A 57,671-nucleotide genomic window follows, 5' to 3' on the forward strand; every position below is an offset into this window, starting at 1 on the left:
AAGCCCAGCCGCTTCCACCGATAAAAACACCCCAGGGGAGGTCTGCACCGGGACTTGTCCAGGCCCAGCCATTGGTGGTATAACCATAGAACCATCCCGGTGTCTGCGGACCGTAATAGGTTTTGGCGGTTTTGGTTCCGGGTACCACCAGGGCCTGCGTCAGGCGGATCATAGGCAGATGCATTTCTGACAAGTTGCTTTGTTCAGCCGGCCAGTAGTTCATCTCATAATTAATGTTTGATTTATAGTCGCATTTCCATGGTAAATCCAGTCCATCTCCCCACAAACCCTGCGAATTAGAAGGGAGCAGATTACCGGGACGGCTGGAAGATATCAGCAGGTACCGGCCATATTGATAAAAAAGTGTGGCAAAGGAAGGATCAGCCAGGCCATTGCCATAAGCCTTTAAACGTTCATTCGTAGGTAATCCCGGATCCTTATTACTGCCAAGTTCGAAACTTACCCTGCGGAAATACTGCTGATATTCATTAATGTGATCTTTCTTTAATGTCAGGTAAGGTTTATGGATTGCCCGTTCCATCCGTTGCGTTACTAAGGCATGCGGATCTTTTCCAAGGAAAAGTTTTTCATAATCAAGCGTATAAGAGGTGCCCGCCGCCATGATAATCGTTAACTCATCAGCATTAACAACTTCCAGTTCCTGCCCTGAAGCCTTCACCGAACCGCCGGTGTTTAGTACGGTAAGTTGTACTTCATAGGTTAATTTTCCGCCGGCATGGCCTGTCATAATGAGTGTATTTGGGGCAACAAAACGCGTTCTGGCATTTTCAATCCTGCTCAGCCCCAGTTTCAGGCTCAAACTACCTTTTTTAGAAGCAGTAAGCCGCTGTACTATTGCCTGATCTGCTGCACTGGAAAAGATTTCCCTTTGGTAATTTATAGCATTTACGCTAAAAGAAATACCGGCGATGGCCTGGTCGATGTTTAGCCAGCGGCGGTAATTCTCTACAGGCTTTCCTTCCGGTAACTTAAACTTCATGGTTAAATTGCCTAAGGTTTGATAGGAGGCATTGTATGGTGCAGGAGAAGTAAAATGATCGCGGGTTAGCTGTTCGGCCAATTTATAATTTTGGTTTCGTATCGTTCGCCTGATGGTGTCCAGATACTGGTAAGCATCCTTGCGGTCGGCATCAGGTTGTGGATCGCCAGACCATAGCGTGATTTCATTGAGCTGAAGCCTTTCATTAGACGGGTGACCAAAAATCATGGCACCGAACTGACCATTTCCGATCGGTAAGGCTTCTTCCCACACTTTGGCAGGCGCTGTATACCACAAGGTTTTATTGTCATAAGGTATGAGTGGAACAGTGCTTTTGGTTTGAGCGCAACTTAAGCCTATGTTAAATAATATCAAAATGCTTAGGAACCTGGTTGTATAGTTTAGTTTCATTGGAAAAATAGGGTAGGATACTTAAAATAAGTGTCCTTAAATTTATGTGTTAAATGTATTTGATCTGATTTTCAAATATAGTTTCATACCAGTATTGCGAATTTATCCGAAACCGACATTTTTTATCACTATTCCGATATTAATCGTTTTCATCAGACCGGGATGGCCTACTAAAATTCTATTATTTTTATTAAATCGATTTACTAAAAATTTTATCAGGTTTGAACTCAGTTAAAATTGAAAAAGTCGGTTTTGTACAAAATAAAGTCTTATTTGGTTAGTTTTTTTAGCATTAGGTCACTTATTTTTGGAATAACAAGTTATTTGTATAATATAAATAAATTGAACACCAAATGAACCGGGCTGAGCCATGATGATTATACGGATCGTTGTGTCTTTGCCAAAGACTAACCCAATATGAAAAGAAGAACCTTAATTAAAGGGATGGCCCTAAGCCTGTCATCACTTTATTTATCAAAAAGTTACGCCAGACACCTGATCAACGCACCTTATGCGGCAGGTCCGTTTAAACCAACCTGGGATTCACTGGCCAAATATAAAGTGCCTGAATGGTTCCGCGATGCCAAGTTTGGCATGTGGGCACACTGGGGGCCCCAGTGTCAGCCGGAATTTGGCGATTGGTATGCCCGCGAAATGTACATGGAAGGCGGACATAAATATAAATATCACCTCGAAAAATATGGTCACCCTTCTAAATTCGGTTTTAAAGACATTATTAACGAGTGGAAGGCCGATCAATGGGATCCTGAAGAACTGGTAGGGCTTTACAAAAAAGCGGGTGCCAAGTATTTTATGGCCATGGCCAACCATCACGACAATTTTGATATGTATGACAGTACCTATCAGAAATGGAATTCTACCCGCATGGGACCTAAAAAGGATATTATCGGTGGCTGGGCCAAAGCGGCTAAAAACCACGATCTGCGTTTCGGAGTAAGCGTTCATGCAGCGCATGCCTGGAGCTGGATGGAAACCGCCCAGCGTGCCGACAAGCAAGGCCCTATGGCCGGCATCCCTTACGATGGTAACCTCACCAAAGCAGATGGTAAAGGTACATGGTGGGAAGGAGAAGATCCGCAGGAACTTTATGCGCAAAGACACCCTTTAAGTAAAAACAGTGAAGATAATGGTATGATCCATAGCCAGTGGGCCTGGGGCAATGGTGCTTCAATACCTTCAAAAGCTTATTGCGAAAAATTTTATAAACGTACTATCGAACTTTTGGATAAATATGGCGCGGATGCGATTTATTTCGATGATACCATTTTGCCATTATATCCAATCAGCGATGTAGGGCTAAGGATTGCTGCACACATGTACAATCAGAGCATAAAAAAACATGGCAAACTGGAAGCCGTATTGTTTGGTAAGGTGCTAAACGAGGAACAACGTAAGTGTATGGTTTGGGATATCGAAAGAGGCCAGACAAACGGCATCGAAAAAGAACCTTTTCAAACCGATACCTGTATCGGGGCATGGCATTACGACCGTCCTTTTTATGATAATAATTGGTATAAGGATGCTAAAACCGTTATTCATATGTTATTGGATATCGTGAGCAAAAACGGTAACCTGATGTTAAATATCCCGGTAAGGGGAAATGGTACGATAGATGATAAAGAACGAACCGTAGTGGAAGGCATTGCCGACTGGATGCAAAGGAACAGTGAATGCATTTATAGTACACGTCCGTGGACCATCTTTGGAGAAGGCCCGGCTCTTGCATCCACTAAACCACTTAATATGCAGGGATTTAATGAAGGCAGTGTAATACCATTTGGTTCGCAGGATTTCCGATTTACCACCAAAGGTAAAGACCTGTATGCAGCAATGCTGGGCTGGCCTACCGACCGGACAACCATCGTCAAAAGTTTAGCTGCCGGTAAAGCTGGCCAGGTACAGAAGGTTAGCCTGTTGGGTTATCCAGGGGCAATCGAATTTGAACAAGGCAGTGCGGGCTTAAAAATCACGGTACCGGAGCAGGCACCGGGCTCCATTGCCTATGTATTTAAAATTCATGGCGCTATTGCCTAAATAGGATTTGCTGCCCAAATGGGTTGGTTATTCCTCCATCCTGGAATGTAAGGAGCCAGATCACATTTTTACTCATTAAATTGTTAAAACACATCATTCATACACTATCTTGGTGTATGAATGACTTACCAAAGTCGCTATATGATTGCTAATGAAGTGATACGGAAGCGTGTGATGATGCTGCTTTTCGTGACGCTATGTTTATATACTTTTACTTTTGCACAATCTCCGGTTGCAGCACCCGCCTGGGGCAATTGGACCCATTGGGGAGATCAGGGCGATGGCACTTACCGCAACCCTGTTTTACCTGGCGATTACAGCGACGTCGATTGCATTCGCGTTGGCGATAACTACTATGCTGTTTCTTCTACTTTTCAATATTCACCAGGATTTGTGATCCTGAAATCGAAAGATCTGGTAAACTGGCAGATACTGGGGCATGCTGTTAAAGATATTAGTACTATTTCGCCTGCCATGAACTATACGCAGATGAACCGTTACGGAAAAGGAATCTGGGCAGGTGCCATCCGTTATCATAACAAACGTTTCTGGATTTATTTTGGCGATCCGGACGAAGGTTATTTTATGAGTTCTGCCGCTAAACCAGAAGGGCCATGGGAACCTTTGCATCGTGTTTGGGCTGAAAAAGGTTGGGACGATTGCTGTCCTTTCTGGGATGAAGATGGCCAGGGCTATCTCATCGGAACCCACTTTGCTGATGGCTATAAAATTCATCTTTTTAAAATGACAGCTGATGGCAAGTCGCTGATCAAAGATTCAGATCAGGTAATTTATCAATCACATGGGAGCGAAGCCAATAAGCTGTACAAAATCAATGGCTATTATTATCATCTTTTCAGTGAGGTGCGCAACAATGTTCGCGTTTTAATGATGGAAAAGGCTAAAAATATCCGGGGTCCTTATGAAGGACCACGACAGCTTAGCGAAGGGCAGCCTGAATTTAATGAACCCAATCAGGGCGGATTGGTACAGACCCAAACGGGTGGCTGGTACTTCTTAACCCACCATGGTTCTGGCGATTGGTCAGGACGGATTTTAAGTCTGCTGCCTGTAACCTGGATGGAGGAGTGGCCGGTAATCGGCAAGCCCAATGCTGCTGGCATTGGCGAAATGGTATGGTCGGCACCGATGCCGGTAAAATCAACCCGCAAAATATATCCGCAAAGCAGTGATGATTTTAATGCCAAAACGCTTCAGCCTCAATGGGAGTGGAACTACCAGCCCAAAAAAGATCAATGGTCTTTATCCGAAAGAAAAGGCTGGTTGCGTTTACATGCCTTTAAACCGCTAAAAGATCATATTCTTTCTGCCGGCAATACCATTACACAACGGGTTTACCGCACCTCGGAAAATACCGTTACCGTAAAGTTTGATCTCCGTGGAATGGCTGATGGCCAGAAGGCAGGTTTATCTCATTTTGGTGCGCCCGATTATGCTACACTCGGCTTTGAATGTACCGGTGGGACTAAAAAACTATCTTTTACAACGAAAGACCAGTTTTTACCTGGCCCTGAAATTCCGGAAAATGAAGTTTGGATCCGCTCAGTTTGGGGACTTGACGGTAAGAGTACCTTTAGTTACAGTACTGATGGCAAAACATTTAAACCTTTTGGTGAGCCTTACCAGCTTCGCTGGGGATCATACCGGGGAGACCGGATTGCCATTTTCAATTACAATCCTCTTGGCAAAGGCGGTTATATAGATGTCGATTACCTTCATTATGATTATGATAAATAAAATATTAAGCTCCCTAAAATACCCTATACTTTTTATTCAACGGTATGTTAGCCGATTATTAAAACTGAGCTGCTGTGCTTTGCTATTCATTTTAAATACTTCAGGCCTTTATGCCCAAAGTTCGTGGACAGCAGATAATGGAAATGGTACCTATACCAATCCGCTTTTTTATGATGAGTTTTCCGATCCCGATCTCATTCGTGTAGGGAATGATTTTTACCTCACCGGTACCACCATGCACAGCGTGCCCGGATTACCGGTGCTGCATTCAAAAGACCTGGTTAACTGGAAAGTGATCAGTTATGCGATGGATCGTTTTAACCTCGGGGAAGAATTTGACCTGACCAATGACAAGGAAGCGTATGGACAAGGAATATGGGCTCCATGCATCAGGCATCATAATGGTGTTTTTTATATCTTTTCCAACGTGAATCGCCATGGTTTACAGGTTTTTACAGCTTCCAATCCCGCCGGTCCATGGAAACAGCATCAGCTTAAACGCCATATCTACGACCTTTCTGTTTTGTTTGAAAATGATAAAATCTATGTCGTTTATGGCGTTGGAGAAATTAAACTGATTGAGTTGAAACCTGACCTCAGCGGTTTTGTAGAAGGCAGCGATCGGGTGATCATCCCCAGGGGGAACGCCATGGGTGAAGGTAATCACCTTTACAAAATTAATAATAAATATTACATCACCAATGCCGATAACGGCCGTTTGCAATGCGCCAGGGCTACAGATATACGCGGCCCTTATGAAACTACTGTAGTAAGTGCTAAAGAAACCATGGGGACCTCACTTGGCTGGTTTACCCAGAATATGTGGTTAGATTCTGCTCTACCTGCGGCCGATGCAAAACTAAGCATGGTAAAACAGAGCGATCAGCTTTTTGCTTCTGTACCCATGCATCAGGGGGGCATTGTCGATCTGCCGAATGGTGAGTGGTGGGGCTTTTCGATGATGGATTTTCGGTCGGTAGGCCGTACAACCTTTCTCTCTCCGGTAACCTGGAAAGAGGGATGGCCGTTTTTTGGCATTGAAGGTAATTTGGGCCGATCGCCGCGAACCTGGTTTAAACCCAATGTAACCAAACCCGATCGTCCGCAGGCACCATACGTCAGAAATGACGATTTTAATGGCCCTCAACTGGCTTCTGCCTGGCAATGGAACCATAATCCTGTTGATCGTAAATGGCAGTTAAAGGGGGGAAGTCTTCGCCTGCATACCTTACCGGCCAAAGATTTCCTTTGGGCAAGAAATACCCTGACCCAGCGGGGTGTAGGGCCGGAATCTGAGGCTACGGTTGAATTGAATGGTCAGCAACTTAAAGATGGCGATATCGCCGGTTTGGGTTTGATGAACATTCCTTACGCCTGGATCGGTATCCTGCGGGAGGGGAACCGTTATCTGTTCAGAATGTTTGATCAGTATCAGCAAAAAACAATTGAAAAACCCTTAACATCTCCGCGGATTTTCCTGCGTGCTTTTGGCAATTTCGACGATGATATTGCACAGTTGAGCTATAGCCTGGATGGAAAAACATTTGAAAAAATTGGCGACAGCATCCGGTTACCTTACCAGTTGAAGACCTTTCAGGGTACCCGATATGCGCTTTTTGCCTACAATACCAAAGGTACCGCAGGTGGCTATGCACAGTTTAAAAATTTTACTTTGAAAGAACCTCTTGCAGACCGTACCAAAAATCTGCCTGTAGGTAAAGTGATTACCTTGACCAATCTGGCTGATCGCCGCCAGGCCTGGGCCAATCCACATGGAATGCTTTGTCCCGGCAGAAATTTTTCTCAAGAAAACGATGTCAATTACCAGTTCAGGGTATTGGATCGAGGCCAGGGAAAAGTAGCCCTACAGGCCCTCAACGGAACCGGTTTTCTGACGATTACCAGCATGGGTTTATCTGCCGATGTGAGGTTAATCAAAGAAGAAACACCTGGTAGCCTGTTTGTTTGGCAGGATATGTTGAGGGGGCAGTGTATGCTGCTGTCTTTAAAGACCAACCGTTTTGTAGGCCTGGATCCGCATACAGGAGAATTATACGGTGCTGATTGGCCAGGCACTTTGCCCAACCGTAAAGACGGAACCGTTTTCAGCTGGCAATTGGTGAATGAATAACATTCAGTAGGATACCTTAAAATTACAAAACACAAATCAAATGATACAAAGAAAGTCCTTTATCCTTTATCTTCTGATCTCTTCACTTTGCTGCAGCATCACTTACGCACAAAAAGGCCAGTCTTACCCTATCACTTCTCCTAATGGGAAAATCAAACTGGTGCTGGAATATCGTCAACAGATAAAGGCCGACAGTACTTCATCCGCAAAATTTGATATATATTATTGGACCAATGGAAAATGGACACCGATTCTTTCGGATACCGAAATCGGTATCGTAACCCAAAAGGAGCAATTTAGAAACCTGACCTTAAAAAAAGCCGGATCTGTTAAACGGCTGAACACCCGCTATGAAATGGTAAGCGGTAAAAGAAAGCTTTGCCGCAACCAGGCAAATGAAAGCAGCTATACCTTCGTTAATGCAAATGGAAAAGCACTAAATGTAGTTTTTAGGGTGTATAACGATGGTGTCGCTTTCCGGTACGAATTTCCAAAATGGTCAGATCAGCCGGTTCATATCGAAGATGAATATACCACCTTTAACATCCCTGCTCAGACGGATCGCTGGGCACAGTCCTATGATCCGGGTTATGAAGATTTTTATCCCTATAGTAATAACGGTAAAGGAGAAAAAAGCCAGGAGTGGTCTTACCCTGCCTTGTTTAAGCATAAACAGGCACCGGTGTGGTATCTGATTTCTGAAGCCGGAAATAGTGAATTTAATGCCGCTTCCAGGTTAGTGAACAATAAAGATGTTAACCGGTACAAAATCAGTTACTCGGCAGGACGGAAAAGTTTTCCGCAACAAGGAGACATCAGCAATTTGCCCTGGAAGTCGCAGTGGCATACCGTGATGATCGGAAGCCTGGCAACTGTGGTAGAATCTACCCTGATTACTGATGTTAGTGAACCAAGTCGTATTGCACAAAAAGACTGGATCAAACCCGGCGCGGTGGCCTGGATTTACTGGGCTTACAACCATGGATCTAAAGACTATCAAAAAGCGGTGGAATATACCAACCTGGCCAAGGCGATGAACTGGCCTTATGTGCTGATCGACTGGGAATGGGATGTAATGAGCAATGGCGGAAAATTGGAAGATGCAATTAATTATGCCAAATTGGAAGGGATTAAACCGATGATCTGGTACAATTCGGGTACTACAGATTGGTCTAACGCTACACCAATTGATAGAATGCGTACGCGCGATAAACGTTTAAAAGAATTTGAATGGTTAAATAAAATCGGGGTTTACGGAATCAAGGTAGACTTCTTTGCAGGCGATCAGCAGGATATGATGAAGTTGTATCTTGATATTTTAAAAGATGCTGCAGAACACCATTTGATGGTTAATTTCCATGGTGCAACCATTCCGCGCGGCTGGTCTAGAACCTACCCAAACCTGATGAGTGTGGAAGCAGTTTTTGGCGCTGAATGGTATAATAATGGAGATGTAATGACCAGCAAAGCCGCGGTACACAATACCACCTTGCCTTTTACCAGAAACGTAATCGGTCCTATGGATTATACCCCGGTTACTTTTTCCAACAGTCAACATCCACATATCACTTCTTATGGCCATGAACTGGCGCTTTCGGTTGTCTTTGAATCGGCCTTGCAACATTTTGCAGACCGCCCTGAAGCTTACTATGCACTGCCTGATGCGCCAAAAAACTTCTTGAAAACCGTGCCTACGGCCTGGGATGAAACACGCTTATTAAGTGGGTTTCCTGGAAAAAATGTAGTAATGGCAAGAAAACGTGGTACCAAATGGTACATTGGTGGATTGAATGGGCAGGAAGATGCCAGAGTACTTGAATTTAATTTAGATTTTTTAAACAAAAAGCAAGCAAACATCAAGATTATCCGGGATGGTGAAAATGATAAATCTTTTAAGACAGAAACTCAAGCATGGCGTAAAGGAAAGCCGGTTAAAATTAATTGCCTGCCACGTGGTGGTTTTGTAGCGGTGGTAGAATAAACTATTGAACGACAATTGACAGAATCCCTAAAAAAGCCATCTCGCAATGACGATCCCCAGAGAGGTTTATTCCGATTAATGCTACTATCACTCATATTGATTCGTATATAATAAATGATCTCTCGCGATAACAATTTTATGCTTATGATACAACTTTGAGGGCGAACCTTTACTGAATATTTAAGAATCGAACTGTGTTTAATAAGAAACATCATTTTAATTGCTGATGATAGCTTTAAAAAAAAGAATTTTAAAAAAAATGAGTTCTGGAATAATCATACTTTCATTAATGTATTTATTCCAGTCGGAAAAAATCTACGCGCAAACGACCCGTCATGCGCCAGGCGTTTCTGTATTTCAGGCTAATGATGTTCGATTAGACCCTTCGTGGATAAAAAACCGCGAAGAATTAAATGCCAGCTATCTTTTAACACTTGATCCGGATCGACTGCTGCATAATTTTAAAATCAATGCCGGCCTCCCTTCTAAAGCCAAGCCTTTAGGCGGATGGGAGGCGCCAGCCATTGGTCTTCGCGGGCATTTTACCGGCCATTACCTTTCTGCAGTTTCACTTTTGGTAGAGCAGCATAAAAACCCCTTATTGCATCAAAGACTAATTTATATGGTTGATGAATTATATAAATGCCAGCAATCTTTAGGTAAAGGTTACCTGAGTGCTTTTCCGGAACGTGATTTTGATACCCTCGAAAAAACATTTGGTAATGTATGGGCACCTTATTATACCTACCATAAAATTATGCAGGGACTTTTAGATGTTTATATGCACACCGGAAATAAAAAGGCTTATGATATGGTTAATCAAATGGCAAGTTATGTGCAAAACCGAATGGCACGGCTGGATCCACAAAGCATTGAAAAGATCTTATATACGGTTGGTGCTAATCCGGGCAATGAAGTAGGTCCGATGAACGAGGTGATGTATAATCTGTATCAGGTCTCTCATAAGCCTGAACACCTCGCACTGGCAAAACTATTTGATAGGGACTGGTTTTTTCATCCGCTGGCCGAAAATCAGAATATCCTTTCAGGGCTGCACTCCAATACCCATCTGGTACTGGTAAACGGTTTTGCACAACGTGCGGTTACTACGGGTGAAACTGCTTATCTGGATGCTGCAAAGAATTTCTGGAACATGCTGATTAAACATCATGCCTATGCCAATGGTTCCAGCAGCGGCCCGCGGCCAAATGTAACCAGCCCAACGTCACTTACGGCAGAACATTGGGGTGTTCCAGATCATTTGAGCAGCACCATGACCAGAGAAATTGCCGAATCCTGCGTATCTCATAATAGTCAAAAATTAACCAGTTATCTGTTTTGCCAGGATCAACAACCTGCTTATGCCGAAACCTATATGAATACTTTCTATAATTCGGTAATGGCTCTACAAAACGGAAATACAGGCGCAGTAGTGTACCATTTGCCGCTCGGTTCGCCAAGAGAAAAGAAATTTTTAAAAGAAGACGATTTCAGGTGCTGTAACGGAACTTCTATTGAAGCTTTTGCATCGCTAAATAAAGGGATTTATTATCATGACAACCATTCCTTATGGATCAACCTGTATGTGCCTTCTACTTTAAACTGGAAAGAACAGAAATTTGCACTTCAACAGGAAGGTAATTTTCCTGCTGATTCAACAATTACATTCACCATCAAATCTACTAAAGCAAAAGCATTAAGATTAAATTTTCTTATCCCCAGCTGGTCTGAAGGGACAGCGGTTTATATCAATGGAAAGCTTGAGCCTAATAGCCCGGGTGCCGGTACTTATGTGTGCTTAAACCGCAGTTGGAAAGCTGGCGACCAGATCAAACTGGTTTTGCACTACCGTTTTCACCTTAAAGCCATGCCTGATGATGAAAATGTATTTGCCATTTTCTATGGTCCAACGCTTTTGGCAGCAGAAACAGATGCGGAATTTGTTTTAAAAGGTTCTAAACAGGAAATCCTGAAAAGCCTGAATCGTGAGGGGAAGAATATTTTCAAACTTCGTAACGCTGATAATAACTTTACACTGCGTCCACTTTATGAGATCACTAATCAGCCATATGGCGTATATGCAACTTTGCGTAATTATTGATCTGCATGTTTAAGTTTTTGCAAAAGGCCCAACACTTTAATCATTTGGGAAGAGATGGTTTAAAATTTAATAAAAAGTTAGACCATAATGTTCATGTATAACTGTGTTTAAAAAAAACATTTCTTCGCATGAAATATCATCTTATAAAAGTGAAAAATAGCAGATCTGGGCACTTCACTCCAATAAAGATAATGAGTAAGCGCTAAAGTATAATTTATTCATTGAAGCGAAGATAAAACGAACACTATTGCGATCTATAAATTTATATATTTTTACTGTTGACACTGTTTTTTCTGTAGCCATCTATTATACTTTCAGGTAAATAACAGTGGAATATGTTGGTTTTTGCTGTTTTATAAGTTAATTTGCTTAAACTTTCCCTAAAGCGATGAATAGCTACGAATCTTTTTCGGATGCCCAGCTGATTTCCCATATGCAAGATGGCGATCAACTTGCGTTCACTGAAATATACCGCAGGTTTTGGGAGAAAGTATTCGCTGTAGCCTACCATCGTCTGGCTGACCAGATTGAAGCTGAAGAAGTGGTACAGGAAGTGTTTTTAAGTTTTTGGAAAAGGCGTTCCAGTTTGCAGATCAGGTACACCCTGCACACATACCTAAGTGCAGCAACCAAATATCAGGTTATTAATAAGCAAAGTAGAGGTTATTTTAATGAAAGCAGAAAAAAGTCAATCGAAGAAATTGCAGAACCGGGGATAGATACTACGGAACTATGGTTTTCAGAAAGGGAACTCCGCCAGGAACTGGATCGGCACATTAATGAGCTTCCATTCAAATGCCGACTGATTTTCAAAATGAGTAGGGAAGGTTATAAATCCAATACAGAAATAGCCGAAGAATTAAATATAGCTGAAAAAACAGTCGAAGCCCACATTACCAGGGCGCTTAAAATTTTGAAGGGTAAATTGGGTATTGGTATACCTTTTATTTTGTATCTGCTTTCCAAATAAAATTTATTTTAAATTTAATATAGGGTTAGGCCATGTTGATGTGACTATATGTTAAATCAACAAACAATTGGATCAACGCGAAAAAAACTACTCCATACCGGAAATTGCCTACAAGTGGCAAAAAGGAACTGCTACGCCGGAAGAAAAAGCCTTCTACGAGCAATGGTATGCCTCTTTTAATGACGAAGAACTTGATCTTCGGAAAACTGATTACACCAGTTTTAATGCGCTGGAAAAAAGCCTTTATTCCAAAATAAACGGCCGGATGGAAGACGAAATGCAACCGGTTAGATCCAGACCTTTTCCCTTTTGGTTTGCCAGCGCCGCAGCCATACTGGTACTCGCTTTTGGCTTTCTCGCCTACCAGTCAGGGTGGATTAGCATGCTCATTTATCCTGATAAAACTAAAACCGAGATTTTACCTGGAATGAATACGGCTACTTTGAAACTATCTAATGGAAAGGTTTTGCAGTTAAGTAAAAATAAGTTAGGCTTAAAAATCAATTCTGCTGATCTGGAATATATCGATGGAAGTGGAATTGTTTTCGATAAAACCAGTGCTTTAACCAAAGAGATGGAGATCAAAACACCAAATGGCGGTACCTACCAGGTCGAACTGCCTGATGGCACAAAAGTTTGGCTTAATGCTTCGAGCAGTATTTTGCTGCCCGCGAACTTTTCATCAAATTTCGAAAGGCGTTTAAAATTACAGGGCGAGGCTTATTTTGAAGTAGCAAAAGTAAACACATCAGTTAATGGTGTTCAAAAAAGAAAACCTTTTATTATCACGGTTAACAACAAATCTATTGAGGTACTGGGTACCCATTTTAATGTAAGGGCTTACCATAGTGAACCATCACTTAAAGCCACCTTGCTTGAGGGCAGCGTAAGGGTGGTTGATGGTAACACTGCCAAAAAAATTATTCCTGGTGAGCAGGCCACAGCTGTTAACGGGCTTATTAATATAAATAAAGTTGATGTAGAAGATGTTATTGCCTGGAAAAACGGCAATTTCCAGTTTACGAACGAGGGGATAGAACGGATTATGGAGGATATTGCCAGGTGGTATAACGTAGAAGTAGTTTACAGTGGGCCGGTAACAAAAGAAAGTTTTGGTGGTGCCATCTCCAGAAGTAAACCCCTGCAGGATGTGCTTTCATCGCTTGAAGAAACCGGCGGAGTACATTTCAAAATTGAAGGAAGGAGGGTAATCGTGATGCCATAAATTTTACATAACCACGTTCCCAGAAAGAACCGGAGGTGAGATGAAGCACCCCCGGCAGTAAATTTGGAGCGGTATAAATGAAGAATGATATTCAACTAAACCAAACAACCAAACAAACCAGGATACCATTGCTCCCGCATATAGTATTCTATTCAAATGTATGAAAAAATCCATTTCAATGGACAATAAGCTAAGTGCTTGTTGTTCCGGACAAAATATGGACTTTATAATGAAAGTAGCGGTACTTTTGTTCACCATATTTGTCTTTCAGTTAGGTAAGAGTCAGGCGCAAACTGTTACCCTTTCAAAAAGTAATGCAAAAATTGTTGATGTTTTCAAAGAGATCAGAAAACAGACAGGATACGATTTCGTATACACCTCCAGTCATATCAGTGAAACGACGCCAGTAACCATAAACATAAAAAATGCGACATTGGAAAGCGCGTTGGCAGCTTGTTTTAAAGACCAGCCGTTAAGTTATTCCATTAAAAATAAAACCATTATCGTTAAATCCAAACCCACACAGCAAGTGGGACCGCCGGCATCCATACCTGGGGGTAAATACCGTTTAATTACGGGTAGGGTAACTGATACTGAAAACCGCTCCCTTCCAGGGGTGACGGTATTATCAAAAGAACTCAATGTAAAAACCGCTACAGATAGGGAGGGTAGGTACAAAATTGATGTAATTGGTCAGGAACCCGCTACTTTGATTTTCTCATTTGTGGGGATGGAAAGCAAGCAGGTTGCTGTAAGTAATCAATCTGTAATAGATGTAACGCTATCCATGGCCGCTAAAGAAATGGAAGAGATGGTGGTTACCGGGTATCAGGTACTCAAAAAATCGGACGTAGTGGGATCTACGGCTTCAATAAACGCTAAAGATCTGTATTTAAATGGCGTAAACACGATTGAGCAGGCACTACAGGGCAAAATTGCAGGTTTGGTGGTAACCAATACCAGTGGCCTTACCGGAACCAAGCAAACCGTACGTGTGCGTGGAACTTCAACCTTATCGGGTTCACAAGAGCCAATCTGGGTGGTTGATGGTGTAATTCAGGAGGAACCTTTGCCATTTAAGGCTCAGAGCCTTAACAGCAATGGTGAGATAAATTCTGATAACATTGATTTTATAAGAAACTTCGTTGGTAATTCGATCCGCTGGTTAAACCCTATGGATATTGAAGATATTACAGTATTAAAAGATGCCTCTGCCACCGCAATATATGGTATCAGGGCTGGAAACGGCGTAATTGTGATTACCACTAAAAAAGGCCGTGTTGGCCCTCCTGTAATCACTTACTCAACAAATTTTAGTACAACTGAAAAAGTAACCGCCGACAAGTTAAACTTAATGAATTCAAAAGAGCGGGTAGCGGTATCAAGAGAAATCTTTACCAATGGATTGACCGCTACTTACGTGAACAGTACAGTAGGTTATGCAGGTGCCTTAAACGATTATTTATTTAAAAAATCGATATCTGCCGATGAGTTTAATGCGAGGGTGAGAGATATGGAAACAGTCAACACTGATTGGTTCGATTTACTTTATCGGGTACCATTTAGTAATGGGCATAATTTTGGTATTTCAGGTGGCAGCCAAAATACACGCTATTATTCATCTTTTGGATATAATAGTTCATCCGGAACAGCCAGGGGGAACGATGCCACAGCAATAACCGGAAAAATTTCGGTAAATACCAAGCTTTCAGACAAAATAACGATTGATGCTAGCCTTTCAGCATCAAAAAATCAGGTGAGTGGCTTTTACCAGGTAGACCCATATGGCTATGCCAAGGGTACAAACAGAGCAATAAGAGCTGAGAATCCAGATGGAAGCCTGGTGTTTTATCCAAATGCTTCTGGTTACGCCTATAATGTTCTTAATGAAAGGAGCCAGACAGGGAATAGCAATAAGGTTTTAACTGTTAATACATTTATTAATGCCAATTATAAGATCATTGAGGGACTTAATTTCCAGTCCCTGTACAGTTACAGTTCAAGTTCTACTGTTGGCGAATCTTATGCCACAGAGCAAACAGAATATGTGGCCCGCCAATATAGATTTTATAATTACGGTGTTTTTAAACCAACAGATGCTGGTTATAAACAAAGTAAATTGCCGGTAGGGGGTGAATACAACGTAGACCAGGCAACCAGTAGCGTATGGAATTGGAGAAATAGCATATCCTACAGTAAGGTATTTAACCGAAAACACGTAGTAAACTTTATGTTTGGCCATGAATTAAGCAGTACAAAATACCTGGGCTATACCAATACCACGTTAGGATACCTAAGAGATCGTGGAAAATCATTTGCAACTATACCAACAACTTTCTCTGTGGGTACAATCGTTACAAACAACGATTTTCTGACCAAATTTTCTCCTAAAATAACAGATCGGTTAGTGAATACCATGGGCCTTTACCTCACTTCCAGTTATACCTTTGATGGCCGATATGTAGTGAATGCCAGCGTGAGGAATGATCGTTCAAATCGTTTTGGACAGTTTACCGGTGAAAAATTTAACCCGGTTTGGGCTGGAGGTTTGAAATGGAACGTGGCGAATGAAAAATGGTTTAACAAATCCTATTGGCTATCCGATCTGAGCATTAGCGGTACCTTTGGTTATCAAAGAAATATTGCGGCAAATGTAAGCCCCGATCTGATTATCAAGACACCTACAGGTGCAAGTGCTAGTGGTACAGATACCTTTACAGGTGAAAGTTTACTTACCATTAGTTCTTTGCCCTACGGAGATTTAAGATGGGAGCAGAATGCAAGTATGAATCTAGGACTTAATTTCAGCCTTTTTAACAATAAGGTAACTGGATCATTTGAATATTACAATAAACGTGGTCGCGAATTGATTACCAGTTTGAGTGTGCCTTTAGAATATGGTGTTACCAATACGCTTGTTAATGGCGGAGCAATCAATAATAAGGGCTATGAAGTGGCGGCCAGCTTCGTTCCGGTACGTACTAAAAATTTCAGCTGGAATGTAACATTGAACACTTCAAAAAATATGAACAGTGTTGTAAAAGTAAGTCCTCAGCTGGTGAGCTGGAGAACAGCGGTTACCGGAACGCTAACTGCTCTTGACAGGCCGGTATCTGGATTTTATGCATTTAAATATACCGGTATAGATCCATCAAATGGCTATCCAACTTTCGACCTGTCTCTAAAACCAAATGCTGATCCTCAAGATCCAACGTCTTATATGGAGTATGTTGGTAAGCTGGATCCTGACTTTACATCTGGTTTGGGGATGAATTTTCGATATAAAATGTTAACATTAAGTTCGAGCTTTTACCTGCAGGTTGGTGGTAAGAAGTTTCTGTCTCCACTATATACACTCGTAAATAATCTCCCTACAGAATATCAGAACCTATCGCGTCAGCTATTAGATCGCTGGTCTGCATCTAATCCAAATGGTAGCGTACCGCGGTTACCAGATAGTTCAGTTCCTACCGTGAGTTTACCAGGAAGAACAGCTAATTCTGGAGGAACGGCTCCAACACCATTCGAGATGTATAATTATAGTACCGCTCGGGTAGTTAGTGCCACTGCATTACGTTGCAATAATATCAGTTTGAGTTATACGCTTCCCGCTTCTGTAGTGCAGCGGTTGAAAACCAAGAACATTAATATCGGTGCGGGTATATCTAATGTTTTTGCCATTAATAGTAAGGATTTCAATGGACTCGATGCAGAGGTGGCTACCGGACAGCAACCCAGAACCAGAACATTTACTTTTAATTTGAACTTAAGTTTATAGCATGTATATGAAAAAGTTAATGATATATTTCCTGATATTGTTCTGTACAGTATTAGGTTCATGTAAAAAATTTCTAACAGAGTATAGTCAGGATGAGATGCGTCCGAGTACAACTAATGACCTTGCTGCGCTGATGTACAGCGATGCATATCCGTACAGCATAAGATTGGATAATCTGGATCTGCTAACCGATGATGTACAAAGTAACGGCCTTGCAACTACTAATGGTACGCCTGTTGCCAATTATGTAACGCCATTTAACAATGGCATTGCAATGTTCACCTTTAGTTCGTCTATGTTCGATGCTGGCAGTATTATACCGGCTGGGGCCAATTTGTATGAGAACTGTTATAGTAAAATTAAGGGATGTAATGTTGTACTCGATCAGTTGGCCAATGTTTCTGGTACAGAGCAAGCAAAGAATTTAATTAAAGGACAGTGTCTGTTTCTAAGATCGTATTACCTTTTTAAATTGGTTACCACTTATAGCTTACCATATAGCGGTAATGGCGTTAATCCAGAAACTGCATTGGGTGTTCCACTGATTTTAAGCAGCCAGATAAGGGATGGTGGACTTACTCGGCCAACACTAAAACAAACCTATGATCAGATTGAAAAAGATTTGTTGGAAGCCGCCGATCTTTTGAAGAATAATGGTGTAGCCACAACTCCATATAGAATTACGGCACCAGCGGCAAATGCATTTTTATCAAGATTCTATCTTTTGAAGGGTAGAAATGAAGATTTAGATCAGGTAATCCGTTATGCAGAGCAGGTTTTGGCAGAAAAGAGTACCCTCACACCATTAACAACGTTTTTCACATCAACTAACGCGATTTCAGGCACAGGTATTTTTGATCCGGGAAATGTAGAAGTTTTATGGGTACATGGTGGAAATTCCAGGTTGGATGGAACGTATTTTCCAACTATAACCGGAGGATCTGCACCTCCATATAGCGCATCGCAGTCTTTAATCTCACTTTATCAACAAGGACCGAACAGCTCCAATTATGGAGATTTACGCTATCAGATGTACTTTACAAAAAATAGTTCCACACCGTATGCATCAGCTAAATCGTCTGCAAATTCGGTTGGTGGAAGCACTGGATTCCGCGTGTCTGAAGTATACCTAAACAGGGCAGAAGCTTTAATCAGACGATTCATACTAACGGGGAATGATGCAGATCGGATCAAAGCTCTTGCTGATCTTAACTACTTAAGAAGTAATCGTTATGATACCAGGAATACCGCATATGTTCCGGTATCAATTACCGACCCTCAAGCGCTTTTAACTTTTTATCAGCAGGAGCGTAGAAGGGAGATGGCTTTAGAGAATAATTGCAGATGGCAGGATATCAGAAGATGGGCCATTCCGGTAACGCATAACTTCACAGGTGCTGATGGCGTATCCACAGTTTATACGCTACCTGCGAACAGTTTACTTTACGCATTGCCAATCCCATTCAATGCTTTGAACAATAATCCAGACCTCTCTCAAAACCCTAGATAATAATCATTTAAGAAAATAAAAAATGATGAAACAAAATTCTTTGATCTTACTTACCTTAACGTTGGCCATTATGATCGCCTCTTGTAAAAAAGAAGATGAGCAACTTACTCCATCTGGTATAGATGACACTTATAAAGTTCCTCAGGGAAATAATGCATTTGATCAGACTATAGTAGATTATTACAATAGCTACGGAACTTATATGTTATATAAGTTTTCTGAAAAAGATGTGTATTGGACACCAACGGGCTGGAAAAAACCGGTTGCTACAAACGGAATATGGTCTGCTGGTGCAGAAGTAGAAGCATCTGATCCGGCATATATCGCATCTCAACTCGGGCTGATTAAAAGTAAGTGGTTTGGTTTTTACTCAGATAAATTTCTCAAACAATATCTCCCGGTAAAGATTATGCTTTGTAAAAAGGTTGATTCTGTTTTTACCACTTATGTTTTTACGCCGACATTCATGGCTGCGAAAGGAACAAAAAAAGTAGCGGCATTTTATAATTATGACAACATTCAGGTGAATTATGGAGACGCAACCGTAAATTCCATGACTGCTGCTGAGCAACGAGCCTTTATTTACAAGGTTAACCTAATCTTTATGCAAAGCATTTTTGCCAGAGGATTATCTGCACCAACTTCAGATTTTGCCAGTAGTGCCGATTACATGAGCAGTGTAAGTACGCTTGCCCAAGCCTATACCAGGGGGATAATTATGGGTACCTCAAATATTTCGGCACAGTTGGATTGGAACGCCTATATCACTGCAATGGTTACCTATTCTACCCCGCAGTTAAATGCTTCGGTAGCCAATACAGATAGTACACCTGCTGGAATGCTTAATGCTACCAAAGATACTGCAGGGCTGATCAAAAGGAGATACAATATCGTTAGAAACTATTTCATCAATGAATATGGTGTCGATCTTCAGGCAATCGGTAATGCAACAAGGGGCCTTTAAGCTAACCTAATATTTATAAATTAAGCATTGCCTGCTCAACCTAAAGCAGGCAGTGCTTTTAACAAAAGTGAATGAAACTACTAAAAAAGTTGTTGCTGTTGGGCAATCTTTGCTTAAGCACCAGTTTAATGGCACAAAAGGCACCGCAATCGCCACCGGCTATCAGCACGTTTATAAAACAAAATGCGATTTCTTATCAGGGTGTATTCAATATTTATCAGCAGGATGATAAGTATTTTATGGAACTACCGGATTCGTTGTTAAACCGCGATATCCTGGCCATGATTGTCATTAACAAAGGTTCGGCACAGGTAGCCAGAGATTCGAGAAGGCGTTTTGGTTTTGCGGGAGATGTAGTACACGAAGCTGTTTTCAAGTTCAACAGGAATAAAAAAGGTGAGGTCAATATGGAACAGTCGCAGTTCTATAATGCACCTAAAGCGAATAGCATTTTCTATAATACCATTAATTCCAGGCCATCGCCGATTATCATGTCTTTTAAGCCGGTTGCCAAAAATGCTGGTGCTGTGCTGATCGATATTACGCCGGCAATCAATGCAGACATGCCCATCCTGTCGTTAAGTGGTGCAAAAGAAGAACTAGGCCTGGGTAGCTATCAGGCTAACTTATCAAAGCTAACCGCCATCTCGGCCTATAAAAACAACATTGTGTTCCGTTCGTTGCGTAATTATTCGCCCGGGGTAACTTCGCCAAAGCCTAATTCGGCCGAAGCACCTGCTGAACCCCAGCAACCGCAGGAAACACAGACTGTTAACCAGAACGGACCTACCGCATGGGAAGTTGGAGCAAGCTGGTACTTGTTGCCGGCCATCCCGATGCGACAGCGCTTTGCTGATAAAAGGGTAGGTTATTTTACACGTGGGTTGAATGATTATTCCAGCAACCCGCTTAAATTGGAAGAGCGTGGCCTGGCAACCCGTTGGAAAATTGAGCCCAAACCACAGGATGTAGAAAAATACCAACGTGGTGAACTGGTTGAACCTGCACAGCCCATCGTTTTTTATGTAGACAGAAATACCCCGGAATATTTACAGCCGTATTTTATTGCCGGTGTAGATGCCTGGCAAAAGGTTTTTGAGAAAATAGGTTTTAAAAATGCCATTGTAGCAAAAATGGCACCTACCGCAGCAGAAGATCCCGATTTTTCTATAGATAATATCAATTATTCTGTGATTTCTTATAAACCTTCTACCACTGCAAACGCTTACGGACCCATGGTGATCGATCCGCGTTCCGGTCAGATTCTGAGTTCGCACGTTGCCGTTTTCCATAACATTACCGATTTAATGCAGCGTTGGTACTTTGTGATGTGTTCAGCAATCGATCAAAGAGGCCGAAAGTTACCGCTGGCAAAAGACATTATGGGCCGTATGTTACAAACCGTAATCACACATGAAGTTGGCCATACCCTGGGTCTTCGTCATGATTTTGCAGGTAGTCATAGTTACAATGTAGATAGTGTGCGTAAGCGCGATTATGTCGCTAAAAATGGTTTTGGTGCCTCTATTATGGATTATCTGCGCTTTAACTATGTCGTACAGCCTGAAGACGGTTTTACGGCGGAAGAACTTCATCCAAGAATTGGTATTTATGATGAGTTTGCGATTGAGTGGGGATATAAATATTTCCCTGAGCTGGACAATGCCTATAAAGAGGGCGAATTTTTAAAAAAATGGGTGACAGAGAAACGTAAAGATGTGCGGTTGTTTTATTTCCCTGAAGGCGATTTTTCCGATCCGCGTGTACAGTCTGAAGATATGGGTAGTAATGCCATGCAAGCGGGTGCTTTAGGCATTAAAAATCTTAAATACATCATGAATAACATAGCAGATTGGTTGGAGAAAGATGATGATGAAAACTACAGCATGATGAGAAGGATGCATGCTTCAGTTGCAAGCCGTTACAATGAATATCTGTCACATGTGGTCAAGAATATTGGCGGCAGATATGGCGATCAGGCTCTTAAGGTAGAAGATAAGCCCAATTTTGTACCGGTAGGCCGTGCCACACAAAAAGAGGCCATGGCGTTCATCAATACGTATTATTTCCAGGAGCCAACCTGGCTATTTCCTAAAAATATAACCGATAAAACAAGATTTGTATTTGCCGGTGAAGTACAGGCCGATTATGAAGCCTTTTTAGGGAAAGTTTTTTATAAATTTTCTGCCATTTCGAAGAACGAACGCATCACAGGGCAAACACCTTATACCCTTGACGATTTTTTTGATGATCTCTACCAGGGCATTTTTGGCGATGTGAACAATGCGGTACCTATCTCTGATTACCGCAGAATGCTGCAGCGGAATTACATTAACAAACTTTTGGGTTCGGTATATAACCCTGCCAGTTTTGCTAATAATGAAGCGATTTTAATGAAACAGCAATTAGATAAAATTAAAAAAGCCTGTGATGCAGCCCAGCAGATCAAGACCGATCAGCTATCAAAAGATCATTTGAGGGGCATTTCAGAATTGATAAAACAATGGCAGGAGAGCAAGCCTGCAAGTTAGTGCAGAACCAACATAAATAAACAGATGGAATCGTTAATGATTAAAAAAAGAAAGATCATAATGGCTTCATCTTCATTAAAAAGCAGAATGATACGGATGAAAAAAATATTAACGACGGTGTTGCTGGGTTTTGCCATTACTTCAACAGTGATAGCCCAGCAGTCAAAACAAAGTGCTTCACTCAGTTTCGAAAAATTTATAAAAGATAAAAAAGAGGTCGTAGCCGGTACGTTTCCCATTTACCAGGCTGACGAAAAATATTACCTGCAAATTGGGCCTAACCAGCTAAATAAAGATATTCTGGTGGCTGGCGATATCCGTTTTGGATCTTCAGCTGTTTCTAAATCATCGGGCATCCTCAGATTTGTGAAGGGACTGGGAGAAAACCTGTATGTTACCAGAAATAATTACAGCGAACAGGCCGTTAACAATGCGCCCATGTCTAATCTGTTAAGTGGCTCAACGCTTGAACCTATTAGTTTCACCTTTAAAGTAGAGGCTTTGGGTAAAGATACCGGTAGCGTCATCATCGATATTACCAGGCAACTGATTGAAGGAGGTGAACTCTTCTCTTTCAAGAACTACAATCTTATCGCCAATCCGGATCCAAGCAGGTCTGGTGTTGAAAGGGTTGAAGCGGTTAAAAACGGCGTTTTTTTTAATGTGTTCAGAACCCAGAACAATCCTGGACGTGATTATAATGGCAAAACCTCAGATCAGCCCAATACCATGCAATTTGGTCTGTTGTTACAGCAGCTATCTGAAGCGCAGATGCCAATTAAATTAACGGATAAACGGATCGGTTTTGATACCCGCCAGTTTACTGATTTTGGGTTGGCAGGTTATGCTGCAAAAAAAGTTACGGTAATTAAAAAATGGAATTTACTGGTAAAACCACAGGATGTTGACAGGTACAAAGCAGGTAATCTGGTAGAGCCTCAACAACCTATTCTGGTTTATATACATCCTTCAGTACCACAGTTCTTTATCAACGCCGTTAAGGATGGTGTTTTAGCCTGGAACAAGTGCTTTGAAAGCGCTGGATTTAAAAATGCAATCAGAGTTGTGTTGCCTGAAAACGGTAAGCCGGTGGCCATGGAAGAAGGTAGCGTATTAGTGGCCTGGGCAGGGGTAAACCCAAAAGCAGTGGTAGATCTGGTAGACGACCCCCGCACCGCCGAAATCAAAACCGCTAAGGTAACCCTTTGCGATTTTATGATTGATGATCTGCTTCAAAAATATTTCGTCCAATGTGGGGCTTACGACCCCCGGATCCAAAAAGATGCAGCATCACCGGCCGTACGCCAGGATATTCTGAAGTTTAAAGTTAGCCAGGCGATGGCCGAAGTTTTGGGCATGCTTCCAAACTATGCTGCAAGTGCTGCCTATACCGTACAGCAGCTCAGTGATCCTAAATTTGTAAGCCAATATGGTTTTACCTCTTCAATTACCGATCAGTTAGAGTTTAACTATTTAATGGTACCTGCTTCAAAGACATTTAACAGTAAACTATTTTTACCCCGCATAGGCGCTTACGATCATTTAGCCATCAACTGGGCTTATCGTCAGTTTCAGGATGGCATTGATGGTGCCTCCTTTTTAAAGGATGGTAAAATAAATCCGGCACTTTACTATTCCGCAGAAGATAAGAATAACCCTTATGCGCAGGCAAAAGATTTATCGTCGCAAAATATCGAAGCCGCACAAGTGGGTATAAACCGCCTGAAAACATTCTACCCGAAAATGGAAGGAATTGCAGCCAAAATGGATGATGATACCTGGGATACCTATATGTTGCTTGCTGCTAATTTTATCATGTCGTACGATCAGTATGCCACTAGTGTTTTACCTAATATAGGAGGTAAACAACGTTTTGTGGTGATGAAAGGCTACAACAGTACACCGGCCGTTTATGTGCCAAAGGCAAGGCAACTGGCCACCTTCGAATTTTTATATCAAAATGTATTAAAAGAAGTGCCGGCATGGACCAGAAACAACAGGGCACAATCCATGGATGGCTCCAATACCGAGACACTGGTTTCAAAAACTTCGAACAAGATCATCAGTTACCTTACCACTGCCGATTTGCTCAGAAATCTTCTGGAAGCCGAAAATTCTGGAGAAAAAAATGTTTTTGGCACGAAAGATCTGTTTAACCAGGTAGATCATTATATCTTTCTGGATTTCAATCCGAACACAGCATTAAGCACTTATCAACGTAATAACCAATATAATTACCTTAAAAACTTATTGACTTTGATTTCAAAGAACAAAATCAATACCGGTTTAAGCGAAATCGGTATTGTTTTAAATGCTTACCGTACCTCATTAAGTAAGCACATCAACGAGGTAGCCAGCACCCATAAAGATGCTTTAACAAAGGAGCATTTTCAATTGATGAAGATGTTAATGAATAACGAAACTAATGCCAGATAACATGAGAAGAATCAATATTGCAGTTGCCATGCTTTTTTTGAGCCTGGCTGTAAGCGCCCAGAAAAAAGAAATCCATTTCGAAAAGCTAAACCTCAAAGAAGCGTTGGCCAAGGCTAAAAGTGAAAATAAATCGGTTTTTGTAGATTGTTTTACCAGCTGGTGTATTCCCTGTAAACAAATGGAAGCCAATGTGTTTACCCAAGACAGTGTTGCTGATTTTTACAATGAAAACTTCATCAACATCAAAGTGGATATGGAAAAAGGTGAGGGCCCCGCGGTTAAAAATAGGTATTCCATCGAAGCTTTTCCATCCTATTTGGTGTTAGATGCCGATGGGAAAATCAGGAATAAATTTGTAGGCGGCATGCCGGCGAAAGAATTCATTGCCCATGCCAGGAAAGGACTAACGGCAAATAATGACGAAGCCAATCTCAATGCCCGTTACGAGCATGGGGATCGTACACCCGAGTTAATGCGGGCTTACATCAAACAAAAACTTAAGGTAATGGAAAAATCAAGAGCGAAAGAACTGAATAATGAGCTGATGACCATTTTAACACCACAGCAAAAAGCCAGCCCTGAAAACTGGTTTTTATTTGGACAAAACCGTTATACCATGTATTTATCTGATTTCTCCAGCCCTAACTTCGAATACCTGGCCGAACATTGGAGAGATTTTGTGGCAAAAAACACCAAGGATACCGTTGATAAAAAGCTTTCCTCCGGATACCGACAAATTGCGTCATGGACCTTAAATGGTTTTTATGCTAAAGTAAAACCTTTCAACAAGAATGATTATGAACGCTATAAAACGCAAATCCGAAATACCGAAATGCCAGATAAAAAACAGTTACTGGTGATGATGGATATTGCCATCGCAGCCGGAGAGAAAAACATTGATGAAGTTACCAATTTGTTTTTGAAGCATTTAGGATCATTCTCTGAAGAAAACCGCCATATCCTTTTCGACTATGTTACGTTTGCCCGAAGTATCAAAGGTTATACGTTTCCAAAAATAGCCGAACTTTCAGATGAAATCACCAAAACTTCGGGTAATCCTTACCTGGTAAGTTTATTTAAGTCCATGAAAGAGAGATATGTACAAAAAGCCAATTAGTTTAATTTTATTATGGCTGGTTTGCAGTGCAGCGGCTGTTGCACAGCACGCTAATTATAAAGCTGCGCAAAAATTTGATGCGCCCAATTTGAGTAAGCTGATTGGTACCACCAAGGTGATTCCATTCTTTCTTAAAAATGGCAGGTATTTTTGGTTTACAGCTGATGAACCCACTTTAAATGATAAAAAACTGGGGGTATCGGGCGATTCTCTTAATGCCCCCCTGAAAAAAAACACGCATTACATCGTAAATTTAGTTACAGGGAAAAAGCAGACCTTGTTTGATAAACCTGAAATAATGAAGCAGTTAAAAGCACTTACCGGACACATGGTTGAAGAAAAGGAAGTGACTTATTGGCCTAATTTTTCAGACGATGAGAAAAGTGTTATCATAAAATACGGCACAAAAACTTACGACTATTACTACGAAACCAAAAAATTAAGCTCACAAATCAACAAAGCACCACTAAAAAAAACCGCCAACTTTGGTGTTTCTGCCGATGGCAGGTGGGCGCTTTATAGCAAAGCACATAATTTGTACATTGCTACAACTACCGGTAAAAAAAATGAACGTCAGTTGAGTTTTGATGCGGAACCTTATTTCTCTTTTTGTGTAGATGAAAAGGGTACATACCCTACAGATAAAGCTTATCCTTCTCATGCAAAATGGTTAGGTGCAAAATATTTTTATGCCTTGCGGGTAGACAAGAGGAAAGTAGCCACCCTGTCTGTAATCAGCTCGGCGGTAACACCGAGACCCCGCGTATCTACCTATAAATATGAATTACCGGGCGATAAGGATGTAGCACAATATGAACTTTATATTGGCAATGCCGAAAGTGGATCTTTCAAAAAAGCAGATCTGAAACGCTGGCCTGATCAGCAATTGGAAGTTTTCGAAGCCCGGGGAAATACTAAAGAAGTTTTCGTGATCAGACGCAAACGAAGCAGGGATGAAATGGAACTTTGTGCGGTAGACCTGGCTACCGGGAATGTTCGTTCCATTATACAAGAAATCAGTAAACCGTTTATCAACGAAGATTTTTTCAATGTTTCCTTCATCAAAGGTGGGAAAGAAATTATCTGGTGGAGTGACAGAACAGGATGGGGCCAATATTATCGTTACGACGGTGAGGGTCATTTGCTTAACCGCATTACCAGCGGCAATTTTACTGCAGGAAAAATCGTAGCTATAGATACCGCTAAGAGCGATATTTATTTATATGGTTATGGCAAGGAGAGCAATATCAACCCCTATTATGCCCTGTTATACAAGGTGGCTTTAAATGGTAAAAATGAGCGTTTGCTTACCCCTGAAAATGCCACCCATCAGGTATATGTTTCACCAGATAAAAAATATTTTGTAGATAATTATTCCCGCATTGATCTGGCGCCCGTAACTACGTTGTGCAAAATTGATGGCAAAACCATTTCTGAAGTATTAAAGCCAAATTTAAGTAATCTATACGCCTATGGTTGGAAAAATGCCGAACCCTTTACCGTAAAAGCTAAAGATGGCATAACCGATCTCTATGGATTGATCTGGAAACCATTCGATTTTGATCCGGCTAAAAAATATCCGGTCATCTCGCAGGTTTACCCAGGTCCACAGATCGAAACCGTTTGGACTGATTTTACCGTGCTTGATAAATATAATAATGCAGCTTTAGCACAAATAGGATTTATTGTTGTGGCGGTTGGGCATAGGGGGGGCTCGCCCATACGCAATGCCGGATACTACAAATATGGTTATGGTAACCTTCGCGATTATGCCATTGATGATGATAAATATGCCCTGGAGCAACTGGCCAAACAACATTCCTTTATGGATATAAATAAAGTGGGGATTTTCGGACATTCCGGCGGAGGTATGATGACTGTTGCTGCCATGTGTAAATATCCCGATTTCTATAAAGTAGGCGTAGCCTCATCAGGGAACCACGACAACCGGATTTATAACCGCACCTGGGGTGAAACTTACCAGGGATTGGAAAATAAAATGCCTTTAAATGAAGATTTAGCCAAAAAACTACAAGGTCATTTAATGCTGGTAACAGGCGAAGTGGACGAGAATGTAAATCCGGCAAATACTTACAGGATGGTTGATGCACTCATCAAGGCCGACAAAGATTTTGATTTAATGGTTCTTCCCGGGCAGGATCACCATTACGAAGGGTCTGCAAAACTTTATTTCGAGAAACGGTTGCGGTCTTATTTCGCAAAATATTTTATGGAACAAGACATTTCCCGTAATAGAAAGTAGACCTGGCAATAGGTTGTTAGTTTTTAGTTAATGATGATCGGAGTTGGTTGGATGACCGCTCCGTTTTTTATGCACGTTGAGGTTGCAGGAGAGGGACAGCCCCTTGCTTATAAACGCGATCCGAGAGCTATCGGATGCAATGTAGGGCCCACAGCGTAGCACGGAACTGGAATGTAGCACGACTGCAAACCGGCAGGAACCATAGGTTGCCTATTTCCTAATGCTAAAAATTCGTTCATCCTGATAGGTTCGGCACTAACCAATAGGATAATGAAGCACAACCCATTAGCTGCCTGCAGTAAGCAGTTGAATTGAGTTTAGCTAAAAATAAATTTCTAATGCCGAAACCATATACACTTTTGGTTGTTGAATTTCCAAATAAAACCAAAATATGAACAGCATTTACGAACAGCTTTACTGCTTTTAATTGTAAAATAAACCGGGCATTATTATTGTAGATCGCAGAACTATATCGTTTTTAAAAAAATAGCTTAATTTTATCATCGTAAATAGTACCGTTATTTTTCAGCTTTTAAGATTTCCAAGTAAAATGCATTTTCGTCATCTTATTAAATCATCACAATCCCGATACGCTCATGAACTATAAAAAACTCCAGGAAGATGTAGAAAATCACGTTGTCGACTACTTCCATACCCATAGCGATCCACGTTTGGTTTATCACAACCTGGAACATACGCAGGAAGTAGTAAATGCTGCGCAGCAGATAGCCAACCACTACCAGTTAAACGAGCAGGATTTTTTTGCGGTTACGGTGGCCGCCTATTTTCATGATACCGGATATTTTGAAGATGCGTTAAACCACGAAGCAAAAGGAGCAGTATTGGCTGATGACTTTTTAGCCAGGCATCAGGTAAATCAAACGGTACGTGATCAGGTTAAAAGTGCCATATTGGCCACCAGGATTCCCCAAAAACCTAAAAATGAAATTGATAAAATACTCTGTGATGCAGATCTGTTCCATCTGGGGCTTACCGATTTCCGGGTAAAAGGGAAGTTGATGCATAAAGAAAATGAATTGATCTATAAAAAAGACATCAGCAAATCAGACTGGCGCAAAAAAGATATCCAGTTCATGGAATCGCACCATTACCATACCGATTATGCAAGCCTGTTGTTAAGCGATCAGAAACAAAAAAACATTGAAAAACTCAAAAGTAAACTGAGTCGACAGGAAGTGATCAGTACCGAACTCGAAGAACCCAAAAACTTTGCGCCGGCAATTGTGACCGGTAAAAAGAAGAAAGATAAAGGTGATAGGCCGGATAAGGGTATTGAAACCATGTTCAGGATTACCTCAGCCAATAACCAACGGTTGAGCGATATGGCCGATAATAAAGCACATATTCTCATTACCGTAAATTCTATTATGCTGTCTCTGATTGTAAGTTTGCTGTTAAGGCGCCTGGAAGATCACGGCAACCTGATTATCCCCACATTTATCTTGTTGTTGGTAAGTTTAACCTGCGTTGTTGTTTCCATTTTATCAACCCGGCCATCCATACCAAAAGGAGAATTTACGCAGGAAGATATGGACAAGAAAAAAGTAAACCTGCTGTTTTTCGGCAATTTTTACAAAATGAGCCTGCCTAGTTATACCGAAGGGATGATTAAGGTAATGAACGATAAGGATTTTTTATACGGCACATTAATTACCGATGTATACTCGCAAGGGGTAGTGCTGGGCAGAAAATATAAACTGATACGACTGGCTTATAATATTTTTATGTTCGGTTTAATTGCCGCAGTATTGGCATTTGTAATTGCTTACGCAGCTTACGGTAAACTTTAATGGAACAATTGGTAGAAACCTCTTTTTTTAATCGGGATTTAAGCTGGTTAAAGTTTAATGAGCGTATTTTGATGGAAGCCGAGCGGAGCACTGTTCCGCTTTTAGAGCGCATTAAATTTTTGTCGATATTTTCTTCTAATCTCGACGAGTTCTACAGGGTTAGGATGCCTGTACTACTCGCTTTGGAGAAATTAAGCAACAGAGATGATAACGACATCAAGATTGATGATCATTTACTAAGCACGGCCAATCAGCTTATTTCTGATCAGCAACAACGATATGGCAAGGTGCTTCAATCAGAACTGATTCCATTGCTCAGACAAAATAAGATACACTTAATTTATGGAGAGCCATTCCCTGCAGAAATCCGAAAAAATATAACTCGGTATTTTCTCAGCCAGGTAATGGCCTTTTTGCAACCCGTGTATCTACATGCCGATTCCGATTTTTTCCCTTCTAACAATGAGCTTTATTTTCTGATTACATTAAAAAAGAAAGAAGATGCAGAAGTAGTGGTTTTAAACATTCCTTCCAGTCAGTTACCACGTTTTTACAAAGTCGAGTCAGGAGATGAAACCTTTGTGGTATTTCTGGATGATATCGTGCGTTTTCATTTAGACCGCATTTTTCCGCATGGTGAAGTAACCGGATGTTATAGTTTCAAAATCACGCGGGATGCCGAACTGGATTTGAAAGATGAATATGCCGGCAATTTGTCAGAACAGCTCGAAAAACAATTGTTGAAACGCGATTTGGGTTTGGCTACACGTTTTCTACACCAACCCGGCATCCCCGCCAATGTATCGGAACTGCTTAAAAAATTGTTTAACCTCAAAAAGGCAAACAGGATGGAAGGCGGACGGTACCATAACCTGAAAGATTTTATGGGTTTTCCGGTCAGTTCGCCAAAATTATCCAACCTGAACTGGCCTAAACTATGTAATACCGACCTGATTGACGGCTCATTAACCGAAGCCATTTATAAAAATGACATTATTGTACATACGCCTTACCAGAGTTATGATAGTGTTTTGCGGTTTTTTAATGAAGCGGCCATTGATGCCCAGGTCAGGGAAATCTATGTGACGCTTTACCGCGTAGCCAGCGATTCTAAAATTGTTAATGCTTTAATCAGCGCAGCAAAAAACGGTAAAAAAGTTACCGTACTGGTTGAGCTTAAAGCCCGTTTTGATGAAGCCAATAACATTAAATGGGCAAAAAAAATGAAAGATGCCGGCGTTGATATTATTTATAGTGTTACTGCGCTTAAAGTGCATGCCAAAGTAGCCCTGGTAAAACGTCAGATTGGTGATAGAATGCGTTACGCTGGTTTGTTTGCCACCGGCAATTTTAACGAAAGTACCGCTGCTTTTTACACCGATCATATTTTAATGACGGCCAATAAAGAAATGTTACGCGAAGTTGAGTTACTTTTTATTTTCCTGGCCAAACGGGTTAAGCCCACATCGCCCGACCAGGTTAATTTTAAGCATTTATTAGTGGCCCAGTTTAATTTACAACAGGGCTTTCTTAACCTCATTGATAGGGAAATTGAACATGCCAAACAAGGTAAATCATCAGGCATTACCATTAAAATGAACAACCTAGAAGAAAAAGTATTGATCAATAAACTTTACGAAGCCTCACAGGCGGGCGTAAGAATCCATATGATCGTACGGAGTATTTGTCGCTTAATACCAGGGGTAACAGGGATGAGCGAAAATATTAAAGTTACCCGTATTGTTGATCGTTACCTCGAACACGGACGTGTTTTTATTTTTAATAACCTGGGTAAGTACGATGTTTATTTAGGCTCTGCCGATTGGATGAACCGGAATATTTACAGAAGAATTGAAGTTTGTTTCCCGGTTTATGATGAGCAGATCAAACAGGAAATGATAGAAATGATCGAAATTCAAAAACAAGATAACGTACAGGCGGTTTGTATAAATGAAAACATGGATAATATACCGGTTGAAGCAGGCAAAAAGCTGGTTTCATCACAACATGACATTTACAAAATGTTGAAAGTGAATGATGATAATACACCGTGATATGCCGAGGTCTGTGAGGACACAGCCCATGGCAGGTAAAAATTAAATTTATATGCCGTGGTCTGTATCCTCTATATACCGTGGTCTGTGTCCTCACAGACCACTTTATTGGTGCCACGATTTTAGTTAGTATGATTTTATCCATTGTCTACCCATGGTCTGTGAGGTCACAGATCAGGACAAGTAAAAATTAAATTTTACCCTTATGAAATACAATAAAACTTTTTTGGCTTCAGGTCTTTTAATCGCTTCAGCTTTTCTTAGCGTATCCTGTGTGAATAGTAACCGTGATGATAAACAAAAGGATTCAACAGAAAACATTTCTGCAGCCGGAACAGCAAAATCAGATTTTCCTTACGATCTGGCCAGTCCTGTCAAATATAACATGCCGCAAAATCTTTTCGAAATTTCAGGTATTGTGTTTCACGACGGCGATCCCAAAGAAGTATTTGCCATTCAGGATGAAGATGGCGATCTTTTTCACCTCGGTTTGGGCGATAAGGAATCAGAATTTACCAAATTTGGCGGCAAAGGCGATTATGAAGATGTTACCATCATCAAAAATTATGTCATTGTATTAAAAAGTAATGGCGAGCTACACACTTTCCCAATTACTGAAGTAGGCAAGCCGGAAGCCGCTGATGTAATTAAAACCAAAAATCTGGTGCCCAAAGCGGAATATGAAGGACTGGCAGCAGATGAAAAAAACAGCATGATTTATGTGCTGACTAAGGATAGCAAAGCCGATTCTAAAGCAAAAGCCTCCAGTATTTATGGCTTTAAAGTTGCTGATGATGCTTCGCTAACGGCAGCCGGTGAATTTAGCCTCTCTCATAAAGCAATTCAAAAAGCATCCGAAAGCTCAAAATCAAGGTTTCGTCCATCAGCATTGGCTAAAAATACAAAAACCGGAGAATGGTATATCCTTTCTTCAGTAAACAAACTATTGGTAGTAACAGATGCTGATTTCAAGGTTAAAACGACATACCCTTTAAATCCGCAGTTATTTAACCAGCCAGAAGGCATCGCCTTCGATCGCGATAATAACCTGTATATCTCTAATGAGGGGGGGACGCTATCAGCAGGAAATATCTTAATGTTCAAATTGAGGAAATAAATCCGGTAGCGGTATCCTGATGTGATCGTCATGCTGATCCGATAACCAACTATCGGATCAGCATGACGTGCAATGTCAAAAATTGCAACGAAAAAATTAAATTTTAAAATAACTACCTTTATACAAACGCCGAGTTTATGATTAAAAGATTTACCCTTTTTACCATCTTATTTTTAATCAACTTCATTGCCTTTGCACAGGATGATGTAAAATACCGTGTAATTCTTTTTGGCGATGCAGGCGAAATGAATCCTGCGCAAATGCAGGATTTAAAAAATGCAGCTAAGCAGATTCTTCCCAAAAAAACTACGGTTTTATATCTGGGCGATAATATCTATCCAACCGGAATGGGGCTGCCCGGAAGTGTAGAAGAAGAAGAAACCAAAAAGATTCTGCGATCGCAATTCGAACCAATGCGAAAAATGGGTGCTGCGGTTTATTTTATTTCCGGCAACCACGATTGGGATAAGTCAGGACCAAAAGGCCTGGCCAAGATTAAAGCCCAGGGCAATTTTCTCAGAGAACAGAACGATCCTTTGCTTAAACTAATCCCTGATAATGGTTGCCCCGATCCCGTAGCCATTAACCTAACAGATAAACTCACCATCATTACCTACGATAGTGAATGGTGGCTGTTCCCTTATAACAAAACTAACCCCAATGACGATTGTGATTGCCACACTAAAGATGAGGTGCTGGTAAAAATGGAAGAGTTATTAGCTGAAAATAAAGATAAAGTAATCCTTTTGGCATCTCACCATCCCTTTCAGAGTTATGGCCCCCACGGTGGTTATTTTAATTTAAGGAACCATCTTTTCCCGTTAACATCTTTAAATAAAAATCTTTATATCCCTTTGCCTGTCCTGGGTTCTGTTTATCCTTTATTACGTTCTACCTTATTAAGCCCCGAAGATTTAAACCATCCGGCTTATAAAGATATGATTAAATCGGTTACCGGTGTATTTGGCGATTATCCAAACGTAACCTACGTTGCCGGGCATGAACACGGCCTTCAGTTAATCAAAGGAAAACAGCTGCAGGTGATCAGCGGCTCAGGATCCAAAGTATCACCAAATAAAGAAGGTAAAGCCTCGTTGTTTCACGAAATGCAGCAAGGTTACGTGGTTGCCGATCAGTTGAAAAACAATGATATGCGCTACGAATATTATATTTATTCAGATACAAGCGTTAAAAGGGTTTACAGTTACATTAAAAAGTTTGAAGCCATTCCGAAAAAAGTAAGAAATAGAGACAAACCGATTACGGCTGACAGTATTTTTGTGCGCGTAAAGCCGGAATATGATAGTGTTGGTCGTTTTCACCGCATCATTTTTGGCGAAAATTACCGCAAAGAATACGCTGCAAAAACAAAAGTACCTGTATTGCGCATTTCTCAAATGATGGGTGGCTTAAAGGCAACCAAACGTGGGGGAGGTAACCAATCGAGATCCTTGCGTTTGGAAGATAAAAACGGTAAAGAATATGTGCTGCGGAGCGTAGAAAAGTTTCCGGAGGTATTATTGCCGGCAGCATTGCGCGAAACTTTTGCCAAAGATATTTTAAAAGATAATATGTCGGCCCAACATCCGTTTTCGGCACTGGTTGTACCCGAACTTGCCAAAGCTGGCGGCATTGCACACAGCAATCCGATTATCGGTTGGGTTTCTCCTGATGATAACCTGGGCGAATTTGAACCGGCATTTGCCAATACTTTATGTTTATTCGAGGAAAGAGAACCGACGGGTGAATCAGACAGTTCTCCTAAAATGGATAAAAAACTAACAGAAGATAACGATAATAGACTAGATGGACCTGCGTGGGTTAGGGCCAGGGCATTTGATGTATTATTGGGCGATTGGGACAGGCACGAAGACCAGTGGCGCTGGAAAGAAACCAAAACGGAAGATGGGTCGCTTTATTCGCCTGTACCTAGAGACCGCGATCAGGTATTTTTTCGGTCAGACGGACTTTTGCAACGCTATACGCAGTCCTCATCTTTATTGCCGATGATGCAGGGCTATGAACGCGGGATAAAAGATATCAATTGGTTTTTATGGGAAGGAAGAGAAATCAGCAGCCGCTGGACCGCCAATATCGACGAGGAGGAATTTGATAAAATTGTGAAGGATTTCTGTGCAAATTACAACGATGCTATTTTTGAAAAGGCATTGAAAAAATTGCCTGAACCGAGTTATTCATTACATCATGATGCCTTTATGGCGCAGTTGCGTAACCGGATCGCTACATTGCCAAAATTAATGAACCAGTACTATCATTTCTTTAACCGCATCGTAGATATTGAAGTCACCAATAAAAATGAACTGATTCAGATCACTGACGCCGTTAATAATGGTCTGCGAGTAAAAATCAATAAAATCTCTAAAGAAGGTAAAATTAAAGAAGAGCTTTTTGATCGGAAATTTGATCCGAAAGTAACCAAAGAGATCAGGGTTTACATGCACAATGGAAACGATAGCTTGATACTGAACAATAAAAAATCGAATATCAAACTGCGGATTATTGGTGGCAAGGGTGATAAAGTTTACGATTTTGAAAACAGCAATGGTAGTGTAAAACTTTATGGGCGGACCACAAAAGCAACTTACCTGGGCAATGACCAGGATAAAATCAGGAAAATTATCTCTAACGATACTGCAAATTTCAGCTATATCCCTAAAGATATGTACCGTCGCAATTCCTGGTTATTAAATGCTGGTTACAATCAGGATGATGGTGTTTTACTGGGCTTAATCTATAAACAAACCAACCCTGGTTTCAGAAAACAACCTTATGGCAATTCCCAAACGGTTTCCTTTTTGCACTCATTCTCTACCAAAGCTTTTAGGTTTAATTATAAAGGTGAGTGGTTAAAAGCTTTAGGAAAAGGCGATTTTGTTTTAAAAGGCGATGCCTTTGCACCCAACAACACACAAAATTTCTTTGGTTTTGGTAACGAAACCCATTTTGATGAACATGGCGATGAGATCAGGTATTATCGTGCACGTTTTAACCTGTACCAGGTAGATGCTTCCATCCGCTGGCGCCGTCCGAAATCTACTTTTAGCGTTGGTCCGGCTTTTCAGTATTATAAATTTAACCGGGAAGATAATGAGGGGAGGTTTATCGAAAATGCTGCACAGCTGCATTCATCAGATAGCTTAACCGTACGCAACGAAAAGATGTTTGCCGGTGCGTTTGTAAACTTTACCAATAATACCCGCGATAACGACCTTTTGCCAACATTGGGTAGTTTTGTAGATTTTAAACTTTTGGGCTATAAAGGAGTGAATAAATATTCTAATTCTATAGCGCAGTTTACAGGCAGCATTGCCCTTTACAAAAATTTAGATGGCAGAAAGAATTTTATCCTGGCCGACCGTTTCGGCGGAGGAGTAACGGTTGGTAAACCTGCATTTTACCAGGCTTTATTTTTAGGCGGGCAGGGCAATCTTTTAGGCTACAGGCAGTTTAGGTTTGCTGGTGAACATATGTTTTACAACAACTTAGAACTTAGGGCAAAGCTAGGCGATTTAGTAAGTTATATCTTACCCGGACAAGTTGGCTTACTTGGTTTTTATGATGTTGGCAGGGTTTGGAAACGTGACGAAAAATCAACAATCTGGCACCATGGTGTAGGAGGAGGGGTTTATTTTGCTCCCGCATCACTCACAGTTGTGCGATTTGTAATGGGACATTCCACAGATGGCTGGTATCCATATGTGTCAATCAATTTTAGGTATTAAATTTGCATAACACTCTTATGAACGGTTTACAAAAGTATTTACGTTCAGCAGACTAACAACATATAGGGTAGTAGCTATCTTTGCAGTTGATTAGCAACCCGTTAGAACATTATAATTTTTACCCTATCGCAAAACTTATACAATGAACACCAATGTCATACACATACATAAAAACGAATGTATACATTGCCAGGTAGATTCATCTCTGTCTTTCCGCCCGCTTGTGGAGTATCTAAAAGGCAGGTTGAAAACAGAAAAATCGGTTAAGTCTGAATTTTACAGGTTTTTACTTCAAAAAATAGAAAAAGATGATGTATTGCTTGGCAATATCAGTGCGGAGGATTTATCTCAATATAAAGATACTTTAGAATTAATTTTTACCATTCTAACCCCTTTAATGGATAATGAAGACGATTTGTTTTGGGCATTAAGTACACCCATTCCAGATCAGATTTTCTTTAGCACCAATGCATTCTATAAATTTTTTAAGGATCACGATCCTAAAAATAAAGTAACTAAAGATAATGAGCCTATTGAGAAAAAACAGCTGAAATTTATCTACAACGTCATTCTGGGACGTTTCTATAATTTTACTTCGGTACTGAAAAATGAGATTATTTATGCACACATTAATCAGGATACGAAGCTTACGCAGTATTATAATATTCAGACAGATACCAAGTTTGTGGATATTATGCACAAGGGTGATTTACCTGAGCTGAATTTTGAGGCACTGAGTAAACATTTCCAGGAAGAAACTGAATTGGAATACCTGCTGGAACACCTGCCGCTGACAAATTTTCATTTTGAAGGCTTCAGCATCATTTCCATTACGGATGTTACGCTACAGCACTCCATTGAAGGTATCCGTGGTGCATTGGTAGATCATAACTACCAGACTGAAGCATATAGCCATGTAATACATGCTTTAAAAACGCTAAGTGGTAACAGTAAGCTCGAGTTCGGTCTGATGCCTTTTTTAACGGTTAACAATAAGCTGGTATTCGATAATCAGGAGTTTTCTCAAAGTATGCTGATCAATTCGGCAAAGGCTTCCAATTTAGAGGAAGAAGTTTTTTATGCCCTGGTTGATAAATACAAGGAAAATCCACGGTCTATATTTGTAAGTGCCATTAAAGAAGAACAGATAGAGAAAGATCCTTTTTTAAAGGTTTTAAAAGCTGCAGGGGTTAATTCTTATTCGGTACTGCCTATTTATTACAATAAAGAGTTGGCTGGGGTATTAGAAGTGTATTCCAAAGATGCTGTAGCAGTTGATGATAAACTGTTATCGAGGTTGCGTCCGGCGATGCCTTTGATCGGTCAGCTTTTCCAATACAGTATTGAGGAATTTAATGCTAAAATGGACGAAATCCTGATGGATAAATTTACCGCGTTGCAGCCTTCCGTTCAGTGGAAATTTAACGAGGCCGTTTGGCATTTTCTGCAGCAGAATAATGGTTATCACAAGCTGAAAGAAATCGAAACCATTACCTTTAAGCATTTGTACCCGCTTTTTGGCGCGATTGATATCCGAAACTCTACTACCGAGCGTAATAAAGCGTTAAAAAATGATATGGAAGTACAGTTGAGAACCTTAATTGATACTTTAAAATTTATTAGTAAAAACGTTGCTTTAGAATTAATTGATAAGCTGATTTTCAACTGTAAAGACTGGATTAAAAGAATAGGGGATTTTGCTTCTTCAAATGAAGAAAGCCAGTTGAACGAGTTTTTGGAAGTTGAGGTTTACCCTTTCCTGTCTATCATTAAAGCAAACCACCCCGACACGGCGGAAGTAATTGATCAGTATTTCGAAGTGGTGGTGCCCGAAACCGGTGCTGCATTCGAAAACCGCAGGCAGCTTGAGGTTTCCATGCAGCTCATCAATACTGAAGTGAGCCAGTACCTGGAAAAATCGCAATCGAAGCTGCAGGCTTCTTATCCTTGCTATTTTGCCAAGTTCAGAACCGATGGGGTAGAGTACGACATTTATATTGGACAAGATATTGCACCCGAGAAACCGTTCGATTTACTTTACCTGAAAAATATCCGTTTGTGGCAGCTTACCTCTATGGTCGATATTGCCCGGTTATCTAAAAATTTAATCGCCGAAATGCCATGTGCACTCGAAACTACGCAATTGATTTTTATCCATTCAAATGCTATTGATATTAGTTTCAGGAATGATGAGCGCCGTTTCGATGTAGAAGGAGCTTATAATATACGTTACGAAGTAGTTAAAAAACGTATTGATAAAGTGCTGATAAAAGGCACTACTGAGCGTTTAACACAACCCCATAAAATTTCTATGGTTTACTTTAATCCGGAAGAAGCTAAGGAGTATATCGAGTATATCAAATACATGCAGGTTCAGGGCTATTTAAACGACGATTTAGAACAGCTTGAACTCGATGAGCTTCAAGGCGTATCAGGCTTAAAAGCCTTAAGGGTAGGGGTAAAGTATCTGGAAGATAAAGCGGCAACTAAAACAGATACAGCTAAAAAACTTAAGCCTAAAGAGATCAAATCTATCGAAAAGGAAATTGCGAAAGTACTACAACATTAAACATATCGTTTAGTAAAATCCTCCAAATTAAATTGGGGGATTTTTTTTTGCAATTGAATACCCTGGGGATAAATGTGTCAATTTGTAGAATTAATACACAATTTGGGTATTTTTTTTAATATTTTTTCTGTCTGATTTAAGTGTGGTTAGAATTTTTCCACATTTGGATTTCTTATAAAATGCCTTTTCCAATTCACAGTAAAGCATTTTAAGCCTTTTGCTGATTGTTATCCCTTTCATTATGAGTGTTATAGGAATTATTGGCCCGATATTTGGCTTAGAAATTTTAGTGGCGGAGGCTACTGATAATCAAATTTTTAACCTTTAAATTTTAAAACTATGGCTTTCAAAGCTAGATTAAATTTTTCAGGCAAGGAGTACGATGTACTCAACTGTGCCTATGCGTTAAACCGTGATGTAGATGCAAAAGGAAGACCCTCTTCCGGAGTTTACGGCGGTACCATCGACATTGAGATCGAATCAACCGAAGACACCTCAATTATCGAGGCGATGGTAAACAACCAGTACAAACCTATCACAGGAACCCTTCTGATCAAGAAAACAGAGGAAGATGCCAAAATGAAAGAAGTTCATTTCGAAGATGGCTACATTGTTAAATATTCCGAAGGGATAAACATTGTGGGCGATCACCCGATGACGCTTAAATTCCAGATTTCTGCCCGCAAGCTAAAATTAGGAAATGCAGAACACCTTAACGACTGGCCAAAGGCCTAATTGAGGTTGAGGGTAGGAAGGTAGAAGGTGTAGGGAAGTCTAAACACTAAACCAATAACCGCTAAGGAGTTTAGAGAGGAGGGTTTTAAATCCCTGACGCCATGCGCCAAACCCCATGCGCTTAAAAATTCATTCATTTAAAAACATTTAAAATTTACTACAATGGCATTCAAAACCCGTTTAAACTTAGGATCAAAAGAATTTGATGTACTACAGTGCAGCTTTTCATTAAATAGAGATGTTGATGCAAAAGGCCGTCCATCCTCAGGTGTTTATGGTGGTACCATCCACATCGAAATCGAATCAACAGAAGATACATCAGTGATCGAATCGATGGTTAACAACCAGTATAAACCGCTTTCCGGCAACATCATTTTCAAAAAAGGCGAAGAAGATGCAAAAATGAAGGAACTGTCTTTCGAAGATGGTTACATTATCCAATATAACGAAGGTATTGCTGTGAACGACAATACACCGATGACTTTAAGTTTTGTGGTATCGGCGCGTAAGCTAAAACTGGGCAACGCCGAGCATGAAAACGATTGGCCTAAGGCTTAATCCGATTTAAATCGTTATTAGTTTCAGGTTAAAGCTGGTGCTAATAACGTTTTTTCTTTTTTGGGGCATAATTAAAGCGCTACCTATGGCTACCGATTTAGAATACATCAACCTGTTTAATCAGTGTAAAATTTCTCCCTTGAAATCTGCAGAGATCAACAGGATTATTGATGATAAAATATTAAGCAATAAGTCTAGATATCAGGTAATTAGAAATAAACTGCTGAATTTAACCGGGTACACTTATCGTAACGCCTGCTTTTTTACCGAGCCGGAAGATAGCTTTCTGGAAAAGAATTCAAAAAGTGCAAATCGTTTTTTTAACAGGTCGTTTAAAGATACCGGCCTCTTTTCTGAAACCAGCGGTATACCATGGTATTTTATTGCCTGTGTGCATTACCGGGAGAGCAATTCCGATTTTACCCGGCACCTTCACAATGGGGATCCATTAAGTGGCTTTACCAGACAGCATCCTGCAAATAGGCCAAAAATTGACCATGGCCCACCCTTTACCTTTGAGGAAAGTGCAGTTGATGCCCTGAAGTTACGTGGTTTAGATAAAGAAACTGTCTGGTCATTACCTAAGGTATTATTGCGTTTAGAGCAGTACAACGGCATAGCAAAAGCTTATCAGCGCAATAACATCAATTCGCCATATCTATGGGGTGGCTCTAATCTGTATACCAGGGGAGGTTTTCCGAGAGATCATGTTTTTAGCCTTGATTATGTAAATAAGCAGATCGGAACAGCTGTTATTTTAAAGGCAATGGAAAATAGGGGGATCATCAATATACCAAGGCAATGATATGAAAGCAACAGGCATCCTATTTTTTTCTCTGGCTTTCCTGCTGTCATCATGCGGTGCAAAGCACAATCAGCAGCAGCCTGCAAAAGATAATGATACAGCTACTGTTACCCATCAAAAAACAGATTCAGTTCCTGCGAAAATAATTTCGCTCGAAAAACTGGCTGCGCAAATGGTTGCTTCAGGAGAAAGTTATCAAAATGATGGCAATACGGATGCTGAGCAGATTTTTATAAAGGCGTTTATTGAAGCTTTAGAAGAACCAAAGGCATTTGAAACCAATTTCAATAACCTGAAGAAATACGATATCCGGATGTTGACTGCAGATGATGGCAACCTGAGAATATTTTATTGGCTTTCTCCCTATTCGGGTTCCATGTGGCATGTGCAGAACATTGTTCAATATAAAACTAAAAATAATGCGGTAACGGCCCTATCGTTTAACAATCTTTACGAGGATAAAGATGATGAGGGCAGTCCTACGCCCTTTTTTGATCACATTTACACTTTAAATACATCGCCTCAAAGCACATATCTTTTTACGGGATATGGACAAATGAGTGGAACCGAACCTTATACGGTTGGCCATACACTCGTGATCGATCAGGGAAAATTCAGCATTACCAAAGCCTTGTTCAAAACAGGCAAAGGGGTTAAAACACAGTTATTCGCATCTGCAGAGCTTAAGGACAACCAGGATAAAGAAAAGCTATTGGCCCGATTGGCCATCACCTATAATGCTAAAGCTAAAACCATTAGCTATCCCGAAGTGAATGAAACAAAAGATGGTTATGCACTCACGGGTAAGAGAAACGTTTTAACCTTTCGTGAAGGGATGTTCAAGTAGGCGCAAAAGATTATAACTTGATATGGAAAAGAAACTAATCACCGAAATAAACATAGAAGATAAGGCCATTACCCACTTTTCTTCCTTCAGTTTGAAGCAGGCTTTTAATGCCCATCATTATTTTGAACTACGGTTTAACCACGATCAGATGGGTTTGCCCGGAATGATCAGCTTAGACGATAGTCGGGATTTTGTAGGAAAAACCCTCACCGCTTCTTTCGGTTACGACTCGGGGAGTTTACAGGAATTTGCAGGCATGGTAACAAAGGTCGAACTGGCGCAGAGCCATGGTTATCATGGTATACTGATCGTAAGCGGTTACAGCCCAACCATTTTGATTGATCGAGGACCAGATTTGGGTTCTTATCTTGATAAAGACTTAAATACAATTGTAAATCTTGCCACCTCTGATGTGCCGTCAAACGATATTAAAATCGTAGCCAATGCGGCGAGAAAAGAACCTATTGATTATCTGATCCAGTACCGTGAAAGTGATTTCGATTTCCTGAACAGGCTTTCGGGCGAATACCATGAATGGTTTTATTATGATGGTAAGCAACTGAATTTTGGTAAACCAGATGATCAGAAAGAAGTTGCCTTAATTTATGGCCGCGACGTACAGAATCTGCAGTACGCGATGGAAATTGCGCCGATCAAAAACAAACGTTTTGCCTATAACCCTAAGCAGGATGAAATGTTGCATAGTGAAAGTGCTGCTGCCGCCAACGGATCGCCCGATTTGGATCATGCTATTCAGGCATCTTATAAAACATTTAGCAAGATATTCAACCAGCCATCTTTAATCAGGGTTGATAACAATAGTGATATCAAGAGCCACGTAGATAATGAGGAAAAAGCAAATATTAGTAATCTTCTAAAGGTGCATGGAAGTGGCGATAATGCAGCGCTGGCAATAGGCAGTATTGCAGAAATTACGATGAGCGTCAGAAAAGAACTGGCCTTCACGACCGAGAGTCTGGGTAAATTCCTCATTACCAGTATTAATCATGATATTGATGATACAGGTAAATATTACAATACTTTTGAAGGGCTGGTTTCTACAACAGAACGTATCCGGGTACAAAATTATACTAAACCGAACCCAGATATGCAGCTAGCAGATGTAGTAGATAACGCTGATCCGAAAGGACAAGGTCGCATTAAAGTTAAATTTAAGTGGGAATGCCAAAGCAACGACGTAACTGAATGGCTAAGGGTAATAACACCAGATGCCGGAAGCAGTGAAACGGTAACTAAAAACCGTGGATTTTCTTTTGTACCTGAAGCGGGTGACCAGGTGGTGATAGCCTTTGAAGAGGGGAATATAGCTCGTCCCATCGTATTGGGCAGTGTTTATCATGGCAAATCGGGAAGCGGTGGAGGAGATACCAATAAAACCAAATCATTAACTACCAGAAGCGGCAACACTATTATTATGGACGATAGTAATGGCAGCATTAACGTTAAAGACCCCAGTGGTAACGTAATCACTATGCATGGTAATGGGCAGGTTACGTTAACGGCACCCAATTCTTTTACCATTAATACTAAAGATTTTATTGTAAATGCCAGTAACAGCATTGCAATTAATGCACAACCGGGTGAACAAGGAGGTGGTGAAGGTACCATAGCAATTAGCGCCAAAAAAACTATTGCTGCAACGGCAGACACAGAAGGCATTACTTTAGATGCTACGGAAATGGGGGTGGCTATTAAGGGTAAAACAGATGTAAGCATGGAAAGTACGACAGCATCTGCATCGGTTAAAGGAACTACAGAAACCAAAATTGATGGTGCCGATGTTAAAATTAGCGGAACAGCTACAATAAGAATCAATTCTAACGATACCGATATAACTTAAGATTATGCCTGATGAATTAGAATATATTGTTGATAAAGCCGTTTGCCATTGCGATAAAGGTGCTGCGCCCAATTTTTTCAGAGGGCTGGCCAATCAGAATGTCAAGATAAATGGTTGTATGGCCTGCACAAAGGCTGATAAGATACCCATTGCAAATATACCATCTTTCGGAGTTTGTAGTGTCACCGGTTCTGCTTGTGCACCAGCACCTGTAGATTGGACTGATACCTATAAGGTAAAAATAAAAGGAAAAGAAACATTGCTTTTCAAATCCAAACTACCCTGTACTGTAGGTGGTAAAATCGAATTCATGACTAGCGGGCAAGTTCCGGTGAGTGAGGAAGATTTGGCCAGTATGACCGATGAACATAGTGAGGAAGAGGAAGATGAAGGCTGGGGCTGGTGGGATACTGCCGAGTTGATTCCCGTGGTAGGGAGTGTAATTGGGATTGTACGCTCGGCAGCAAAAGGCGATTGGTGGATGGCCGCGGCTAATGTTGGTTTTCTTGCTCTTGATATTGCTGGTGTAGCTAGTTTTGGTGCTACCACTGCAGCTTCTACTGCAGCAAAAGGCGGATTAAAAGCAGGTTTAAAGGTAGCTGGTAAAGCCGCACTCAAAAGTGCAGGCAAAGTACTTACCAAACAAGGTGCAAAGGCGCTTGCCAAGGGCTTAGCTAAACATGTAGATGATATTGCCATGGCTACTGGTAAAATATGTGTATTTGCGTGTTTTCCAGCAGGTACGCCTGTACATACAATTTCAGGACAAAAAAACATTGAGGAAATTGTAACCGGTGACGAAGTGTGGGCTTGGGATGAAGATAGCGGAACCCTTGCCCTGAAAAGGGTAACAGCCACCATGCAGCATGAGGTTGATGCCACAGTAAAAATAACGCTGGAAGGAGAAATCATAGAAACCACTGCCGAACACCCTTTTTATACCCGAGAAGGCTGGAAAGATGCTGCTGATTTAACCACTGATGATGAATTGAAAACAAAAGATGGCGAATGGAAGTTTATAAAGGCGCATAAGTTTGCTTACCAGAAGCGTAAAGTTTTTAACTTTGAAGTTGAGAACTGGCATACTTATTTTGTAGGAGTATGGGCCTGGTTGGTTCATAATGCACAGGTTTGTTTAACTGCGGCTGCAAAAGCGGGAGAAAAATGGGCGCTTGATATTCTAAGAGGAATTGCTTTCAATAAAAAGGCTAATGCGGCAATGCTTAAATTTGCTGAAGAAAATGGCTTAAAGTACTTTTCTGAAACATGGCTGAAAAAGGGGGGTAAATTATTTTCGAGGGTTGATGGTTACATACCTGGAAAGGCTATAATTGAGCGTAAAGCAACTGATTTATCGAGGGTATCTACAGAGACAGCTAAAAAATATATCGACCAGCTAGCTAAAAAATATAAGGAAGGGATGGAGATTGCTAACAAATCAAAAGGTGAATTTTTAGAGGGTGAAAAATTCTTACAGGTAGACAAGATTGGCAACGTTTCAAAGGAAGTTTTAGAGCATGCAGCTGATCAAGGAGTTAAGATAGTTGAAAACATTGAAGATATATTTAAAGGCATTGGTTATTAAATTTTAAATTATGGATAATATTTCATTCGATCATAGATTTTATAATGATGTCCGTTATTTAATAATGGATGAAGAAAAAAGTTTAAATAACATCAAAACAAGGGTTGAGGATGATGTCTCTAAAGCAATTTGGAAAGAATATGGCAAAACAACTAAGGATTGGGCAAAATATGCACATGAGCATAACCTTTGGTATCCAACAACAGTATATAAAGACAATGAGCCATTTGCCTATATTGTTAATACTGACAAAACTGTCCATATTAAATTTCTCAATGAAAAACTGTTTTGGACTGTGGGCATGGTTTTTAAAAAAGAAAACAGCGATAAAATGTTTTTAAGTGAGGTATGGATTAGAAGTTATGCCGGTAAAAATGATGAGATGTTAAAAGATCTTTTACAAGACCAACATTTAGTTTTCACTCCTAAAGGAAATCTAACGCTAACAACAGAAACTATTATTCGTGAACCATCTGTTAAGATTGAACGGGAAGAAAAGGAAGCTGCACATCCTGTTAATGTTTCTCAGAATTGGAAAAATATACCAAAATACGGCGAATATGATGAACTTTTGGATTATGAATCGATTATCAAGCCTGGTGATCTTTTAAAAGGGATAGATACGAGTGTAGAACCTTCAGCTGATGATCAGGCTGACGAAGGTAATGGAAAAAATGATCATCCATGGCTACCAAAGGATTGGAATAAGAACTAAGATAAAAGCGGCTGAACAGGTCGCTTTTTTTGTTTAAATTTATAATGTAGACCAGGATTCAGCTTATTCTGTTGGTTTGTTGTATAAAATAGATCAAACTAAAATAAGTTTTCTGACTAAAAAATATACCCTGCAGGGGTTCACAATTATTTATTTTTTAATAGAGATGATAGCGTAACCAAAAAAAAGGCTTACTGAATCCAACCAGTAAACCTTAGTTTCATTTGTGTGTTTGTGTATGTTATTTAATTGCAGCCAGCTCTTCTCCAACAGCAATAGTTTCTATCGAACTGATATCGGTTTTTAAAGCCGCAAACTTATCAATGGTTAACTTTTGTGATTTACCCATTATCAAAGTGTGGATATCGGTAGAGCCGCTTAATTTTAAATCAGCATGATCCGAAATCACCGTATATAAACCTTCCGAAATGGTATTGATATCAGCATGGGCATTTCCTTTTAAAAAGATTTGAAAATATTTCGTGTTCAGTTTTCCTTCGGTTCTGATAATGGCATTTTCTGAAGCTTCAATTCTGTAAAAATCAGTTACATAAACAGTTAATTTAGCTTTTTCGGTACTGGTTGAAGTGATTTTTAAATCATAACCATTTTGCATAACTTTTGCTGTTCCTTCATTATCTTCATTATAAGCAATACCAGGAGTGCCCTGCTGGATAATGGTTAATTCTACGTTTCCTTTTACAGAAATCCTCTTAAAATCCGATAGTTTTATATTGGCATCCGGTTCTTTTTCTTTTGCCGAAACATTTGTAGTAAATACAGCTGATGATAAAACAATGGCTGTTAATGAAGTGGTGAGTAGGGTTTTGATGGTGGTTTTCATAATATCTTTATTTTAAAAATTAAGTGTTAATTAATTGTTTTTTAGTTGTTTATGTTTGTTTCCTTGTTGCTGCTTGATAATAAGACGCCATTAAATCAAAAACGTTGCAGGCTATGTTGCATTTTTATACCATCCATAATTAATACCCGACGAACAGGCCTTATTTAAAGACGAATACCCGGAACTTTTACCAAGCATTTGTAAAATATTTTAAGATCTACTTTTGGATTGCACTTTTTTTTTATCTTTAATGAGAATTTAGGCTTGCTTATTTATGAAGAAAAAGGTTGTGCTTGTTCAGGATAATAAAGATATCCTTGATATTATGGACGAGGTATTAAAAGAGGAGGGTTTTGATGTTACCCCATCGCTAACAACCGAGCCTATAGAGAAAATAGAAGAAATTGAGCCGGATGTAGTGATTGTGGACGATCACATCAAAGGTAAAAAGAAAGGGTCGCAGGTGATTAAAGAGCTGAAATCAGATCCTGAAACAGAAGATGTATCGGCCGTATTAACCTCAACATCAAATAACCTACCCCAACAGGCAGAAGATTGCAAAGCCGACGATTATATTGAAAAGCCATTTGATATCGATCACATGGTGGATGTAGTAAAGAAAAATGCCTGAGCATAATATATCATAACAGTCGGATAGCCCCTTTAAGTCATTGCCAATAACTATCGGTTTCGCTACCATTGACAGGCTCCAATGGATTCATCGTCATCTCGAAAGAAGCAATGCAAAGTGCCGGCTCGAGTGCACAGGCCGGCCTCTACAGGCTGGGATAGATCGTTACCGCAGATTATTGGATCAGGTTTAAATGATTTTGCTAAGCAAAATTATTTCTTTCACCTTGTACAAATAAGTTATCCTTTGGAATGATGGTTATTTTTAACTTAAAGGAATTAATTTCCTTCTTTAAACATGAGGCTTAAACGTATCTGTTTTAACAGTAGCTTTTAACTCGTGCAAAATCTGATATAATCCAAAATTAGTTCGGTTAACATAAATAAAATGTTTTACTCCACGGGCCTGTTTAAATTCTGGCATTTTAGAAATTTTCTCGCCATATGCATAAAGCTGCTCAAAAAAATCAGGTTCGCTGAAATCAAATGATTTGCTGGTATAAGGTTTCGCAAAAAGACTAATCATCTCCCTGTACGATTGATAATAAAACTCAACCTGCTCGGCAGAATCGTCTGCGTGGATCATATCCAGTTTTCTAAAAGCTTCGATCGTTTTATGCTTATCATTCATCACATCAGTAGAAATTAAGGAAAAGAATGGATAATAAAAATCATCAGGCATCTCTTTAATACAGCCGAAATCTATTACACCAAGAGTTTCATCGGAAGTAATCATGAAATTTCCAGGATGAGGATCTGCATGTACAGCCCTGAGTTCGTGTTGTTGAAAGTTATAAAAATCCCATAAGGCCTGGCCGATTTTATTCCGAAGTTCCGGAGAAGGATTGGTTTGTAGGAATTCTTTTAAATGCTGGCCGTCAATCCAATCCATGGTGATGATCCGCTTTCCCGATAATTCCGGATAATATTTTGGAAAAATTACGTGATCGAGGTTTTTACACGCTTCAGAAAACTGAATGGAACGCCTCACTTCCAGTTCATAATCGGTTTCTTCAAGCAACCGTTCTTCAACTTCTTTAATATAGATATTCAATTCCCTCTCCGACATGCCCAATAAACGGAATGCGAAAGGTTTTACCAGCTTTAAATCAGATGAAATACTATCGCCCACACCTGGATATTGAATTTTTATGGCTAGCTTTTTGCCATTAAGCATGGCCTGGTGCACCTGCCCGATGGAAGCTGCATTGCTGGAGTTTAGGTTAAAACTATCGAAAATGTTTTCAGGAGTTTTGCCGAAATTTTTAGTGAAAGTGCGCACAATTAACGGACCCGAAAGCGGAGGTGCATTATATTGCGATTGGCTAAACTTATCTACGTACGATTTTGGCAGGATATTTTTATCCATGCTCAGCATCTGTGCAATTTTTAAAGCACTTCCTTTTAGTTCGCTCAACGATTGATAAATATCGGTTGCATTATCTTCATTAAGCTGTTCACGGTCCAGGTTAGGATTGAACAATTTTTTTGAATAATGTTTAATATAATTACCCCCGATCTGAATGCCGGTTTTAACAAATTTTGCCGAACGTTCTACTTTGGTAGTTGGAATAGTTTTTTGTGTCTTCATCTGATGTTTAGAACCTCATTTTTTCTGCAAACTTTCCATTTCTGGATAAAAACTTTCCATATTCCAGTAAATTATCAATTGGCGAGTGCTGGAAAAGATCGAAGGTAACATTAATACCTTTTTCTATGGCTTCGTCGCTTTTTTCGAAACCCTCACTGTCATCATCGATCCAGAAGTTAAGAATAAAGGCAAACTGGATCCATAAGGCATCTTTATATCTTTTGCTTAAAAAACGGCGTTCAGCAAGTTCGCCGCTATCTAACCCTTCTTCAATAACTTCCTGTGCAAAGTTTTCAAAAATAGGTTTAACACCAGCGAGTACCTCAGGAGTAGAAAACTTACCACGATGACGTTTCAAACTATAAATGACAAAACTTCGTTCATTTTTCAGATTTTCCAGATAACTATAAAAGAAAGAGAGCATTTTTTCCCTTGCAGTATACCGGAGCCAAATTTCCTGTGCTTTTATTTTAGTAATGGTTTCGAAAGTGAGTTCAAACCAGATTGTTTTTTCAATGCTTTCGAAAGAAGAGAAAAACTGATAAAAATCGGCCTCGGTAATCTTAAGCTTTTTTGCAAAAACATAAACCGATTTTGGCTTTTCACTATTGGTTAAAACATAATCTAAATACCCTTTTCTAATTTGTTGAGCAGTTGCCATATAGCTGTTTTTTACAAGTATAACGTTTAATTAAATGCCTTGTTTTTATTCCGGTTTTTTTGTTGATCACGAAATTGTAATAATAGCTTTCAAAATAATTGAAAGTTTGTTTTTGGGCTAATTATTTTAGTTTTTAAAAATTTTATTATTCCCGTTAAATTAGGTTTTGACTAAATTATTTAGTATTTTTGTTTTCTTTATTCCTTGAATTAAATCACATAATATGATCCAGGTTAACGATTTTTTATATGGCAAAATGGAGCTACCTATGGTGTTTTCCGATCTTTTGAGTACTGATGCTTTAAAAAGGCTGGGCGGGGTACATCAAAGTGGTGCCATATTTCTGGTTAATCCGGATATCTGCCATTCCCGACTGGAACACGCTGTTGGGGTAACCATGTTGATCAGGATGTTGGGTGGTTCGGAACTGGAGCAGATCGCGGGCCTGTTGCACGATATTTCGCATACCGCTTTTTCGCATGTGGGCGATTATGTTTTCGGTAATACGGATGAAGATTATCATGAAAAGGTTTTTGCTGAAGTTTTATGCAAATCGGAAGTACCAGGTGTACTATTGAAATATGGATATAATGTTAGTCAGATTCTGCATGGCACCTTTGATATTTTAGAACAGCCCTTGCCGGCGCTCTGTGCCGATCGTTTAGATTATACTTTACGTGATGGTGTTTATGGTGGGGTGATTTCCCGTCAGCGCGCCCGCGAATTTTTAACTGCTGTTGTTCTGAAAGATGGAAAAATAGCAGTAAATGCAGGAACTGAAGTAGCCTGGATTAATGAAGCTTTCGAGAAGCTGAACAATGATGTGTTTAAATTGCCTCTGCATTTATATGCTAATGGTAAAATGGCCGAACTGATTAAGCGGTTTCTGGATAAAGGTATATTGGTTGAAAGCGACCTGTTTAAAACAGATACCATGCTGTTGAACAAAATCAGAACTTCCTATGAAGGATATGAAGCGATTAAGTCGATTAAACAATTAAAAGGTTTAGCCGAATTTATGCGTAACGGCGCGGTGCCAAAAATTAAAAAACGAACATTAAATGCCCTTCTGTTTTAATAAGCCTGCATGGATTGTTTAAAAGAAGAATTATCGGTTAATGGGCTTAAGGATAGATTCTGTAATGTATTTGCCCTCATCCTTCACCCTAAGTTGTTAAAAAAAAAATCTTGTTTTTGCTGTAACTTAATTAGGTTTTAGGTTCTTCAACTTATTCTATCAGGGTTGTGAACAAGTATAATTTCATTTGTGCTTTCCGGAGGGACCTTGAAATGTTTCTAAAGACTGCGTGTTTCGTATTCCGTCAATACCTAACTTCCCATAAACCCGTATTGGGAGGATCCGGTTCAAACGAATTCCCGTATATTGTGAAAATATATAACGATATGTCTGCAATAGAAATTATTTTGATCGGAGTAGTTATCCTGCTAGTTTTCGGGGGTAAAAAACTTCCCGAACTGATGAAGGGGATAGGAAAGAGCGTAAGAGAATTTAAGGATGCCAAAAATGAGCCGCCGGTTAAATAATTTTGGTAATTGAAACATTCCTTTACGGGTGCTGTTTAAACTAAACCAAATACCTTAAAAATGGAAAATCAAAAACAAGATCAGGCGAAATCAAATTTCACGGAAGAAAATGCAAAAAAACCGGAACAAGGGCTTGATCATTGGAACGAACGTTTAGATGAAAACTTAGAGCCTGAAGCGCATAATGATATAGAAGCCGATGAAAAGGCTAAAGATTTCTCTGAAAAGTATGGAAGTGGCAATCAATCCGATCAAAGTGATGATTGAATAACCATGACGTAGATCATTGGTTAAAGTTATTTGTTGCTGAAAGTTTTTTACACTAACCTCTCGCTTTATTACACAAAAGAGAATTTTTGTGTTTAAAAGTGGTTAAAATTCTATAATTGTTTTTCATGTAATTTGATTAATAGTATATTGCATACCTAATCAAGCAAACATGTACAACGTTTTCAAAATGGACTAATAAGTGATGAACAAGCATTGGTTATTGGTTTTATTTTTCTTGCTTTCTGTCAGCCTTTCTTCTTTCGCGCAAAATACATCGAATAAGGGAAAAGATTTTTATATTCCTTATGCAGGACATGTGGATGGTAATAACTCCAGATTAACCTTATTTTTATCCGCAGATCAAGCAACTGATTACAAAGTTTACATAGGAGGGGTTTTGGTATCTCCCGCGGGAGCCACTATTGCTGCTAATACCTGCCTTCCATTTGTAATTGATCCAAATGCATATAATGTGTTAATGAGCAGCTCCAATGTAGTTGAGCGTAACAAAGCTATTAACGTTGTTACAACTAAAGCAATATCACTGTATAGTATCATTTCTAACAATGCCCGTACCGGTGGTACCCTGGTATTGCCAACCAACACACTTGGGCAGGAATATTATGCTTTTAGCTATGAAAATCATGGAAATCAACAAGGGTTTTCACAATTTACAATTGTTGCAACCGCTGATAATACCGATATAGAAATTACACCTAAACAAAATGAACGAAATGGCGGAAGAACGGCCAATACGACTTTTACCATCAAATTAAATAAAGGTGATATCTATCAATATCAATCAATTGGTGACTTAACAGGAAGCCATATTAAAGCCCTGAATTGTAATCCGATAGCTGTATTTTCGGGTAATACCTGGGCAGCCTTTTGTAATGAGGGCAATAGCCGTGTTCCAAGCGGGGGTGACAACCTATATCAGCAGGTTTTTTCGGTTGCGGCCTGGGGAAAGAATTTTGTTACAGCACCATTTTATAATACCCTACATGGTAATACCGATATTATGAGGGTAATTGTAGCTGAAGATAATACCATATTAACTGTTAATGGAAGTACGACCACTGCCAACGGAACCCCGCTTTCCAATCCTTACAGTAAGGGTACAGTGGTTACATTTTTTTCCACTACGGCAAATGTGATATCTGGTTCAAAGCCTATTTCTGTTGCGCAATATCAGACCTCGCAAACCTGCAATCCAAATAATGCACAAGATACGAGACAGGGAGGATCCTTTTTAGGGGATCCTGAGATAACCGTGCTTAATCCTGTGGAGCAAACGTTAAATAACATTACCGTTTTTTCAGATCTTAAATCTGTAAGAGTGCCTACTCAGATTTCCAGATATTATTTAAATGTCATCATTAAAACCACAGATATCGCATCGTTTAGACTTGATGGTAATCCGGTGAATAATTTTATTGCTATTGATAATGTATTTAGCTATGCGGTGATTGATGTAACCAACACGCAGCCCCAACACAGATTGTCTGCTGCCGGAGGATTCTCTGCAATTTCATATGGCTATGGTGCTGTAGAATCATATGCGTATCTCGCAGGCGCAAACATTCAAAATTTTACCTTTCAGCCTACCAGCACGGTTACCGGCCAATCCATAACCAGTGGATGTTTAGGAGAACCCATAAGTCTAACAATAAATCTACCCTATCAAGCCACTAAACTGGATTGGGAAATTCAGGGTGCTCCGAGTTTTACTGATGGAAACCCTGCACCTGTTAATACTTTTACCAGACCAAATGACAACAATACCTATTACACTTACAAATATCCTAACCGGCTAAACTATCCAAGTCCGGGCGATTATCAGTTTAAAGTAATTGCCACTAAGCCCAGTGCTGATAATTGTGGAAACATTGAAGAATTGATTATTGATTTTTCTGTCGATAATCAGCCCACTGCTGCATTTGAATTACCGGCTACCGGTTGTCAATCCAGTGGAATTCCATTTACCGACAAGAGCCAATCCAATTCGAACTCAAGGAGCATTACGCAGTGGTTATGGGATTTTGGGGACGGAAAAACATCCACTGAACAGAACCCTGTTCATGTTTATGATCGACCAGGAACTTTCAACGTGGTTTTAACGGCTACAACAGATTCAAAGTGTTCCGAAACATCTGCTGCATTTCCAATTTTAATCAATCCTAAACCTGTAGCTGATTTTGATGTAAAAAGTTTATGTGTAGGCAAACCGATTATTTTAACCGAAAAATCTACGATCGAAAATCCGGGAAGCATTGTAAAGTGGACCTGGGACTTTGGCGATGGAAGCACACCTTCAACGGAGCAGCATCCCATCCATCAATATAACGCAACGGGTTCTTACATGATTACCCTTATTACCGAAAGTGATAAAGGATGTGTGAGTGAAACGAAGAGCAAAAATGTAACTGTAATTAACCCGCAATCTGCTGATTTTGAACTGCCCGATTTCTGTTTGGATGATGGTGTAGCGAGATTTAAAAATACATCCAAAAATGCTGATGGGAGTACAACTGATTTAACAGCGCACTGGACCTATACCTATAATGGCAGTATAGTCGCAACATCAGCCGATTTTGATGGATCCTTTTCGCCTACTGCAACCGGTGATTATACCGTGGCGCTAACTGTTAACAATGGAGATGGATGTGAAATGTCTAAAACGCTTACATTTACGGTAAACGGGGCAGTTAAAGCTGCTGATTTTGATATCATAAAAAATAATGTTTGTGTGAGCGATAAGATTATTATCAAAAATACATCAACTACTTTTGCTGGCAGGATTACGAAAATTGAGATTTATCGCGACTATCCAAATGAAACCGGTATTTATAAAACCATTTCTTATCCTGATGATAGTGATATAGAAATTGAGTACAATACTTTTGGTGGTGCTACAGATCGCAGCTTTAATGTCAGGCTGGTCGCTTATTCAGGTGAAAGTTGTTTTAAAACAGTAGATAAACAGGTTACATTAAAATCAGTTCCACAATTGGTGTTTGATGATATGCCAGCTGTTTGTGAAGGTGATGGAACAGTAATCATTACGCAAGCTAAACAGAAAAATGAAGAAGAAGTGGCTGGTGGTAGCGGAGAATATACTGGAGATGGTATAAAAGCAGATGGCACTTTTAATCCGAAGATTGCAGGTGTCGGATCACATATCATCACTTACACCTTTAAAGGTGCTAACGATTGTTTTTCTTCGATAAGTAAAACTATCGAGGTGTATGCATCTCCTGTGGCTAACGCGGGTACATTAATTTACGTGTTGGCCGGCGGACAGATTGAAATTCCGGCAACTGCTGAAGGAACAAATCTGAAATACCATTGGTCGCCTGCAACAGGTTTAAACAGAACGGATGTGCTAAATCCGATTGCATCGCCTGAGAACGATACCGAATATACACTTACTGCAACCACACAGCCGGATGGTTGTGCAGCCACCTCAAAAGTATGGATTAAAGTATTGCAGGTTTTAAATCCACCCAATACCTTTACGCCAAATGGTGATAATGTAAACGATACATGGGTAATAAAATATTTAGAATCTTATCCAAATGCTACCGTAGAGATATTTAACCGAAACGGACTTAAGGTATTTTCAAGTAAAGGTTACAAAGTCCCGTTTGATGGTACATACCAGAACGAACCACTACCCGTTGGCGTTTATTATTACATTATTAATCCACAAAATGGCCGTAAAACCATAACAGGACCGCTCACTATAATCAGATAAATTGAAGAAGCTAATTACCATACTTACATTTTTTACATCTCTAAATGTTTTTGCGCAACAAAAGCCTCAGTATACGCAATACATTTTTAATCAGTATCTGCTAAACCCGGCACTGTCTGGAATTGAAAATTACCTTGATTTTAAAGCTGGTTACCGTAAACAATGGTCGGGTATTACCGATGCACCGCAAACCTCATTTGTCTCTGCACATTGGGCGCTGGGCGATAATCAGTTATGGAGCAATGCGCTTACTGCTTTCCCGGAGCAAACGGGGAACCCGATGGATAGAAACTATACGCAAAATTATATGTCGTCTCCATCCCATCATGGCATGGGAGTAACCGCTGTTTTAGATAAAACTGGTCCGATAAAAAGGTTGGACGCCAATGTTACCTATGCTTATCATTTACAATTAAGTAATAATTTTAATCTTTCGGCAGGTGTGGCAGCAGGTATTTCAAGTATTGCATTAGATGTAAATGCACTTACTTTCGATATGCCGGTTGATCCGATTATGAACAGGGCTTTGATTAACCAGGTAAAACCTGATTTAAGTATAGGTTTATGGTTATATGGTGCCAGAATGTTTGCCGGTGTTTCGGTACAGCAAATTTTACCTCAGAAATTAAGCTTTACAGGTGATAACAGTTATAACATGGGTAAAGAAGTGCCACATTATTTTGCTACCGCAGGATATAAATTTTTTGTTGACGATGAAATTGCTGCTATCCCATCGGTTATGGTCAAATATGTATCACCTGCACCTGTTTCGGTAGATGTAAACCTGAAATTGGCTTTTAAAGATAAAGTTTGGTTGGGTGGCAGCTACCGTAAAGACGATTCTTTTGCTGCAATGGCAGGTTTTAATATTGGAAAGATGGTAAACCTCACTTATTCTTACGATTTTACCACTTCGCAGCTGAACCAGGTAAGCAATGGCAGCCATGAAATCGTATTGGGATTATTGCTGAACAACATCTACAAAGTGCCTTCTTATATTAAAATGTGGTAATAGTGTTCCTATCGGTAATACAAATGTTCCAGGCAGTTTTCATTTTCGGGGTTGCAGGAAGCCCCTTTATCTTAAACCTGACAGCAGCGGCAGCTCCCGGTTTTTCATCGGGACTATAGCGAATGGCAGGACAGCAGACGGCCAAGCAAACAGGACCGTTCATTTCCAAATCAATAATGATAAGCTGTTGTTTTGTAGTGCGATCTGGCAATCGAAATCTGCCAACTGTACTAAAGTTCTTTCCTCAGCCTGGCTACCGGAATATTCATTTGCTCTCGGTATTTGGCAACCGTTCTTCTGGCAATGTTGTAACCTCTATCTTTTAAAATTTCGGTTAGTTTTTCATCAGCCAGAGGTTTGCGTTTGTCTTCATTGCCAATACAGTCTTCCAATATCTTTTTCACCTCTTTATTCGAAACTTCTTCGCCGTTTTCCGTCTGTATAGCTTCAGAAAAGAAAGATTTTAACAGAAAAGTACCAAATTCGGTCTGTACATATTTAGAGTTTGCCACCCTTGATACGGTTGAGATATCCATATCGATTTTATCTGCAATATCTTTTAAGATCATTGGGCGCATTTTACGCTCATCTGCAGTTAAAAAATATTCGTATTGATAGTGCATAATGGCATTCATCGTTTTTAACAAAGTTTGTTGTCTTTGTTTAATCGCATCTATAAACCACCTTGCAGAATCTAATTTTTGTTTCACAAACTGAACGGCCTCTTTCA

General features: G+C 40.1%; 37 protein-coding genes (2 of these 37 running past the window's edge). 32 read left to right on the forward strand and 5 right to left on the reverse strand.

The window, feature by feature from the left end; all coding sequences use genetic code 11:
* Window positions 1-1,411: the 5' portion of a glycosyl hydrolase family 95 catalytic domain-containing protein gene (locus ACK1I8_RS04480; protein WP_412468145.1), read on the reverse strand. 1,058 nt of this gene lie to the left of the window's left edge; the window shows 1,411 of its 2,469 coding nt (coding positions 1-1,411); it begins with the start codon at window positions 1,409-1,411; the stop codon falls past the left edge of the window.
* Between the two features lie 417 nt (window positions 1,412-1,828).
* Between ACK1I8_RS04480 and ACK1I8_RS04485 the strand changes: the two genes are divergently transcribed.
* The 26 genes from ACK1I8_RS04485 (at window position 1,829) to ACK1I8_RS04610 (ending at window position 46,631) form a co-directional block, all read left to right on the forward strand.
* On the forward strand, window positions 1,829-3,466 hold the full coding sequence (locus ACK1I8_RS04485; protein WP_412468146.1) for an alpha-L-fucosidase: 1,638 nt from the start codon (window positions 1,829-1,831) through the stop codon (window positions 3,464-3,466).
* 120 nt (window positions 3,467-3,586) lie between these two features.
* A complete protein-coding gene (locus tag ACK1I8_RS04490; protein ID WP_412468147.1) occupies window positions 3,587-5,224 on the forward strand; it encodes a glycoside hydrolase 43 family protein in 1,638 nt (545 codons plus the stop codon).
* Window positions 5,225-5,303: 79 nt separating this feature from the next.
* Window positions 5,304-7,355, forward strand: a complete 2,052-nt coding sequence (locus ACK1I8_RS04495) for a glycoside hydrolase 43 family protein (protein WP_412468148.1) — start codon at window positions 5,304-5,306, stop codon at window positions 7,353-7,355.
* Window positions 7,356-7,395: 40 nt separating this feature from the next.
* Window positions 7,396-9,336, forward strand: a complete 1,941-nt coding sequence (locus ACK1I8_RS04500) for a glycoside hydrolase family 97 catalytic domain-containing protein (RefSeq protein WP_412468149.1) — start codon at window positions 7,396-7,398, stop codon at window positions 9,334-9,336.
* Between the two features lie 259 nt (window positions 9,337-9,595).
* On the forward strand, window positions 9,596-11,437 hold the full coding sequence (locus ACK1I8_RS04505) for a beta-L-arabinofuranosidase domain-containing protein (RefSeq protein WP_412468150.1): 1,842 nt from the start codon (window positions 9,596-9,598) through the stop codon (window positions 11,435-11,437).
* 388 nt (window positions 11,438-11,825) lie between these two features.
* Entirely contained in the window at window positions 11,826-12,407 is a 582-nt protein-coding gene (locus ACK1I8_RS04510) for an RNA polymerase sigma factor (RefSeq protein ID WP_412468151.1), read from the forward strand.
* A gap of 67 nt (window positions 12,408-12,474) precedes the next feature.
* Complete coding sequence (locus ACK1I8_RS04515; RefSeq protein WP_412468152.1) at window positions 12,475-13,632, forward strand: FecR family protein; 1,158 nt, start codon at window positions 12,475-12,477, stop codon at window positions 13,630-13,632.
* A 160-nt stretch (window positions 13,633-13,792) separates the two neighbouring features.
* Window positions 13,793-17,410, forward strand: a complete 3,618-nt coding sequence (locus tag ACK1I8_RS04520; protein WP_412468153.1) for a SusC/RagA family TonB-linked outer membrane protein — start codon at window positions 13,793-13,795, stop codon at window positions 17,408-17,410.
* Window positions 17,411-17,417: 7 nt separating this feature from the next.
* Window positions 17,418-18,920: a RagB/SusD family nutrient uptake outer membrane protein gene (locus ACK1I8_RS04525; protein WP_412468154.1), complete on the forward strand. Its 1,503-nt coding sequence runs from the start codon at window positions 17,418-17,420 to the stop codon at window positions 18,918-18,920.
* A 22-nt stretch (window positions 18,921-18,942) separates the two neighbouring features.
* On the forward strand, window positions 18,943-19,884 hold the full coding sequence (locus ACK1I8_RS04530; RefSeq protein ID WP_412468155.1) for a putative zinc-binding metallopeptidase: 942 nt from the start codon (window positions 18,943-18,945) through the stop codon (window positions 19,882-19,884).
* A 71-nt stretch (window positions 19,885-19,955) separates the two neighbouring features.
* Window positions 19,956-22,415, forward strand: a complete 2,460-nt coding sequence (locus ACK1I8_RS04535) for a zinc-dependent metalloprotease (protein ID WP_412468156.1) — start codon at window positions 19,956-19,958, stop codon at window positions 22,413-22,415.
* A 96-nt stretch (window positions 22,416-22,511) separates the two neighbouring features.
* Entirely contained in the window at window positions 22,512-24,851 is a 2,340-nt protein-coding gene (locus ACK1I8_RS04540) for a zinc-dependent metalloprotease (protein WP_412468157.1), read from the forward strand.
* A gap of 1 nt (window position 24,852) precedes the next feature.
* Window positions 24,853-25,968 (forward strand): thioredoxin family protein, encoded by a 1,116-nt coding sequence (locus ACK1I8_RS04545; protein ID WP_412468158.1) that lies wholly within the window; start codon window positions 24,853-24,855, stop codon window positions 25,966-25,968.
* Window positions 25,949-28,231, forward strand: a complete 2,283-nt coding sequence (locus ACK1I8_RS04550; RefSeq protein WP_412468159.1) for a prolyl oligopeptidase family serine peptidase — start codon at window positions 25,949-25,951, stop codon at window positions 28,229-28,231. Before ACK1I8_RS04545 ends, ACK1I8_RS04550 begins: the two co-directional genes overlap by 20 nt.
* A 596-nt stretch (window positions 28,232-28,827) precedes the next feature.
* Entirely contained in the window at window positions 28,828-30,042 is a 1,215-nt protein-coding gene (locus ACK1I8_RS04555) for a Pycsar system effector family protein (protein WP_412468160.1), read from the forward strand.
* A complete protein-coding gene (ppk1, locus tag ACK1I8_RS04560; RefSeq protein ID WP_412468161.1) occupies window positions 30,042-32,096 on the forward strand; it encodes a polyphosphate kinase 1 in 2,055 nt (684 codons plus the stop codon). The genes ACK1I8_RS04555 and ppk1 overlap by 1 nt, the downstream gene beginning before the upstream one ends.
* Window positions 32,097-32,301: 205 nt before the next feature.
* Window positions 32,302-33,213: an SdiA-regulated domain-containing protein gene (locus ACK1I8_RS04565; protein WP_412468162.1), complete on the forward strand. Its 912-nt coding sequence runs from the start codon at window positions 32,302-32,304 to the stop codon at window positions 33,211-33,213.
* A gap of 137 nt (window positions 33,214-33,350) precedes the next feature.
* A complete protein-coding gene (locus ACK1I8_RS04570) occupies window positions 33,351-36,956 on the forward strand; it encodes a BamA/TamA family outer membrane protein (protein ID WP_412468163.1) in 3,606 nt (1,201 codons plus the stop codon).
* 142 nt (window positions 36,957-37,098) lie between these two features.
* Window positions 37,099-39,525: a GAF domain-containing protein gene (locus ACK1I8_RS04575; RefSeq protein ID WP_412468164.1), complete on the forward strand. Its 2,427-nt coding sequence runs from the start codon at window positions 37,099-37,101 to the stop codon at window positions 39,523-39,525.
* A gap of 339 nt (window positions 39,526-39,864) precedes the next feature.
* A complete protein-coding gene (tssD, locus tag ACK1I8_RS04580; protein WP_335321757.1) occupies window positions 39,865-40,260 on the forward strand; it encodes a type VI secretion system tube protein TssD in 396 nt (131 codons plus the stop codon).
* Between the two features lie 162 nt (window positions 40,261-40,422).
* Window positions 40,423-40,818, forward strand: a complete 396-nt coding sequence (gene tssD / locus ACK1I8_RS04585) for a type VI secretion system tube protein TssD (RefSeq protein ID WP_090983662.1) — start codon at window positions 40,423-40,425, stop codon at window positions 40,816-40,818.
* An 85-nt stretch (window positions 40,819-40,903) separates the two neighbouring features.
* Window positions 40,904-41,623 carry a hypothetical protein gene (locus ACK1I8_RS04590; RefSeq protein ID WP_412468165.1) on the forward strand — a complete coding sequence of 240 codons (720 nt, stop codon included), beginning with the start codon at window positions 40,904-40,906 and terminating at the stop codon, window positions 41,621-41,623.
* 1 nt (window position 41,624) lies between these two features.
* Window positions 41,625-42,470, forward strand: a complete 846-nt coding sequence (locus ACK1I8_RS04595) for a hypothetical protein (protein WP_412468166.1) — start codon at window positions 41,625-41,627, stop codon at window positions 42,468-42,470.
* 22 nt (window positions 42,471-42,492) lie between these two features.
* A complete protein-coding gene (locus ACK1I8_RS04600) occupies window positions 42,493-44,331 on the forward strand; it encodes a type VI secretion system Vgr family protein (protein ID WP_412468167.1) in 1,839 nt (612 codons plus the stop codon).
* Window positions 44,332-44,335: 4 nt separating this feature from the next.
* Complete coding sequence (locus ACK1I8_RS04605) at window positions 44,336-45,916, forward strand: polymorphic toxin-type HINT domain-containing protein (RefSeq protein ID WP_412468168.1); 1,581 nt, start codon at window positions 44,336-44,338, stop codon at window positions 45,914-45,916.
* A gap of 10 nt (window positions 45,917-45,926) precedes the next feature.
* Window positions 45,927-46,631: a hypothetical protein gene (locus ACK1I8_RS04610; protein ID WP_412468169.1), complete on the forward strand. Its 705-nt coding sequence runs from the start codon at window positions 45,927-45,929 to the stop codon at window positions 46,629-46,631.
* Between the two features lie 241 nt (window positions 46,632-46,872).
* Here ACK1I8_RS04610 and ACK1I8_RS04615 read toward each other — a convergent pair whose 3' ends face one another.
* The gene (locus ACK1I8_RS04615) at window positions 46,873-47,475 is read right to left on the reverse strand and encodes a GIN domain-containing protein (RefSeq protein ID WP_412468170.1); all 603 of its coding nucleotides are present in this window, start codon (window positions 47,473-47,475) and stop codon (window positions 46,873-46,875) included.
* A gap of 274 nt (window positions 47,476-47,749) precedes the next feature.
* Here ACK1I8_RS04615 and ACK1I8_RS04620 point away from each other — a divergent pair, with 274 nt between their 5' ends.
* Window positions 47,750-48,106, forward strand: coding sequence for a two-component system response regulator (locus tag ACK1I8_RS04620; protein WP_412468171.1), 357 nt, complete (start codon window positions 47,750-47,752; stop codon window positions 48,104-48,106).
* Window positions 48,107-48,397: 291 nt separating this feature from the next.
* Here ACK1I8_RS04620 and ACK1I8_RS04625 read toward each other — a convergent pair whose 3' ends face one another.
* Together ACK1I8_RS04625 and ACK1I8_RS04630 are read right to left on the reverse strand one after the other, a co-directional pair.
* Window positions 48,398-49,696 carry an ABC1 kinase family protein gene (locus ACK1I8_RS04625; protein WP_412468172.1) on the reverse strand — a complete coding sequence of 433 codons (1,299 nt, stop codon included), beginning with the start codon at window positions 49,694-49,696 and terminating at the stop codon, window positions 48,398-48,400.
* Window positions 49,697-49,703: 7 nt separating this feature from the next.
* Window positions 49,704-50,357, reverse strand: coding sequence for a TetR/AcrR family transcriptional regulator (locus ACK1I8_RS04630; protein WP_412468173.1), 654 nt, complete (start codon window positions 50,355-50,357; stop codon window positions 49,704-49,706).
* A gap of 223 nt (window positions 50,358-50,580) precedes the next feature.
* On the opposite strand from ACK1I8_RS04630, the gene ACK1I8_RS04635 reads away from it, so the two are divergent.
* The 5 genes from ACK1I8_RS04635 (at window position 50,581) to ACK1I8_RS04655 (ending at window position 56,941) form a co-directional block, all read left to right on the forward strand.
* Window positions 50,581-51,435, forward strand: coding sequence for an HD domain-containing protein (locus ACK1I8_RS04635; RefSeq protein ID WP_412468174.1), 855 nt, complete (start codon window positions 50,581-50,583; stop codon window positions 51,433-51,435).
* A 326-nt stretch (window positions 51,436-51,761) separates the two neighbouring features.
* Entirely contained in the window at window positions 51,762-51,902 is a 141-nt protein-coding gene (locus ACK1I8_RS04640; protein WP_412468175.1) for a twin-arginine translocase TatA/TatE family subunit, read from the forward strand.
* Window positions 51,903-51,962: 60 nt separating this feature from the next.
* Window positions 51,963-52,169, forward strand: a complete 207-nt coding sequence (locus ACK1I8_RS04645) for a hypothetical protein (protein ID WP_412468176.1) — start codon at window positions 51,963-51,965, stop codon at window positions 52,167-52,169.
* 205 nt (window positions 52,170-52,374) lie between these two features.
* The gene (locus tag ACK1I8_RS04650; RefSeq protein WP_412468177.1) at window positions 52,375-55,929 is read left to right on the forward strand and encodes a PKD domain-containing protein; all 3,555 of its coding nucleotides are present in this window, start codon (window positions 52,375-52,377) and stop codon (window positions 55,927-55,929) included.
* 1 nt (window position 55,930) lies between these two features.
* Complete coding sequence (locus tag ACK1I8_RS04655; protein ID WP_412468178.1) at window positions 55,931-56,941, forward strand: type IX secretion system membrane protein PorP/SprF; 1,011 nt, start codon at window positions 55,931-55,933, stop codon at window positions 56,939-56,941.
* A gap of 230 nt (window positions 56,942-57,171) precedes the next feature.
* Here the strand turns inward: ACK1I8_RS04655 and rpoN are convergent, their stop codons facing one another.
* Window positions 57,172-57,671: the 3' end of an RNA polymerase factor sigma-54 gene (gene rpoN, locus ACK1I8_RS04660; protein WP_412468179.1), read on the reverse strand. The gene runs 973 nt beyond the window's last position; 500 of the gene's 1,473 nt are visible here — the last part of the coding sequence; its start codon lies off the right edge, out of view — the gene reads right to left on this strand; the stop codon is at window positions 57,172-57,174.

It is taken from the genome of Pedobacter sp. KLB.chiD, from assembly GCF_047040275.1.
Lineage (GTDB): Bacteria > Bacteroidota > Bacteroidia > Sphingobacteriales > Sphingobacteriaceae > Pedobacter.

Coding starts and splice junctions, on each gene's coding strand:
- ACK1I8_RS04620 (WP_412468171.1), top strand. CDS start 47,750: ATGAAGAAAAAGGTTGTGCTTGTTCAGGATAATAAAGATATCCTTGAT.
- ACK1I8_RS04530 (WP_412468155.1), top strand. CDS start 18,943: ATGATGAAACAAAATTCTTTGATCTTACTTACCTTAACGTTGGCCATT.
- ACK1I8_RS04505 (WP_412468150.1), top strand. CDS start 9,596: ATGAGTTCTGGAATAATCATACTTTCATTAATGTATTTATTCCAGTCG.
- ACK1I8_RS04550 (WP_412468159.1), top strand. CDS start 25,949: ATGTACAAAAAGCCAATTAGTTTAATTTTATTATGGCTGGTTTGCAGT.
- ACK1I8_RS04590 (WP_412468165.1), top strand. CDS start 40,904: ATGGCTACCGATTTAGAATACATCAACCTGTTTAATCAGTGTAAAATT.
- ACK1I8_RS04485 (WP_412468146.1), top strand. CDS start 1,829: ATGAAAAGAAGAACCTTAATTAAAGGGATGGCCCTAAGCCTGTCATCA.
- ACK1I8_RS04540 (WP_412468157.1), top strand. CDS start 22,512: ATGAAAAAAATATTAACGACGGTGTTGCTGGGTTTTGCCATTACTTCA.
- ACK1I8_RS04510 (WP_412468151.1), top strand. CDS start 11,826: ATGAATAGCTACGAATCTTTTTCGGATGCCCAGCTGATTTCCCATATG.
- ACK1I8_RS04595 (WP_412468166.1), top strand. CDS start 41,625: ATGAAAGCAACAGGCATCCTATTTTTTTCTCTGGCTTTCCTGCTGTCA.
- ACK1I8_RS04570 (WP_412468163.1), top strand. CDS start 33,351: ATGATTAAAAGATTTACCCTTTTTACCATCTTATTTTTAATCAACTTC.
- ACK1I8_RS04610 (WP_412468169.1), top strand. CDS start 45,927: ATGGATAATATTTCATTCGATCATAGATTTTATAATGATGTCCGTTAT.
- ACK1I8_RS04625 (WP_412468172.1), bottom strand. CDS start 49,696: ATGAAGACACAAAAAACTATTCCAACTACCAAAGTAGAACGTTCGGCA.
- ACK1I8_RS04645 (WP_412468176.1), top strand. CDS start 51,963: ATGGAAAATCAAAAACAAGATCAGGCGAAATCAAATTTCACGGAAGAA.
- ACK1I8_RS04635 (WP_412468174.1), top strand. CDS start 50,581: ATGATCCAGGTTAACGATTTTTTATATGGCAAAATGGAGCTACCTATG.
- tssD (WP_335321757.1), top strand. CDS start 39,865: ATGGCTTTCAAAGCTAGATTAAATTTTTCAGGCAAGGAGTACGATGTA.
- ACK1I8_RS04605 (WP_412468168.1), top strand. CDS start 44,336: ATGCCTGATGAATTAGAATATATTGTTGATAAAGCCGTTTGCCATTGC.
- ACK1I8_RS04615 (WP_412468170.1), bottom strand. CDS start 47,475: ATGAAAACCACCATCAAAACCCTACTCACCACTTCATTAACAGCCATT.
- ACK1I8_RS04555 (WP_412468160.1), top strand. CDS start 28,828: ATGAACTATAAAAAACTCCAGGAAGATGTAGAAAATCACGTTGTCGAC.
- ACK1I8_RS04490 (WP_412468147.1), top strand. CDS start 3,587: ATGACTTACCAAAGTCGCTATATGATTGCTAATGAAGTGATACGGAAG.
- ACK1I8_RS04650 (WP_412468177.1), top strand. CDS start 52,375: ATGAACAAGCATTGGTTATTGGTTTTATTTTTCTTGCTTTCTGTCAGC.
- ACK1I8_RS04525 (WP_412468154.1), top strand. CDS start 17,418: ATGAAAAAGTTAATGATATATTTCCTGATATTGTTCTGTACAGTATTA.
- ACK1I8_RS04500 (WP_412468149.1), top strand. CDS start 7,396: ATGATACAAAGAAAGTCCTTTATCCTTTATCTTCTGATCTCTTCACTT.
- ppk1 (WP_412468161.1), top strand. CDS start 30,042: ATGGAACAATTGGTAGAAACCTCTTTTTTTAATCGGGATTTAAGCTGG.
- ACK1I8_RS04535 (WP_412468156.1), top strand. CDS start 19,956: ATGAAACTACTAAAAAAGTTGTTGCTGTTGGGCAATCTTTGCTTAAGC.
- ACK1I8_RS04545 (WP_412468158.1), top strand. CDS start 24,853: ATGAGAAGAATCAATATTGCAGTTGCCATGCTTTTTTTGAGCCTGGCT.
- ACK1I8_RS04630 (WP_412468173.1), bottom strand. CDS start 50,357: ATGGCAACTGCTCAACAAATTAGAAAAGGGTATTTAGATTATGTTTTA.
- ACK1I8_RS04575 (WP_412468164.1), top strand. CDS start 37,099: ATGAACACCAATGTCATACACATACATAAAAACGAATGTATACATTGC.
- ACK1I8_RS04600 (WP_412468167.1), top strand. CDS start 42,493: ATGGAAAAGAAACTAATCACCGAAATAAACATAGAAGATAAGGCCATT.
- ACK1I8_RS04640 (WP_412468175.1), top strand. CDS start 51,762: ATGTCTGCAATAGAAATTATTTTGATCGGAGTAGTTATCCTGCTAGTT.
- tssD (WP_090983662.1), top strand. CDS start 40,423: ATGGCATTCAAAACCCGTTTAAACTTAGGATCAAAAGAATTTGATGTA.
- ACK1I8_RS04565 (WP_412468162.1), top strand. CDS start 32,302: ATGAAATACAATAAAACTTTTTTGGCTTCAGGTCTTTTAATCGCTTCA.
- ACK1I8_RS04520 (WP_412468153.1), top strand. CDS start 13,793: ATGAAAAAATCCATTTCAATGGACAATAAGCTAAGTGCTTGTTGTTCC.